The organism is Sphingomonas zeae (assembly GCF_014197135.1).
GTDB classification, from domain to species: Bacteria; Pseudomonadota; Alphaproteobacteria; order Sphingomonadales; family Sphingomonadaceae; genus Sphingomonas; species Sphingomonas zeae.
This window is the reverse complement of record NZ_JACIFA010000002.1, coordinates 109,187-166,857: the sequence shown is the minus strand read 5'-3', so window position 1 is coordinate 166,857 and position 57,671 is coordinate 109,187. Positions and strand designations below refer to the sequence as shown.

At 66.2% G+C, this 57,671-nt stretch carries 48 protein-coding genes and 1 riboswitch (2 of these 49 running past the window's edge); of the genes, 19 read left to right on the top strand and 29 right to left on the bottom strand.

All coding sequences use genetic code 11. From position 1 onward, the window contains the following. Positions 1-1,702 carry the 3' portion of a histidine kinase dimerization/phosphoacceptor domain -containing protein gene (locus GGR45_RS03870; protein ID WP_175312837.1) on the top strand. It extends 461 nt beyond the left edge of the window, so 1,702 of the gene's 2,163 nt are visible here — the last part of the coding sequence; its start codon lies off the left edge, out of view; the stop codon is at positions 1,700-1,702. A gap of 51 nt (positions 1,703-1,753) precedes the next feature. On the opposite strand, the gene GGR45_RS19620 is transcribed toward GGR45_RS03870, so the two are convergent. The 7 genes from GGR45_RS19620 to rpiA form a co-directional block, all read right to left on the bottom strand. Next, positions 1,754-2,059: a biliverdin-producing heme oxygenase gene (locus tag GGR45_RS19620; protein WP_246358039.1), complete on the bottom strand. Its 306-nt coding sequence runs from the start codon at positions 2,057-2,059 to the stop codon at positions 1,754-1,756. Between the two features lie 200 nt (positions 2,060-2,259). Then, complete coding sequence (locus GGR45_RS03860) at positions 2,260-3,006, bottom strand: HAD-IIB family hydrolase (RefSeq protein WP_175312836.1); 747 nt, start codon at positions 3,004-3,006, stop codon at positions 2,260-2,262. Further along, positions 3,003-3,824, bottom strand: coding sequence for a Cof-type HAD-IIB family hydrolase (locus tag GGR45_RS03855; RefSeq protein ID WP_175312835.1), 822 nt, complete (start codon positions 3,822-3,824; stop codon positions 3,003-3,005). Before GGR45_RS03855 ends, GGR45_RS03860 begins: the two co-directional genes overlap by 4 nt. Beyond that, positions 3,821-4,804 carry a phosphogluconate dehydrogenase (NAD(+)-dependent, decarboxylating) gene (gnd, locus tag GGR45_RS03850; protein ID WP_175312834.1) on the bottom strand — a complete coding sequence of 328 codons (984 nt, stop codon included), beginning with the start codon at positions 4,802-4,804 and terminating at the stop codon, positions 3,821-3,823. Before gnd ends, GGR45_RS03855 begins: the two co-directional genes overlap by 4 nt. A 70-nt stretch (positions 4,805-4,874) precedes the next feature. Further along, the gene (gene tal, locus GGR45_RS03845; protein ID WP_175312833.1) at positions 4,875-5,999 is read right to left on the bottom strand and encodes a transaldolase; all 1,125 of its coding nucleotides are present in this window, start codon (positions 5,997-5,999) and stop codon (positions 4,875-4,877) included. After that, on the bottom strand, positions 5,999-8,086 hold the full coding sequence (gene tkt / locus GGR45_RS03840; protein WP_175312832.1) for a transketolase: 2,088 nt from the start codon (positions 8,084-8,086) through the stop codon (positions 5,999-6,001). The genes tal and tkt overlap by 1 nt, the downstream gene beginning before the upstream one ends. Positions 8,087-8,158: 72 nt before the next feature. Continuing rightward, positions 8,159-8,830 (bottom strand): ribose-5-phosphate isomerase RpiA, encoded by a 672-nt coding sequence (rpiA, locus tag GGR45_RS03835; protein WP_175312831.1) that lies wholly within the window; start codon positions 8,828-8,830, stop codon positions 8,159-8,161. 250 nt (positions 8,831-9,080) lie between these two features. On the opposite strand from rpiA, the gene GGR45_RS03830 reads away from it, so the two are divergent. The 3 genes from GGR45_RS03830 to GGR45_RS03820 are packed head-to-tail and all read left to right on the top strand — an operon-like array spanning position 9,081 to position 15,128. Continuing rightward, positions 9,081-10,283: an efflux RND transporter periplasmic adaptor subunit gene (locus tag GGR45_RS03830; RefSeq protein WP_175313079.1), complete on the top strand. Its 1,203-nt coding sequence runs from the start codon at positions 9,081-9,083 to the stop codon at positions 10,281-10,283. A gap of 7 nt (positions 10,284-10,290) precedes the next feature. Further along, positions 10,291-13,518 carry a multidrug efflux RND transporter permease subunit gene (locus tag GGR45_RS03825; RefSeq protein WP_175312830.1) on the top strand — a complete coding sequence of 1,076 codons (3,228 nt, stop codon included), beginning with the start codon at positions 10,291-10,293 and terminating at the stop codon, positions 13,516-13,518. Beyond that, entirely contained in the window at positions 13,518-15,128 is a 1,611-nt protein-coding gene (locus tag GGR45_RS03820; protein WP_175312829.1) for an efflux transporter outer membrane subunit, read from the top strand. Before GGR45_RS03825 ends, GGR45_RS03820 begins: the two co-directional genes overlap by 1 nt. 115 nt (positions 15,129-15,243) lie before the next feature. Here the strand turns inward: GGR45_RS03820 and GGR45_RS03815 are convergent, their stop codons facing one another. The 6 genes from GGR45_RS03815 to GGR45_RS03790 all read right to left on the bottom strand — a co-directional run bounded on the left by GGR45_RS03815 (position 15,244) and on the right by GGR45_RS03790 (position 17,966). Then, positions 15,244-15,612, bottom strand: a complete 369-nt coding sequence (locus tag GGR45_RS03815) for a phasin family protein (protein WP_246358038.1) — start codon at positions 15,610-15,612, stop codon at positions 15,244-15,246. 88 nt (positions 15,613-15,700) lie between these two features. Beyond that, entirely contained in the window at positions 15,701-16,159 is a 459-nt protein-coding gene (locus GGR45_RS03810; RefSeq protein WP_175312827.1) for a hypothetical protein, read from the bottom strand. Then, positions 16,156-16,614, bottom strand: coding sequence for a hypothetical protein (locus GGR45_RS03805; protein ID WP_175312826.1), 459 nt, complete (start codon positions 16,612-16,614; stop codon positions 16,156-16,158). Before GGR45_RS03805 ends, GGR45_RS03810 begins: the two co-directional genes overlap by 4 nt. 52 nt (positions 16,615-16,666) lie before the next feature. After that, on the bottom strand, positions 16,667-17,014 hold the full coding sequence (locus GGR45_RS03800; protein WP_175312825.1) for a hypothetical protein: 348 nt from the start codon (positions 17,012-17,014) through the stop codon (positions 16,667-16,669). Positions 17,015-17,065: 51 nt separating this feature from the next. After that, positions 17,066-17,614 (bottom strand): helix-turn-helix domain-containing protein, encoded by a 549-nt coding sequence (locus tag GGR45_RS03795; protein ID WP_175312824.1) that lies wholly within the window; start codon positions 17,612-17,614, stop codon positions 17,066-17,068. 139 nt (positions 17,615-17,753) lie between these two features. Next, a complete protein-coding gene (locus GGR45_RS03790) occupies positions 17,754-17,966 on the bottom strand; it encodes a hypothetical protein (RefSeq protein ID WP_246358037.1) in 213 nt (70 codons plus the stop codon). A 382-nt stretch (positions 17,967-18,348) separates the two neighbouring features. Here GGR45_RS03790 and acnA point away from each other — a divergent pair, with 382 nt between their 5' ends. Then, positions 18,349-21,036: an aconitate hydratase AcnA gene (acnA, locus tag GGR45_RS03785; RefSeq protein WP_175312823.1), complete on the top strand. Its 2,688-nt coding sequence runs from the start codon at positions 18,349-18,351 to the stop codon at positions 21,034-21,036. Positions 21,037-21,279: 243 nt separating this feature from the next. Here acnA and GGR45_RS03780 read toward each other — a convergent pair whose 3' ends face one another. Together GGR45_RS03780 and GGR45_RS03775 are read right to left on the bottom strand one after the other, a co-directional pair. Further along, entirely contained in the window at positions 21,280-21,954 is a 675-nt protein-coding gene (locus GGR45_RS03780) for a hypothetical protein (RefSeq protein ID WP_175312822.1), read from the bottom strand. A gap of 5 nt (positions 21,955-21,959) precedes the next feature. Further along, positions 21,960-23,162, bottom strand: a complete 1,203-nt coding sequence (locus GGR45_RS03775; RefSeq protein ID WP_175312821.1) for a TIGR04063 family PEP-CTERM/XrtA system glycosyltransferase — start codon at positions 23,160-23,162, stop codon at positions 21,960-21,962. Between the two features lie 97 nt (positions 23,163-23,259). On the opposite strand from GGR45_RS03775, the gene GGR45_RS03770 reads away from it, so the two are divergent. Further along, entirely contained in the window at positions 23,260-23,421 is a 162-nt protein-coding gene (locus GGR45_RS03770) for a hypothetical protein (RefSeq protein ID WP_175312698.1), read from the top strand. Next, positions 23,414-24,775: a putative O-glycosylation ligase, exosortase A system-associated gene (locus GGR45_RS03765; RefSeq protein WP_175312820.1), complete on the top strand. Its 1,362-nt coding sequence runs from the start codon at positions 23,414-23,416 to the stop codon at positions 24,773-24,775. The genes GGR45_RS03770 and GGR45_RS03765 overlap by 8 nt, the downstream gene beginning before the upstream one ends. On the opposite strand, the gene GGR45_RS03760 is transcribed toward GGR45_RS03765, so the two are convergent. Together GGR45_RS03760 and GGR45_RS03755 are read right to left on the bottom strand one after the other, a co-directional pair. Next, positions 24,750-25,676, bottom strand: coding sequence for a right-handed parallel beta-helix repeat-containing protein (locus GGR45_RS03760; protein ID WP_175312819.1), 927 nt, complete (start codon positions 25,674-25,676; stop codon positions 24,750-24,752). The two genes, GGR45_RS03765 and GGR45_RS03760, sit on opposite strands and share 26 nt — an antisense overlap. 108 nt (positions 25,677-25,784) lie before the next feature. Further along, positions 25,785-26,354 (bottom strand): type 1 glutamine amidotransferase domain-containing protein, encoded by a 570-nt coding sequence (locus tag GGR45_RS03755; protein WP_217498080.1) that lies wholly within the window; start codon positions 26,352-26,354, stop codon positions 25,785-25,787. A 121-nt stretch (positions 26,355-26,475) separates the two neighbouring features. Between GGR45_RS03755 and GGR45_RS03750 the strand changes: the two genes are divergently transcribed. After that, entirely contained in the window at positions 26,476-27,477 is a 1,002-nt protein-coding gene (locus GGR45_RS03750; RefSeq protein ID WP_175312818.1) for a DNA topoisomerase IB, read from the top strand. 24 nt (positions 27,478-27,501) lie between these two features. Further along, positions 27,502-28,674 carry a mechanosensitive ion channel family protein gene (locus GGR45_RS03745; RefSeq protein WP_175312817.1) on the top strand — a complete coding sequence of 391 codons (1,173 nt, stop codon included), beginning with the start codon at positions 27,502-27,504 and terminating at the stop codon, positions 28,672-28,674. A 124-nt stretch (positions 28,675-28,798) separates the two neighbouring features. On the opposite strand, the gene GGR45_RS03740 is transcribed toward GGR45_RS03745, so the two are convergent. Continuing rightward, entirely contained in the window at positions 28,799-31,765 is a 2,967-nt protein-coding gene (locus GGR45_RS03740) for an L-glutamate gamma-semialdehyde dehydrogenase (protein WP_246358036.1), read from the bottom strand. A gap of 543 nt (positions 31,766-32,308) precedes the next feature. Between GGR45_RS03740 and GGR45_RS03735 the strand changes: the two genes are divergently transcribed. Further along, a complete protein-coding gene (locus GGR45_RS03735; RefSeq protein ID WP_175312816.1) occupies positions 32,309-32,788 on the top strand; it encodes a pyridoxamine 5'-phosphate oxidase family protein in 480 nt (159 codons plus the stop codon). Between the two features lie 115 nt (positions 32,789-32,903). Here GGR45_RS03735 and GGR45_RS03730 read toward each other — a convergent pair whose 3' ends face one another. After that, a complete protein-coding gene (locus GGR45_RS03730) occupies positions 32,904-34,121 on the bottom strand; it encodes a polyhydroxyalkanoate depolymerase (protein ID WP_175312815.1) in 1,218 nt (405 codons plus the stop codon). 209 nt (positions 34,122-34,330) lie between these two features. Here GGR45_RS03730 and GGR45_RS03725 point away from each other — a divergent pair, with 209 nt between their 5' ends. Further along, positions 34,331-36,115, top strand: a complete 1,785-nt coding sequence (locus GGR45_RS03725) for an ABC transporter transmembrane domain-containing protein (protein WP_175312814.1) — start codon at positions 34,331-34,333, stop codon at positions 36,113-36,115. Positions 36,116-36,353: 238 nt separating this feature from the next. Continuing rightward, a complete protein-coding gene (locus GGR45_RS03720; RefSeq protein ID WP_246358035.1) occupies positions 36,354-38,267 on the top strand; it encodes a glycoside hydrolase family 84 protein in 1,914 nt (637 codons plus the stop codon). Here the strand turns inward: GGR45_RS03720 and GGR45_RS03715 are convergent. Further along, positions 38,251-40,746: a family 20 glycosylhydrolase gene (locus GGR45_RS03715; RefSeq protein ID WP_175312812.1), complete on the bottom strand. Its 2,496-nt coding sequence runs from the start codon at positions 40,744-40,746 to the stop codon at positions 38,251-38,253. The genes GGR45_RS03720 and GGR45_RS03715 overlap by 17 nt on opposite strands. A 224-nt stretch (positions 40,747-40,970) precedes the next feature. Between GGR45_RS03715 and rnr the strand changes: the two genes are divergently transcribed. Both rnr and GGR45_RS03705 read left to right on the top strand, forming a co-directional pair. After that, positions 40,971-43,169: a ribonuclease R gene (rnr, locus tag GGR45_RS03710; RefSeq protein WP_175312811.1), complete on the top strand. Its 2,199-nt coding sequence runs from the start codon at positions 40,971-40,973 to the stop codon at positions 43,167-43,169. 175 nt (positions 43,170-43,344) lie between these two features. After that, entirely contained in the window at positions 43,345-44,313 is a 969-nt protein-coding gene (locus GGR45_RS03705) for a glutathione S-transferase family protein (RefSeq protein ID WP_175312810.1), read from the top strand. A 279-nt stretch (positions 44,314-44,592) separates the two neighbouring features. On the opposite strand, the gene proS is transcribed toward GGR45_RS03705, so the two are convergent. Beyond that, positions 44,593-46,125: a proline--tRNA ligase gene (gene proS / locus GGR45_RS03700; RefSeq protein ID WP_175312809.1), complete on the bottom strand. Its 1,533-nt coding sequence runs from the start codon at positions 46,123-46,125 to the stop codon at positions 44,593-44,595. A 91-nt stretch (positions 46,126-46,216) separates the two neighbouring features. Between proS and GGR45_RS03695 the strand changes: the two genes are divergently transcribed. Further along, entirely contained in the window at positions 46,217-47,113 is an 897-nt protein-coding gene (locus GGR45_RS03695) for a DMT family transporter (RefSeq protein ID WP_175312808.1), read from the top strand. Between the two features lie 135 nt (positions 47,114-47,248). Here the strand turns inward: GGR45_RS03695 and bluB are convergent, their stop codons facing one another. The 6 genes from bluB to GGR45_RS03665 form a co-directional block, all read right to left on the bottom strand. Beyond that, positions 47,249-47,872: a 5,6-dimethylbenzimidazole synthase gene (bluB, locus tag GGR45_RS03690; RefSeq protein ID WP_175312807.1), complete on the bottom strand. Its 624-nt coding sequence runs from the start codon at positions 47,870-47,872 to the stop codon at positions 47,249-47,251. Positions 47,873-48,011: 139 nt separating this feature from the next. Next, entirely contained in the window at positions 48,012-49,568 is a 1,557-nt protein-coding gene (gene gcvPB / locus GGR45_RS03685; RefSeq protein WP_175312806.1) for an aminomethyl-transferring glycine dehydrogenase subunit GcvPB, read from the bottom strand. Beyond that, a complete protein-coding gene (gcvPA, locus tag GGR45_RS03680) occupies positions 49,565-50,923 on the bottom strand; it encodes an aminomethyl-transferring glycine dehydrogenase subunit GcvPA (protein WP_175312805.1) in 1,359 nt (452 codons plus the stop codon). Before gcvPA ends, gcvPB begins: the two co-directional genes overlap by 4 nt. A 189-nt stretch (positions 50,924-51,112) precedes the next feature. Then, positions 51,113-51,484 carry a glycine cleavage system protein GcvH gene (gene gcvH / locus GGR45_RS03675; RefSeq protein WP_175312804.1) on the bottom strand — a complete coding sequence of 124 codons (372 nt, stop codon included), beginning with the start codon at positions 51,482-51,484 and terminating at the stop codon, positions 51,113-51,115. Positions 51,485-51,486: 2 nt separating this feature from the next. Next, on the bottom strand, positions 51,487-52,662 hold the full coding sequence (gene gcvT, locus GGR45_RS03670; RefSeq protein WP_175312803.1) for a glycine cleavage system aminomethyltransferase GcvT: 1,176 nt from the start codon (positions 52,660-52,662) through the stop codon (positions 51,487-51,489). 164 nt (positions 52,663-52,826) lie between these two features. After that, positions 52,827-52,935: riboswitch (glycine riboswitch) on the bottom strand. Between the two features lie 136 nt (positions 52,936-53,071). Next, positions 53,072-53,710, bottom strand: coding sequence for a hypothetical protein (locus GGR45_RS03665; RefSeq protein ID WP_285138870.1), 639 nt, complete (start codon positions 53,708-53,710; stop codon positions 53,072-53,074). Positions 53,711-53,801: 91 nt separating this feature from the next. On the opposite strand from GGR45_RS03665, the gene ispH reads away from it, so the two are divergent. The 4 genes from ispH to GGR45_RS03645 all read left to right on the top strand — a co-directional run bounded on the left by ispH (position 53,802) and on the right by GGR45_RS03645 (position 56,876). Then, a complete protein-coding gene (ispH, locus tag GGR45_RS03660) occupies positions 53,802-54,758 on the top strand; it encodes a 4-hydroxy-3-methylbut-2-enyl diphosphate reductase (protein ID WP_175312802.1) in 957 nt (318 codons plus the stop codon). A 3-nt stretch (positions 54,759-54,761) separates the two neighbouring features. Then, entirely contained in the window at positions 54,762-55,715 is a 954-nt protein-coding gene (gene thrB / locus GGR45_RS03655) for a homoserine kinase (RefSeq protein ID WP_175312801.1), read from the top strand. Further along, on the top strand, positions 55,712-56,161 hold the full coding sequence (gene rnhA, locus GGR45_RS03650; protein ID WP_285138871.1) for a ribonuclease HI: 450 nt from the start codon (positions 55,712-55,714) through the stop codon (positions 56,159-56,161). The genes thrB and rnhA overlap by 4 nt, the downstream gene beginning before the upstream one ends. Positions 56,162-56,258: 97 nt before the next feature. Then, positions 56,259-56,876 carry a hypothetical protein gene (locus GGR45_RS03645; RefSeq protein WP_175312800.1) on the top strand — a complete coding sequence of 206 codons (618 nt, stop codon included), beginning with the start codon at positions 56,259-56,261 and terminating at the stop codon, positions 56,874-56,876. Here the strand turns inward: GGR45_RS03645 and GGR45_RS03640 are convergent. Together GGR45_RS03640 and GGR45_RS03635 are read right to left on the bottom strand one after the other, a co-directional pair. Then, positions 56,868-57,011, bottom strand: coding sequence for a hypothetical protein (locus GGR45_RS03640; RefSeq protein ID WP_175312799.1), 144 nt, complete (start codon positions 57,009-57,011; stop codon positions 56,868-56,870). The two genes, GGR45_RS03645 and GGR45_RS03640, sit on opposite strands and share 9 nt — an antisense overlap. After that, positions 57,011-57,671, bottom strand: the 3' portion of a protein-coding gene (locus GGR45_RS03635; RefSeq protein ID WP_175312798.1) for an NAD(P)/FAD-dependent oxidoreductase. It continues 425 nt past the right edge of the window; 661 of the gene's 1,086 nt are visible here — the last part of the coding sequence; its start codon lies off the right edge, out of view; it ends in the stop codon at positions 57,011-57,013. Before GGR45_RS03635 ends, GGR45_RS03640 begins: the two co-directional genes overlap by 1 nt.

Genomic DNA, 57,671 nt, shown 5'->3' with positions numbered 1-57,671 from the left:
CGTCACCTTCCGCCTGCTGACCGGCTTTGACCGGGTGATGCTGTACCGCTTCCTCGACGAGGATTCGGGGCGCGTGGTGGCCGAGGCGCGCGCGCCCGAGCTGCATTCGTTCCTCCACCATCATTTTCCCGCATCAGACATCCCGAAACAGGCGCGCGCGCTCTATGTCCGCAACCGGACGCGCAGCATTCCCGATGTCGACTATACTCCCGCCCCCCTGCGCCCCGCCGGGTTCGAGACCGTGGATCTGAGCGACGTAGGACTTCGCAGCGTCTCGCCGGTTCATGTCCGCTACTTGCAGAATATGGGCGTCGCGGCCTCCGCCTCGATTTCGATCGTCAAGGACGGGGTGTTATGGGGCATGATCGCGTGCCACCATTACAGCGCCCGCCGCCTGTCATCCGAGCTGCGCGCAGCCGCCGCCGCGCTCGCCAGCGGGCTGGCGCGGCAGATCCGCGCCAAGGAAGAGGCGGAACTCTATCGCGAGCGCCTGCGCCTGCGCGCCGCCGAGGACGGCATTCTGCCGCGCATCATCGGCCTGGGCGACGTCGTCCCCGCCATCCGCCGCCTGATGCCCGAGATGAAGGCGATGATGGGTGCCAGCGGCTTTGCGGTCGTCGAGCATGGCAAGGTACGCGAGGAGGGTGTCTGCCCCCCCACGCTGGCGATCCTGGACATCGCCGCCTGGGCCGCCGCACGCAGCGCCGGCGATGTGGTGGCCACGCATGAACTGCCTGCGGTGATGCCCCAGGCCGACCGGCTGGCCGCCTCCGCCGCGGGGGTGATGGCCCTGCCTCTGATCGATGGTGGCGTGACCTTGCTCTGGTTCCGGGCCGAGCAGGTCGAGGAGATCGAATGGGCGGGCAATCCGCACAAGTCGGTCGCGTTGTCGTCGGACGAGACGCTGACCCCCCGCGCCTCGTTCGAAAGCTGGAGCGAGACGGTGCGCGGTCGCTCGCGTCGCTGGACGCTGGAGGAGGTGGAGTCCGGCCATCGCCTGCGTCGTGCCCTTCACGAAGCGTCGCAGAATCAGCGCTTGCGCGGGTTGAACACCGCGCTGCAACGCACGCTGGACGACCGGGAAGCGCTCCTTCTTCAAAAGGACGTGCTGATGAAGGAGGTGGACCACCGGGTGCAGAACAGCCTGCAACTGGTCTCGTCCTTTCTGGCCCTTCAGGCCAAGGCGGCGGGCGATCCCCGCGTGCGCGAGCATCTGGCCGAGGCGCAGGCACGATTGTCAGCCGTGGCGCTGGTCCATCGCCGTCTGTATCGCGACGATCAGATCCAGACGGTCGATCTGGCGCGTTATCTGGAGGATCTGGTCGGCGACATGAAGCAGTCGCTGGGCGCGGACTGGGCCGCGATGATGCGACTGGATCTGGCGCCGGTGTTGATGCCGACCGACCGGGCGATCAATCTCGGACTGGTCACGACCGAACTTATCATCAATGCCACCAAATATGCCTATGACGGCGCGGTCGGTCCGGTGACGATCACGCTGGAGCAATATGGCAACCGGCTGCGCCTGATCGTCGCGGACGAGGGGAAGGGCCGGACCGGGGATGGCGAGGGTACGGGCGACGGTCGCGGTTTCGGCAGCCGGATGATGACGGCGATGATGCAGCGGCTGTCGGGATCGATCGAATATGACGACAACCGGCCGGGATTGCGCGCCATCGTGATCGCGCCCATCGCGGATTAAGGGGGAGACCTTCAAACCCACCCCCCGTTCAGCCTGAGCGGGGGGTGGGAATTAGGCCGCGCGGCCGTACAGCGCGAATACCGCATCGGCCGCCGTGACGGCTCGGTCGACCCAGGCCGCATCCCCCGCCGCTTCGTCCAGCGCATGGCGAAACGCCCGCCACTCCCCTGCCCCGAAGCCCGACTCCAGATATGTACGCGGCATTCCCTCGCCCACCTGCCGGGCCAGCATCATGCCGCCCAGCCGCGAGCCTTCCGTCACGTAGAGTGCGCCCCAACGCGCCGCTTCGTCCTCCGGCAGATCGAATGGCAAGGGTTCGGGCAGAGTCGCGCCGAGCGCGGTCAGGTCCGCCGCCAACGCCTCGCGTCGGGACCGCCAAGGGAAACCGATGCTCTGCCCCGCCAGCCAAGCCTCAACCGCGGGCAGCGCACGCGCATGGGCGATCAGGAAAGCCGTATAGCTCCCCCGATCGTCCAGCCGATAGGCACCATAAGCCGCATCGACCGTCTCATGCGCGGGACCGGTGCGAGCCCGTAACGCTACCGACGCGCCGCCGATTACTTCAGACAGGCGACGATCCCCGCGATCACCGCCAGCGTCTCTTCCGGGTCGCGGACACGCACCGTGTCCAGGCCCAGTTCCTTCGCCGGATAGTCGTTGCCGCCGGGGAAGATCGCGTCGCCGATGAACATCATCGCGTCGAGCGGGATGCCGCTGGCGTCGCGCAGCTTCTTAAGGCCGTACGCCTTGTCGACGCCCTCGCGGGTGATGTCGATCGAGGTGGCACCGCCCATGTTGATCGACAGGCCCGGCAGGCGCTGCTTCAGGTCGGCCTGGATGACCTTGCGCTTCTCGAACTTGGGATCCCAATGTTCCTTGGCGTCGATCGGGGCCTGCTGGCCGAGCGCGGAGAAGGTGATCTGGCTGCCGCGATCCTCGATCCGCTCGCCCCAGGTCTGCTCGGGCACGAAGCCGGTCGCCTCCAGCGAGGCATCGAATGCCTCCAGGATCTTGGCCTTGGTCGCGTCGTCGAACAGCTCGGCATAGACCGGGGTCCATTGGCCGTCCTGATAGGTGTAGAGCTTGGTGCCGGTGGTCGGCATCAGCCACAGCTTGGTGCGGTCGGCGCGTTCGGGCAGACGGCTTGCCACCTGCTTGTCGAACTGCGGCCAGTCGCCGCCCGAGATCACCGCGACATGCGCGACGTCGAGCAGGTCGGCCAGCGCCTCCCCCATCGGCTCGCCCAGGGGCTGTTTGCTTTCGGCCAGCGTACCGTCGAGGTCGAACGCAACCAGTTGCTTCATTTGGGCACTCCGATTCTGGGCATGATGATAGTATCGATGGCATAGGCCACGCCGTCGTCCGCATTGGAACGGGTGTGTACCGATATCCGTTCCCTAACGGCATCCGGCGCATTTGCCATGACGATCGGCAGGCCTGCGCGTGTCAGCATGGGAAGGTCGTTCGCCTGGTCGCCGAGCACCGCGACTTCCTCCAGCGTCACGCCGAACGCCTTGGCGAGCGTCTCGACGCCGTCCCCCTTGTTCGCCGCAAGTGCGGTCACGTCGAGATAATAGGTCTGCGACTGGGCGATCGTTGCCTGTTCGCGATGCGCGGCATTCGCGCGCTCATGCAGGCCGCGCAGCAGATCGGCATCGTCGCTTACCAGGGTTATCTTGTCGACCTTGTCGACCAGCGCGGCGAAGTCCTGCGTAATCACCGGCTCCTGCGAGGACGCCTTGCGCTCGTGATCGACATGGGTGCCCTCGCCGCTGCTGGCGTACCAGCGATCGTCGGCGAAGACCCAGATGGCGAGCGGCTGGTCCGCCGCCATCGCCAGCACGTCGTTGACGACCTCGACCGGCACCCGAAACTGCGCGTCGACCGAGCCATCGCGACGGAACACGGTGCCGCCGTTGAACGCCCCGATCGGCGCGTCGATCGCCAGTTCCTCGGCCAGCCAGCCCAGCCCCGACCGGGGCCGGGCGCTGATGATGGTGAAGCCGACGCCCGCCGCCTCCAGCCGCCGGACGGCGGCGATGGTGGCGGCGCGCAGCCGTTTGTCGGGATCGACCAGCGTGCCGTCGACGTCCGACACGACAAGCCGGATGGGTTTGCTCATTGCGGGATTTCGGTATGGCCGCCAAAGCCGAAGCGCATCGCCGACAGCACCTTGTCGCCATAGGTATGCTCGATCCGGCTGCGATAGCGCGCGAACAGCGAGGCGGTCAGGACGTTGGCCGGGACCTTCTCCTCCATCGCCGCGTCGATGGTCCACTGACCCTCGCCCGAATCGGCGACATGGCCCGAGAACTGCTCCAGCATCTCGTCCTTGGCGAGCGCAATCGCGGTCAGGTCGAGCAGCCAGGACGAGATCACGCTGCCGCGACGCCACACTTCGGCGATGTCGGTGAGGTTCAGATCGAACCGCTCGTCCTCGGGCAGCTTGTCGCTGTTCTTCGACTTCAGAATGTCGAAGCCCTCGGCATAGGCCTGCATCAGGCCGTACTCGATGCCGTTGTGGATCATCTTAACGAAGTGACCCGCGCCCGCAGGACCGGCGTGGATATAGCCCTTTTCGGCGCGCGCATCGACCTTGTCGGCAACGCGGCCCGGCGTGCGGACGATATCGCCCAGGCCGGGTGCCAGCGCGTCGAAGATCGGATCGAGGTGATCGACCGTTTCCTTGTCGCCGCCGATCATCATGCAATAGCCGCGCTCCAGGCCCCAGACACCGCCAGAGGTGCCGACATCGACATAATGGATGCCCTGCTCGGCCAGCATCTTGGCGCGGCGAATATCGTCCTTGTAGAAGCTGTTGCCGCCGTCGATGACGACATCGCCGTCCTTGGCGAGCTTGGCGATCTCCGCGATCGTGTCCTCGGTCGGCGCGCCTGCGGGAAGCATCACCCACCAGACCGCCTTATTGGCCAATTTGGTCGCCATGTCCTGCAAGCCCGTGGCCGCCTCCGCGCCGTCCTTGGCGAGCGCCTGCACCGCCTCGTCGCTGCGATCCCAGGCCACCACCTGATGCCCAGCCTGCATCAGGCGGCGTGCGATATTGCCGCCCATGCGGCCAAGGCCGACCAGACCGATCTTCATGCGGGAACTCCGTTACTGTCGTTACAAAGAGAAAGGCCCCCTCTCCGGTTTGGAGAGGGGGCCTGTCGGCTCAGGCCGTAGCGGGCTGCTTCTGCCCGATCGCGCCGAGCAGATCGTCGAACGCCTTGACGAAGGAAGCGACCCCCTCGGCGACCAGCGTGTCGGTCACGCCGTCCAGGTCCAGACCCAGCCGGTCCGCTTCGGCGAGAATATGCTTGGCCTCGTCGATATCGGCGGTCAGCGTCTCGGCCACCGTGCCATGGTCGCGGAAGGCGTCCATCGTCTTGGGCGGCATGGTGTTGACCGTGTCCGGCCCGATCAGCGTGTCGATGTAGAGCGTATCCGGGAAGGACGGGTCCTTGGTGCCGGTCGACGCCCAGAGCAGACGCTGCGGCTGTGCGCCCTTGGCGGCCAGCGCCTGCCAGCGGTCGGACTTGAGGAACTCCAGATACCATTGATAGGCCATCTTGGCATTGGCAATCGCGACCTTGCCACGCACGGCCTTCAACGCGTCCGCTTCCGCGTCACCGGCGGCAACGCGCTCGTCGATCTTCTTGTCGATCGCCGAGTCGATGCGGCTGATGAAGAAGCTGGCGACGCTGGCGATCCGGTCGATCGGCTGTCCGGCCTTCACGCGCTCTTCCAGGCCAGCCGCATAAGCCTCGGCCACCTTGATGTAGGCGGCCTGCGAGAATAGCAGCGTGACGTTGACGTTGATCCCCTTGGCGATGGTCGCGGAGATCGCCGGTGCACCCGCATCGGTGCCCGGAATCTTGATCATCAGGTTCGGGCGGTCGACCGCGTTCCACAGCTTCTCGGCCTCGGCGATGGTCGCATCCGTATCGTCGGCGATATAGGGCGACACTTCGAGACTGACATAGCCGTCCTTGGCATCGAGCCGGTCATAGACGGGCTTCAGCGTTTCCGCCGCCGCCTTGATGTCCTGGATCGCAAGATGCTCGTAACGGTCGATGGTCGCCGCTCCGGGGTTCTCCTTGTCGAACGCCGCCAGCGTGCCGTCATAGGCATCGCCATGCCCCATCGCCTTTTCGAAGATCGACGGGTTGGAGGTGACGCCGGTCAGTCCGTCCTCGGCGACGAGCTTTTCCAGCCCCTTTGCCTCGAGGAATTTGCGATCGACGAAATCGAGCCAGGGGGCACAGCCCTTGGCGCCCAGTTCCGACAGCTTGCTCATCACTTGGTCTCCAGCATTTCGCGGGCCACCTTCACGACATTGTCGTGGGTGAAACCGAACTTGTCCTGCAACTTGGCGAGCGGGGCCGAAGCACCGAAGGTCGACATGGTGATCGTGCGGCCGTCGAACCCGACATAGCGGTCCCAACCGATCGACCCGGCCTGCTCGACCGCCAGACGCTTGGTGACGCCGCGCGGCAGGACGCTTTCCTTGTACGCCGCATCCTGCATCTCGAAACGGTACCAGCTGGGCAGCGAGACGACGCGAACCTTTACGCCGTCCGCCTTCAACGTCTCATAGGCATCCGCGACCAGCGACAGTTCCGAGCCCGTTGCGATGAGGATGATATCGGGCGTGCCCTCGCAATCCGCAAGGACATAGCCGCCCTTCTTCACGCCCGATGCGGGCGCGTACTTGCTGCGGTCCAGGGTGGGGAGCGCCTGACGCGAGAAGATCAGCGCGGTCGGATGGCTGGCCGACTCGACGGCGCAGCGCCAGGCCTCGGCGACTTCGTTGGCATCGCCGGGGCGGATGGTGTCGAGGCCGGGGATCGCGCGCAGCGTCGCCAGATGCTCGATCGGCTGGTGGGTCGGGCCGTCCTCGCCCACGCCGATCGAGTCGTGCGTGAAGACGAAGGTGGCGCCCAATTCCATGATCGCGGCGAGGCGGATCGGCGCGCGCATATAGTCGGAAAAGACCAGGAAGGTCGCGCCGTACGAACGCAGATGCGACAGCGCCATGCCGTCGACAATCGCGCCCATCGAATGCTCACGCACGCCAAAGTGCATGTTGCGGCCCTCATAGCTGCCCGCCTGGAACGAGCCGCCATCCTTGATGAGCGTCTTGGTCGAGGGCGCGAGGTCGGCCGAGCCGCCGATCAGCCACGGCACCTTCGCCGCAATGGCGTTCTGCACCTTGCCGCCCGAATCGCGGCTGGCGACGCCCTTGGCATCCGCTTCGAACACCGGAATGTCGGCATCCCAGCCCTCAGGCAGCTTGTCGGCGAGCATCGCGTCGAGCTGTGCAGCGAGATCGGGGTGCGCGGCGCGGTACTTGTCGACCATCGCGACCCATTCGTCGCGCAGCGGCTTGCCGCGTGCCTCGATCGCGCCCTGGAAAGCCTCGCGCACGCCGTCGGGCACCAGGAACTTGGCATCCTCGGGCCAGCCATAGGCCTTCTTCGTCGCGCGGATGGCGTCGTCGCCCAGCGGTTCACCATGGGCCTTTTCGCTGCCCGCCTTGGGGCTGCCATAGCCGATCACCGACTTCACGACGATGAAGGTCGGCTTGTCAGTCGTCGCCTTGAAAGTGTCGAGCGCGGCGGTCAGCGCGGCCACGTCATTGGCGTCGTCGACGTGCAGGACGTTCCAGCCATAGGCCTCGAAGCGCTTGCCCACATCTTCGTCGAACGCCAGGTCGGTGCCACCCTCGATCGAGATGTGGTTCGAGTCGTAGATCCAGCAGAGATTTGACAGCTTGAGATGCCCGGCGGTCGAAGCGGCCTCCGACGCGACGCCCTCCATCATGTCGCCATCGCCGCACACGACGTACACGTCATGGTCGAAGATCGGGAAGCCCTCGCGGTTGAAATGCGCGGCCAGCCAGCGCTCGGCGATCGCCATGCCGACCGAGTTGCCGCAACCGGCACCCAGCGGGCCGGTCGTCGTCTCGACACCGGTGGTGTGGCGATATTCGGGATGGCCCGGTGTCTTTGAGCTGAGCTGGCGGAACCCCTTCAGGTCCTCCAGGCTGAGCGCAGGCTTGCCCGACTTCTTGCCGTTTGCGTCGATCTCCTCGATCCCCGCGAGGTGGATCAGCGAATAGAGCAGCATCGAGGCATGGCCGACCGACAGCACGAAGCGGTCGCGATTGGGCCAGTCGGCGTGCGCGGGATCGTAGCGGAGGAACTTCGACCAGACGGTGTGACCGACGGGCGCCAGCGCCATCGGCGTGCCGGGATGGCCCGAATTGGCCTGCTGCACCGCGTCCATCGACAGGGTGCGGATCGTGTCGATGGTCAGGCGCTCGATCGACCCGTCCTCGTGGAGATGGCTGTCGGCCACGGCATTGGTGGTGGCATCGGTCATGAAACTGGCCTCATCCTCTAATGTACGATCGAACGCATCCGCGCTCGCTCTGGTTGCCATGCGTGGGCGGCCTTAGCGCGCCTGACGCCCCCGTTCCAGCCGGGTAACGATCCCGTTCCCGGCAATATAGGCGGCGTCGATCTCGTTCAGGAACAGGCCGTGCCCGACGACGCCGGGAATTGCCATCAACGCATCTGCCAGGGCTGCCGGGTCGGCATCGTCCCAGCCATGGCCATCGATCACGATATTGCCGTTGTCGGTACGGTAATCGGCACGCTCCACAAGTCGCTGGAACAGCGCGGAAAGCCGGGCGGTTACGAAAGCACGCCCGAAAGGCAGGATCTCGACCGGCAGCTTGGTGCCCCCCAGCCGCTCAACCTGCTTCGAGTCGTCGGAGATAACGATCATCCGGTCGGCGGAAGCGGCGACGATCTTCTCGCGCAACATCGCGCCGCCCGCCCCCTTCACCGCCCGCAGATCGGCATCGATGGCATCCGCCCCGTCGATCGCCAGATCGATGCGCGTCACCTCGGCGAAATCGCGAACCTTGATGCCCAAGGATCGCGCCAGATCGGCGCTGGCGCGTGAGGTCGCCACGGCCTCGATCGCCAGGCGCCTGTCCGCCAGTGCGGCAATGGCATGGGCGGCGGTCGAGCCGGTCCCCAGCCCCACCAGCATATCGTCGCAAACCTCTTTGACCGCAGCCACGGCGGCGAGGCGTTTATCGGCGTCCCGATCAGTCATGTCCCCCTGAAAATGCTTCAAAACCCCAAAGGCTCCCCCGCCCTCGGAATTTGTCGCAGCGCGACAATTTGCGACAAATAAAGCCAGCGGATTAGGCCATGATCGCTTGCCTTTTGAAAGCCGCCTCGTGCAATTTGTTATCGAACGGCAACGTTTCGTCTTGTCCGGGCATTATCGCGCGGGCCGGGCGCGTCGCTGGCATCTCAGGCAGGTGGACGAATTGAATTTTGCAGGCTTTCGCGGGCGCGGCATGCTCGCCGGTACGGCCATGGTCCTGGCACTCGCATCCCTTTCGGGATGCGGCGGCGAGAAGGGCGGCGGCGCGACCAAGGGGCGCGGCGGGGCGCAAGCGACCCCGACCGTCGGTTACGTGATCGTCCAGCCGACCGACGCGCCGATCGTGACCGAACTGGCCGCGCGGACCAGCGCCTTTGAAAGCTCCGACGTGCGTCCGCAGGTAACGGGCGTCATCCGCCGCCGCCTGTTCACCGAGGGCAGCCTCGTCAAGCGCGGCCAGCCGCTCTACGAAATCGATCCGCGCCTCTATCGCGCCGCCGCCAACCAGGCCGCCGCCAATCTGCAGAGCGCGCAGGCCAATGCCGAGGCGACGCGCACGCTGGCTGAACGCTATCGCCCGCTGGCGCAGATCGAGGCGATCTCGAAGCAGGATTACACCAACGCGCAGGCCAGCGCCCGCCAGGCCGCCGCCCAGGTGGCGCAGACCCGTGCCGCACTGGAGACCGCCCGCGTCAACCTCCAATTCACCACCGTCCCCGCCCCCATCACCGGGCGCATCGGCCGATCGCTGTTCACCGTCGGCGCGCTGGTCAGCACCGGACAGACCGACCCGCTGGCGCAGATCCAGCGGCTCGATCCGATCTTCGTCGACATCCAGCAATCCGCCAGCGACCTGCTGTCGCTGCGTCGCAGCCTGTCGGCGCGCGACGGGCTGATCCCCGCCAGCGCGAACGTCAAGCTGCGGCTGGAGGACGGCACGGACTATGGCCAGACCGGCCGGGTCGAGTTTGCCGAAGCGGTGGTCGATCCGCAGACCGGCACGGTGACGCTGCGCGCCCGCTTCCCCAATCCGCAAGGGCTGCTGCTGCCCGGCATGTTCGTGCGCGCGCAGTTCGCCCAGGCGATCGACACCAGCGCCTATATGGTCCCGCAACAGGCTCTGTCGCGCGATCCGAAGGGCAATGCGACGCTGTTCGTCGTCGGCCCGAACGACAAGGTGCAGGAACGCAAGGTCAAGGCCGAGCGGACGCAAGGGGCCTTCTGGGTCGTCACCGACGGCCTGAAACCCGGCGACAAGATCGTGACCCAGGGCCTGGCGAACCTCCGCCCCGGCCAGAGCGTGCGTGCGGTGCCCGCCAACAGCCCGCAAAAGGTCCAGCCCCCCTCGCCCGAACAGTTGAAGAAGATGCAGGCCGCCAAGGGCAAGGCGGGCTGACCGGATCATGATCAGCCGCGTCTTCATCGATCGCCCCATCTTCGCCTGGGTCCTGGCCATCATCGTCATGCTGGCGGGCGTCGGCGCGATCATCGGCCTGCCCATCGCGCAATATCCGGACGTCGCGCCGCCCCAGGTTTCGATCCGCGCCACCTTCCCCGGCGCGTCGGCACAGACGCTACAAAATTCGGTCACGCAGGTCATCGAGCAGCAGCTGACCGGCATCGACGGGCTGCTCTATTTCCAGTCCTCATCGTCCAGCCGCGGCTCGGTGACGATCACCGCCACCTTCGCCAAGGGCACCGACCCCGACATCGCGCAGGTGCAGGTCCAGAACCAGGTCCAGCAATCGGTCGCCCGCCTGCCGCAGCAGGTGCAGCAACAGGGCTTGGTCGTCCGCAAGTCGAACCCCGACTTCCTCCTCATCGCGGGCGTCTATGACGAGACGAACCGGATGACGAACCAGGACGTCGCCGATTATCTCGTCTCCAATCTCCAGGACCCGCTCGGCCGTATCCAGGGCGTCGGCGACACCAACGTCTTCGGCTCGCAATATGCGATGCGCATCTGGCTCAACCCGGAGAAGCTGGCCTCGTATCAGCTGATGCCGTCGGACGTGACGACCGCGATCCAGAACCAGAATACCGAGGTCGCGGCCGGTGAGGTCGGTGGCACGCCATCGCCGACGACGCAGATGCTGAACGCGACCGTCACCTCCATGTCGCGGCTCCAGACGCCCGAGCAGTTCCGCGAGATCATCGTCAAGACGCTGAACAACGGCGCGACCGTCAAGCTGTCCGACGTGGCGCGCATCGAGCTGGGCGCGGAAAGCTATGCGGCGGTCAGCCGGATCAACCAGCATCCGGGCGCCGGTATCGCCGTCCTGATGGCGCCGGGCGCCGACGCGCTGAAGACCGCCGAACTGGTCAAGGCCGAGGTCAACCGGGTGGCGAAGACCTTCCCGGCCGGCCTCAAGGTCGCTTACGCCAACGACACCACCGCCTTCATCAAGCTGTCGATCGACGAGGTGGTCAAGACGCTGATCGAGGCGATCATCCTGGTCGTCATCGTCATGTTCGTCTTCCTGCAAAGCTGGCGCGCGACGCTGATCCCGACGATCGCGGTGCCGGTGGTGTTGCTGGGCACCTTCGCGATCTTCTATCTGGCCGGATTCTCGATCAACACGCTGACCCTGTTCGGGCTGGTGCTGGCGATCGGCCTGCTGGTCGACGATGCGATCGTGGTCGTGGAGAATGTCGAGCGTCTGCTCGAGGAAAATCCCGACATGACGCCGCGCGAGGCGACGATCGAGTCGATGAAGGAGATCAGCGTCGCCCTGATCGCCATCGCGCTTGTCCTGTCGGCGGTGTTCCTGCCGATGGCGTTCTTCGGCGGGTCGACGGGCGTCATCTATCGCCAGTTCTCGATCACCATCGTTTCGGCGATGATCCTGTCGGTGGCGGTCGCGCTCATCCTGAGCCCCGCGCTGACCGCGACGCTTCTGAAGCAGAAGGCGCGCGAGGGCGAGGAAGGCGGCTGGCTCGACCGCAAGTTCCCGCGCGTCGCGCACGGGCTCCAGCGTGCCAAGGACGGCTTCAACACGCGTTTCGAGTGGACGGTCGAGAAATATACCTCCGCCGTGCGCACCGTCGTCGACCGCAAATGGCTGTTCCTGCTGATCTATGCGGGGGTCGTTGCGCTGCTGGCGGTCCTGTTCCTGCGCCTGCCGACCGGCTTCCTGCCGACCGAGGACCAGGGATCGGCGCTGATCCAGTTCCGCCTGCCCGCCGGGGCCACGCAGGGCCGCACCATGGAGGTGCAGCGCAGCGTCGAGCAATATTTCGCGCAGCACGAAGCGAAGAACGTCTCGGTCCTGTTCTCGGTCGCAGGGGGCGGCGGTGGCGGCACCAGCGGCCAGAATACCGGACAGGGCTTCATCAACTTCGTCGACTGGAAGGACCGCAAGGGCAAGGAGAATAGCGCCGACGCCATTACCGGCCGCGCCTCCGCGGCGTTCCGGGGGCTTCGCGACGCGCAGGTCTTCGCGCTGGTGCCCCCCGCCATTCGCGGCCTCGGCCAGTCGGACGGCTTTACGATGGAGCTGCAGAACATCTCCGGCATGCCGCTGGAGAAGTTCGAGGCGGTGCGCGACCAGCTGCTCGCCAAGGCCAATGCCGACCCGATGCTGGCCTCGGTCCGCCTGACCGAGCTGCCCGACATCGCCACGCTGCGCGTCGATCTCGACCAGCAGAAGCTGTCGGCCCTGGGCCTGACCCAGCAACAGGTTAACTCGACCCTGTCGACCGCCTGGGGCGGCCAATATGTCAACGACTTCATCGACCGGGGTCGCGTCAAGCGCGTCTTCGTACAGGGCGACGCGCCCTATCGCGCCGAGCCCGAGGATCTGAAGCAATGGTTCGTGCGCGGGTCGAGCGGCCAGATGGCACCCTTCTCGTCCTTCTCGACGATCAACTGGGGCGTGGCGCCGACCACCCTGTCGCGGTTCAACGGCATCCCGTCTTACGAATTCCAGGGATCGGCTGCCCCTGGCTACAGCTCGGGCGACGCGATGAAGCGGATGACCGAACTGGCGGCGGAAATCCCCGGCACCACCATCTCCTGGGCGGGGCTGTCCTATCAGGAGCGCCTGTCGGGCGGGCAGGCGCCGATCCTGTACGGCCTGTCGATCCTGGTCGTCTTCCTGTGCCTCGCCGCGCTCTATGAAAGCTGGTCGATCCCGTTCGCGGTGCTGCTGGTCATCCCGCTGGGCCTGATCGGCGCGGTCGCCTTCGTCACGCTGCGCGGGCTGACCAACGACGTCTATCTCCAGATCGGTCTGCTGACGACCATGGGGCTGGCGGCGAAGAACGCGATCCTGATGATCGAGTTCGCCGAGCAGGCGGAGAAGCAGGGCAAGCGGGTCATCGACGCCGCGCTGGAGGCGGCCAAGATCCGTCTGCGCCCCATCCTGATGACCAGCTTTGCCTTCATCTTCGGAGTGCTGCCGCTCGCCATTTCGACGGGCGCGGGTGCCAACAGCCGGATCGCGATCGGCACCGCCGTGATCGGCGGGATGCTGACCGCCACCGTGCTGGCGATCTTCTACATCCCGTTGTTCTTCGTGCTGGTGCGCCGGTCGGTGCGCAACGGCCTGGCCCGGTTGCGGGGCAAGCCGACGAGCGAGCATGGCGCGGGTCATCGCCCGGCCCCCGAAGGCGAGGCGGAGAAGGCCTGATGCGTATCCTGTCCCCCTCCCTTGCCCTGCTGCTGGGCGCGACCGCGCTGTCCGCCTGTTCGATGAACCCGAAATATGAGCGGCCCGCGACTCCGGTGCCGCCATCTTGGCCGGTCGGCGACGCCTATCTCCGCCAGTCGGAGGCGGCGCTGCCCACGGTGCGCTACAGCGATATCTTCCGCGACCAGCGGTTGCAGCAACTGATCGTGCAGGCGCTGGCCAACAACCGCGACCTGCGCGTCGCGGCGGCCAACATCGCCTCTACCCGCGCGCAATACCGCATCCAGCGCGCCAACCTGCTTCCCAATGTCAGTGTCACCGGCCGGTACAGCTATACCGATCGCGGATCGGGTGGTGCCGGATCAAGCGCGGTCGGCGGTGGCGGTACGGGCACCAATACTGGCAATAACGGCGGCACGGGAACGGGAACGGGAACGGGAACCGGCACAGGCAACGTCGGTGGCGGCACGGGTACGGGCATCGGCAATGGCGGTGTGGATACCGGCGGCGGGATCGTCACCGGCGCCAATGGCAGCGGCAGCGCCTGGTCGGTAAACCTGGGCGTCAACGCGTTCGAGCTGGACCTGTTCGGGCGTATCCGCTCGCTGACCGGATCGGCGCTCGACCGCTATTTCGCGACCGAGGCTGCCGCGCGCGCGACCCGGCTGACGCTGGTCGGCGATATCGCCCAGACCTGGCTCACCTATGGCGCGGACCAGAGCCTGCTCGCCATTGCGCAGCAGACCGCCGCCAATGCCGAGCGCAGCGTCACGCTGACCCGCGCACGGCTGGAGGGCGGCATCTCGCCGCGCACCGATCTACGGCAGGCCGAACAGGTGCTGGCGACCGCGCAGGCCGATCTGGCGCAGCAGAAGACCGCGGTGGCGCAGGACGTCAACGCGCTGCAACTGCTGGTCGGTGCGCCTATCGACACCGCGCTGCTCCCCCGCTCGATTGAGGAAGCCGCGCCGACCGTCGCGACGCTGCCCGCCGGGCTGGATTCGGGCATCCTGCTGCGTCGCCCGGACGTGGTGCAGGCCGAATATCTGCTCCGCGCCGCCAATGGCCAGATCGGCGCGGCGCGCGCGGCGTTGTTCCCGCGCATCTCGCTGACCGGGCTGGTCGGCTTTGCCAGCACCGCGCTGTCCTCGCTCTTCTCGGGCGGCAGCTTTAACTATTCGGTCGCCCCCTCGGTAAGCTATCCGATCTTCCAGGCGGGGGCGGGCGTGGCGAACGTCGAATACTCGAAAGCCCAGCGCGACGCCGCGCTCGCAACCTATGAAAAGACGATCCAGACCGCCTTTCAGGAAACCGCCGACGCGCTGGCGCGGCAGGGCACGATCGCCGATCAGCTCGGCGCCAACCGCCGCTTCCTGAATGCCGCCGCGGATACGTACCGGCTGACCGAGGCCAGCTATCGCGGTGGGGTCACGCCGTTCCTGAATACGCTGGATGCGCAGCGCTCGCTTTATTCGGCGCAGCGGACGGTGATCGCAACGCAGCTGACCGCCGCGACCAACCGGGTCACGCTATACCGCGTGCTCGGCGGCGACTCGCTGCTGGAAACGACGCCAAACGGGCCGGTGCCGCTCTCGGCCCCCGTGAACTAAGCCTACCCTCACTCTTCCGAAGCTCCGCCCCTCCCTCTCCCAGTGGGAGAGGAAGGCGGCCATGCGCTAGCGCGTGGGAAGGGTGAGGGCATCACCCGTCCCGACGCTTCCCATATCAGTCCTGCTTGGGTCCGCGCGCCGCGCCGACCGCGTCGCGGCCGAACTGGACGATCATCTCGCCGATCTCACGCGCTTGCGACATGGAACGATTGCCCTGTTCGCGCAGAAACTCGGTCTGGATTCGCATGACGTCGGTCAGATCCTTGGCCGACGCCGCCGAACGCATTGCGGCGAACGCCTCACGCGTGTTGGTCTCCGCCTGCTCCAGCATCTTGAGTGTGACCTGCGACCCACCCTCGGCCATCTTCTGGCCCGACGCCTTCATCGCCTCGCCGGCGCCCTTCATCCGGTCAGTGAACGCACCCGCGCCCATGTCGCCGCCGATCGCTCCCGCGCCGCCGCCCGTTCCGATATCCTCGGCCATGTCCGTCATCTCCTCTCGTTATGCCCGTTACGATTGAACCCGTGGAGGCTTCAGGAGTTGCACGGCGGTCTTGCCGTGACTGTAACGGTCACAGCCGGGCGAAATAGCCATTCAGGATCGTGACCATCTTCTCCGTCGCGTGTAGATGCCCGTCCTCGCGCCGTTCGACCCATCCTCGCGTCAGCAACAGATTGATCCATCGCGCACCGACCGGACTGGTCGGCGACAGGCCCGCCGTTTCGAGCAACGCCGCATCGCTCTCCTGCCCCTCGGCGTGGAAGACGGCGAGCGCGATCTCCCAAGCCGGATCGCCGAACATGTCGCCATCGCCACCAGCGATCGCACGAGCGTCGCGGCGATGCTTCAGCATCATCGCGGCACATTCGCGCGGCGTCGGCACCCGGGGCGCACGCGGAACGGGCACGCCGGTCGTCTCGCCCGAAATGGCGTGAATGCGCGCCTGCACCTCCGCCATGACGGCGGCGAAATGACCGAAGCTTGCCCGGTCTTCCGCGGGCCAATGCAGCAATTGGAAATCGCAAGTCATCGTATATCCCGCCAGGGTAAGGACCAGTCCGGGTCCGAGCCGTATCGGGCCAGCCGCATCCGATGCCGCAGCACTCCGGCCGCCAGCAGCAGGATCATCGGATAGGCCAGCTTGCCCCCCGCCGCCGCGTACATCCACGGGACCAGCGACGTGTCGAACCCTTTGACGCCGTGGATGGCGACCGCCAGCAGGTGCAGCGCGGCGAGCCATAGCGGCCAGAACCGATTGGCGAGCAGGGCGATTGCCATCAGCCCCCCCATCAGCATCAGATCGATGATGAGCTCCAGCGTCTCGACATTCCGAAAGCTGGTCGAAGGGTCGAACGGCAGCAGGACCGTCGCGATCGAGGCGCACAGCAGGATCACTGCTGTCGCCCGCTCCGGCCAGCCGCCGAGCGTCAGTGCATAGAGGCAGACCAGCGCCTGAACGAGGTTGAAGACATAGATATGCGTCACGGCGCGCCCTGCGGGTCAGGATGGGGAAAGGACACGCCGCGCCGCTCCCGGATCAGGCCGCCGCGCGCAGCGGCAGGGCCTCGACGATCCCGGTCGTCTGGGGCGGCTTGGGGCGGTTGTCGCCATATTCGTCCGCGTCGAAGCCGATCGTCTGGCCGACCTTTTCCAAGATACGGTGGCTCTGCACGGTATGGCCGCGCGCCTGGCCGATCGCCATCATCGCCTGGCCCAGCATCTCGAACGCGTGTTGCCCGACCACCGCCGACAGCCGCGCCTCGGCGCGCGCGCGTGGCAGCGCTGTCGCGAGTTCGCCCGCGGTGGCGAACGCCGCATCGAGTTCATTCTCCAGCTTCCACAGGAGCCGCGTTACCTGAAGAGCCGCCTCATGTTCCGACGTCATCGCCTGTGCCCCCTGATCTGGTCCATCCGCAGCGAGCGGCATGGAGGATGGTCATCCGGCAAGGTGGGACAATCGTCCGATCACGCGGGTCATCACGTCGAGACCCGTGGCCAGCATCCCGAAGCCGATGGCCAGCGCGATGGCGATTGTCGGAACCCAGAGCAGCCTTTCGGCCATGCTCATGTCGTTACGGGTCTGCCCTTGCCGCCGGAAGGGAAGGGACAAGCGGGGCGATGCGTGGACATGGCCGTCCTGCACCGCCCCACCGACCGTACTCCCATCCGGTGCCATCGGAAGTGGCATGGCAGGTGGATCAGAAACCAGCCCCGTAGAATTGGGTATGATTTTATGCGGGGGTAGTTCCCCTTGTTCGTCAATATCTTGGTCGTTCGACCGGGCCTCATCTTCGGCCAGTGCCATCGCCGCCTCGCGCCGATTGCGCGCGCCCAGCAGCCGCACCGCCTCAGCCAGATAGCTGTCGACGGTCGACTTTCCCAAGCCGAGTTCAGTGGCGATTTCCTTCGAGCCCTTGAGCGCCTTGACCCCGCGAAGACATTCACGATGACGGCGGGTAAGCAGGGCGAAGCGTTCGGGCGTCATCTCATTTTCCGGTCGCGCCGGATAATCCGTCCAGCCATGCCGACAGCACTAGCCGGGTCGATGGGGCGTCGCCAAGCCGTTCCGTTTCCAATCTGGAGGAGATGAACCATTAACGAACAAAGTTAATCACTTCCGACGATTATTCCCGGCGATGGGGCACGTGAATGGCCTCGATCGAATCGAGAGCCTGGAGCAAATCGTCGAACGCGGCGTCTTCGCTGACGGGAAAAGACCGCCGGAAGCCTGACCCCAGCACGTCAAGATCGCGCTGGGTCAACAGGCCGACCGCGACGATCGGGTCCGGGCGACGTCCGCCCTTGCTGGACGAATCCCCCGTCATCGCCGCCACCATGCGATGAGGATGGCACCCGCCCGCCCCGCCGTCGATCCCATCCGCCCGGTACGGGCCGCCAATCTGGCTGATCGATCATCCTTCAGGGCGCGCATTGTCCGAACTCCATCCATGACTGTCTGAACCCGTCATCGACCTTGGCTGTTCCACGTATTTTCCAGGCTTGGCATCAGCGGCCGCCACGGCCCGTGCCGGATTGGGAAGCGATGTCCAACGGCCTCGAGCAGCCCTGCCCGGTTTCACGGCGCGACACCCTTCCCTGCCGGCCAACCGCTTGCTAAGGCGCCCACGTCAACCGGAGATTTCCCCGGCGCGCCTTGCTCGCGGCTGCATGCTGCCGTGTCCCCCTGGGCGTGCCCGGCTCGACCATGAAGGGACGCCCATGACTGCGATAGGCCAGGACAGCCTGAACACCCGCTCGACGCTCGATGTCGACGGCAAGACCTATGATTATTATAGCCTCGCCAAGGCCTCCGAGCAGCTGGGCGACATCAGCCGCCTGCCCTTCTCGATGAAGGTGCTGCTGGAAAATCTGCTGCGCTTCGAGGACGGCAAGACCGTCACGCGCGAGGATATCCAGGCGATCGTCGACTGGCAGAAGACCCAGCGTTCCGATCGCGAGATCCAGTATCGCCCGGCGCGCGTGCTGATGCAGGACTTCACCGGCGTGCCCTGCGTGGTCGACCTCGCCGCGATGCGCGATGCGATCACCAAGCTGGGCGGCGATGCCGCCAAGATCAATCCGCAGGTTCCCGTCCACCTCGTCATCGACCACTCGGTCATGGTCGACGAGTTTGGCACGCCGCAGGCGTTCGAGGACAATGTCGACCTCGAATATCAGCGCAACATGGAACGCTATGAGTTCCTGAAGTGGGGTTCCAAGGCGCTCGACAATTTCTCGGTGGTTCCGCCAGGCACCGGCATCTGCCACCAGGTGAACCTGGAATATATCGGCCAGGCCATCTGGTCTTCGACCGAGACGGGCGAGCACGCCAAGGGTTCGGCCGCGATCGCGTACCCGGACACACTGGTGGGCACCGACAGCCACACCACGATGATCAACGGCCTGGGCGTGCTCGGCTGGGGCGTTGGCGGGATCGAGGCGGAAGCCGCGATGCTCGGCCAGCCCGTGTCGATGCTGATCCCCGAAGTCGTCGGCTTCAAGCTGACCGGCAAGCTCCAGGAAGGCATCACCGCCACCGATCTGGTGCTGACCATCACCCAGATGCTGCGCGCCAAGGGTGTGGTCGGCCGCTTCGTCGAGTTCTATGGCCCCGGCCTGTCGTCGATGACGCTCGCCGACCGTGCGACGATCGCCAACATGGCGCCCGAATATGGCGCGACCTGCGGCTTCTTCCCGATCGACGACAAGACGCTCGACTATATGCGCCTGACCGCGCGTTCGGACGAGAATGTCGCGCTCGTTGAGGCCTATGCCAAGGCGAACGGCTTCTGGCGTCATGACGATGCCGCCGACCCCGTCTTCACCGACACGCTGGAACTCGACATGTCGACGGTCGTGCCGTCGCTTGCCGGCCCGAAGCGCCCGCAGGACAAGGTCGTGCTGACCGAGGTGGACGACGTGTTCAACGCCGACCTCGCCAAGGTGTACAAGAAGGACGAGGCCAAGCGGGTCGCAGTCGATGACCGTGGCCATGACATCGGCGACGGCGACGTCGTGATCGCCGCGATCACCAGCTGCACCAACACCTCGAACCCGAGCGTGCTGGTCGCCGCCGGCCTCGTCGCGCGCAAGGCGAACGCGCTGGGCCTGAAGCCCAAGCCCTGGGTCAAGACCTCGCTCGCTCCCGGTTCACAGGTCGTCACCGATTACCTCGACAAGGCGGGCCTGACCGCCGATCTCGACGCGATCGGCTTCAACCTGGTCGGCTATGGCTGCACCACCTGCATCGGCAATTCGGGTCCGCTCGCCGAGCCGATCTCGAAGGCGATCAACGGCAATGACATCGTCGCGGCGTCGGTCCTGTCGGGCAACCGCAACTTCGAAGGCCGCGTCTCGCCCGACGTGCGCGCCAACTTCCTCGCCTCGCCCCCGCTGGTCGTCGCCTATGCGCTGAAGGGCACCGTCACGCAGGACATGCGTGAGACGCCGATCGGCCAGGGCAAGGACGGCCAGGACGTGTATCTGAAGGACATCTGGCCCTCGAATGAGGAAGTCCGTTCGCTGATGGATGCGAACATCGACGACGAGATGTTCCGTTCGCGCTATGGCAACGTCTATGCGGGCGACGCCAAGTGGTCGGCGATCGAAGTGACCGGTTCGGACACCTATGCCTGGCCCGCCGCGTCGACCTATGTCGCCAACCCGCCCTATTTCGAGGGCATGGAGATGACGCCGAAGCCCGTCACCGACATCATCGAGGCCAAGCCGCTCGCCATCCTGGGCGACTCGATCACGACCGACCACATCAGCCCGGCCGGTTCGATCAAGGCTGACAGCCCCGCCGGCATCTTCCTGCAGGAGCATCAGGTCGCCAAGAAGGACTTCAACTCCTATGGCGCGCGTCGTGGCAACCATGACGTGATGATGCGCGGCACCTTCGCCAATATCCGCATCAAGAACGAGATGGTGCCGGGTATCGAAGGCGGCATGACCAAGTATGAAGGCGAGGTGATGCCGATCTATGACGCAGCCATGCGTCACAAGGCCGACGGCACGCCGCTCGTCATCGTCGCGGGCAAGGAATATGGCACCGGCTCGTCGCGCGACTGGGCGGCGAAGGGCACCAATCTGCTCGGCGTGCGTGCAGTCATCACCGAGAGCTTCGAGCGTATCCACCGTTCGAACCTGGTCGGCATGGGCGTCCTGCCGCTGCAGTTCGCCGAGGGCGTGACCCGCGAGACGCTGAAGCTGGACGGCACCGAGAGCTTCACCATCCAGAATGTGGCTAACCTGCGCCCGCGTCAGGATGTCGAAGTGATCCTGGCCCGCAAGGACGGTTCGACCGAAACCTTCCTGACCAAGTGCCGCATCGATACCGTCAACGAGCTGGAATATTTCCTGAACGGCGGCATCCTGCAGTACGTGCTGCGCAACCTGGCGGCGTAAGTTGCCCAAGGGGCGGGCCGAAAGGTCCGCCCCTTGCTGTTATGCGAAAGGGCCTGGCCGGAGAGATCCGGCAGGCCCTTTTTCGTGTACCATGCCCATTTTCCGTTCGCGCAGAGCCGGGGAGGACGCAGCGAGGACAGGCCTCGCCGTACGCGCCCCTCCCTTCTCAAGATCGTCGACGCGGCAAAGGCGCGGCCGCGGACAAGACGCCTCCGCGTCCTGCGCACCTCTGCGCGCGCAATTTCAGCTGGAGCGCTTCGACTTGCGCAGTGCGGTTTCGCGTTCCAGTCGGGCGAGCAACGCCTCGATCGACTCTTCCTGTCGATCCGGGAGCGGCAGGGCGGCACCCTTATTCTCCGGCGCAGGCTCACGCATCGGCGGGATCGGCATGGGCTGCGGCGGGGTCGGACGGACGGGTTCGCGCGGCACCGACAGTATCGCATCGGGGTCATAGGCCGATAGCGGCTGGTCCAGATCGGCGGGCAGCGTGCGTTCGACCGTGTCGTCCTCCAATGGAGGCGGCGGTGCCCCCAGCTCGGCGGCGTTGAGCGGGCGACGCGGCGGCGCGTCCGGGTGGCGATCCGAACGGCGAACCACCGGCACATAATCCTCGTCGTCTTCGCGCGCGAGCTTGGTGCGCCGGGCGAGCAAGCCGCCCTGGCCCCAAAGCAGATATGCCGTCGCCCACGTCACCGCCCCCGCGCCCACCCCCGCGACCAGCGCGAGCAGCAGCCGCGCCTTCAGCCCAAGCGGTGGGCGGGCGGCGGCGAGGATATCGCCCAGGCTCAGGCTGGCGACCAGCGACTCCAGCCGCCAATCCGGTGCGATCATCACCAGAAGGACGAGCAACAGTCCGACAGCCCCGCCGATCCAGGCGAGTCCGAAGCGTCGATAAGAGGGCGTGGCGGTGAAGGTCATAGCGTCTACGTCTTCGCCCCATGTAGCAATCGGTGGTAAACAGGTTCGTAACGTCGGATATTCGACGCCCAATTGCGTTCCTTTTCAACATAATCCCGGCCCGCCGCCCGCCGGGCCTCCCAGCCCCCACGATCGGCCAGCAACGCAGCCAGCGCATGGGCGATCGCGTCCGGATCGTCGGGCGCGAACAGGGTGCCGGTCCGCCCGTCCTCGATCAGTTCACGGTGTCCGCCCACGTCGGACGCGGCGACCAGCTTGCCTTGCGCCATCGCTTCCAGTGGTTTCAGCGGCGTGACGAGATCGGTCAGCCGCATCGTCTTGCGCGGATAGGCCAGGATATCGACCATGCTGTAATAGCGTTCGACCTGCTGGTGCGGCACCCGCCCGACGAAGCGGATCGCCGCCGCGACGGGGGAGCTTTCCGCCTGAGCCCGCAGCGCGATCTCCATCGGTCCGCCGCCGACCAGCAGCAGCCGCGCCTTGGGTCGCGCCGCTATCAGACGCGGCATCGCGGCGATCAGGTCGTCCAGCCCTTCATAATCATAGAAGCTGCCGATGAAGCCGATCACCTCGGCATCCGCCAGCCCCAACTCCTCGGCCAGCGCCGCGTCGCGGGCCAGCGGTTGGCCGAACAGCCCCAGGTCGACGCCGTTGGGCGAGACGATGATCTTGTCCTGCGGCAGCCCCCGCATGATCAGATCGCCGCGCAGGCCTTCACAGATGACGGCGATCGCATCGGCGCGACGGCAGGCCCAGCTTTCCAGCGCGCGGGTCGCGCGGTAGCGGGGACTTCCCGCCGTACCGGTGCCGTTACCGACCGCAGCATCCTCCCAGAAGGCGCGGATTTCGTAGACCAGCGGCAATCGCCGCCGCCGCGCGACGGCCAGCCCGGCCAATGCGTCGAGAACAGGCGAATGGGCGTGGAGAATGTCCGGTCGGAACGCCCTCACCGCTCGGTCGATCGCGCGAATATGCGCGGCAAGCCCGGCCGCTTCCCCGATCAGGCCCTGTCGCGCAGGAACGGGGGTGCGATAGAAAGTCAGCCCGTCGAGCGTCTCGACAGCAACCTTCCCCGCCCCCTGCCGAGGCCCGGTCACGGCCGCAACCTGATGCCCCTGTCCCTCTTGCGCCTTCATGATGGCGCGGGTGCGGAAGGTGTAGCCGCTTTGCAGCGGCAGCCCATGGTCGAGGATATGCAGGATACGCATCAGGTCTGGACCTGTCATGCCAGCCCTTAACGCCGCGTCAACCGCCCGTTTATAAGCAGAAGGCGAGACGGGTAATAAAGGTTTGAGGGCGCGAGCGATGATCGACAGTTTTGCCCTTCTCCTGACCCATGGCCTGATGCTGATCGCGGCATGGCGCCTGTTCGGGCGGCGCGATCTGGATCAGGAGGGGGATGCCGCCGCCGCCGCCATCAAGCCCGGCGGCAAGGCCGGCATCAAGCGGCAGGTCGACGATGCGTGACCTGTTCCTGATCGGATTTCTGTTCAGCCTGTTCGCGCTGGGGCTGCGGCGACCGTTCCTGATGGTGCTCGCCTATATCTATATCGACATCGTCTCGCCGCAGCGGCTGACCTATTATCTGCTCAACACGGTGCCGATCTCGCTGATCGCGGTCATCGCCGCGGTCGGCGGCTGGGTACTGTTCGACGACAAGCGCGACAGCCGCTTCACCGTGCGACAGGGCGCGATCCTGATGCTGCTGGTCTATTGCGCGATCACCACCTTTTTCGGCGCCGACTTTCCCACCGAGGCGAAGGAGAAATGGGACTGGGTTTGGAAAGCGCTGGCCTTTGCCGTCTTCCTGCCGCTGACCCTGCGCACGCGGTTGCGGATCGAGGCGCTGCTTCTGTTCATGATGTTGTCGGTCGCCTCGATCGTGATCGTGGGCGGGATCAAGACGCTGTTCTCCGGCGGCGGCTATGGAGAACTGAACCTGATGGTCAGCAACAATGCCGGGTTGTACGAAGGCAGCATCATTTCGACCGCCGCGATCGCGGTGATCCCGATCATCCTGTGGTTCATGCGCTACGGCACGGTCTTCCCCCCCGACTGGCGAGTGCGGGCATTCGGTGCCGGACTGATCTTCGCCTGTCTGCTGATCCCGGTCGGCACCTCGGCGCGGACGGGGTTGCTGTGCATCGGATTGCTGGCGATCCTGATGCTGCGGGACGTCAAGCGTCGACTGCTCTATATCGGTATGCTTGCGGTGGCGGGCATGGCGATCGTGCCGTTGCTCCCCTCTTCCTACACGCAGCGGATGAACACGATCCGCAGCTACCAGGGCGACGAATCGGCCTCCACGCGGCTGGCGGTGTGGAAATGGACGCTGGGTTATGTCGCCTCCAACCCGTTCGGGGGCGGCTTCGACGCCTATCTCCAGAACAGCTTCCGATACGACCTGACCGTGGTGGAGGGCTCCGCGCATGACAGAAAGGTCCAGCAGAAAGTCACGACCGATCGCGCGCGCGCCTATCACTCCAGCTATTTCGAGATGCTGGGCGAACAGGGCTGGCCCGGCCTTTTCCTATGGCTGGGCATCAATATCGCGGGGCTGTTGCGGATGGAGTCGTTGCGACGGCGCTATCGGAGCGCCGACGATCCGCTGCACTGGGGCGGGCGGCTGGCTGGCGCGCTCCAGCATGGGCATCTGATCTATCTGCTTGGCGCAGCCTTTGTCGGAATCGCATACAACCCCTTCCTCTATCAGCTGATGGCCGCCGAGATCGGGCTGGACACCTATCTTTCGCGCCGCTCACGCGAGTCGCGGCGGAAACAGCCCCCCGGCCGCCCTAGAAGCGTCGTGCCGTCGGTGTGATTCCGGCACCCAGGATATTGCCGCGGATCACCAGCGGTTCGCCCGACCAGTTGCCGACGAAGACCGGCTTGAAATCGACACCGGGCGCCAGCCGCGCGCGGTTGTTCTCGATCACCAGGCCCGAGGAATCATTCTTGGCCCCCTCCGGCGCGACGGTGATGAGCGTGGAATGATTGTCCTTGTCGCGGCCGAACACGAACTCGTTGCCCGCGATCCGCCCCTTCGCGCCATTGGACAGGTCGATCATGTAATTGCTCATATGGCCGTGGCTGTCGTCGAAGCTGCTGTCCAGCACTTCGACATAAGGTGCACGCGTCTTGACGTAATGGCCGCCCTGCCCCCGCTCGAACCGGCAGGCGGTGACCCGCAGGCTTTTGTAACGCCCCATATAGATGCCATGCGCGCCATTGCCGGTGGGATCATTCCCCAGGCCGGAAAAGGTCGAGTGGTCGACGGTCACCGTGCCGTTGGGATCCTCGGCCGACAGGATACCCGACTGGCTGTCGAGGAACATCGCGTTGCTGACCGCCAGCGGCCCTTTTTCAATGCGGATGCCGGCGCCATTGCCGTCGCCGACTTCGATATGGCTGAACACGATGCCCTGCACCGAAGCCCCGCGCCCGCGCAGCACCAGCGCGGCCTTGCCCTCACAGGCGATACGGGTGAAGATCACCTTGCCCGGCTCGCTCGCGACATAGGCGACGCGGCCCGCCCCCTGCACCGCGCACTCGCGATAGGTGCCCGGCGCGATCCGGATCGTGCCTTCGCCATCACCAATCGCGTTCACCGCATCCTGCAGCGTCGCAAAGCCGCGTCCTCCGACCATGAAGGGCTGCGCGCTCCCTTGCGCGAGGGCGGCGGCCGAGGTCATGCCGAGGATAAGGAGCGGAACCAGACGCATGGGGTCATCCTGAAAAGAGCGAACGCCAGAAAACCGAACGGGCGTCGCATCCTGCCACGCATGTGGCACGGATGCGACGCCCGTGATCGTCCCGTGTCGGGATAGGGCTTACGCCTCTTCGGTCTCGTCCTCGGCCAATTCCTCTTCCAGCGCGGTCAGGATCGCCTTGTTGAAGGCGGGGATGTCGTCCGGCTTGCGGCTGGTGATGAGGTTGCCGTCGACCACGACCTCTTCGTCGACCACATCGGCGCCCGCATTGGACAGGTCGGTACGGATCGAGGGGTAGCTGGTCAGGCGGCGGCCGTCGATGACATCCGCCTCGGCCAGCAACCACGGCCCGTGACAGATCGCGGCGACGATCTTGTCGTCCTCCATGAACTCGGTGACGATCTCGACCGCACGCTCGCTCAGGCGCAGCTTGTCGGGATTGCAGGTGCCGCCGGGGATGACCAACGCGTCGTAATCGTCCGTGTCGACCTCGTCGACGGTCAGGTCGGGCGTCGCGGTCTCGGCCTTGTTGATGTCCCCTTCCATGCCCTGGATAGGATCGGACTTGAGCGAGGCGAGCGTCACCGTCGCCCCCGCTTCTTCCAGCGCCTGGCGGGGCTTGAACAGCTCGACGGTCTCGAAACCGTCGGCGGCGAGCATCAGGACGCGTGCCTGGGAAAGATCGGCCATGATGGAAAACTCCTGTCGGGAAATGCCGGGGGGATGGCTCGTTCAGAACCCGCGACCGCATCGGCCGTTCCGGAACGAAGCGACCAGCGACGCATTTGCAAAGGTGACTCGAGGGAGAGCGATGGCAAGCCGATTAGTCTTTTGCGATGACAGCAAGCCCGGCATCACCCGCACCAAGGTTCGCGGGAAATGGGCCTATTGGAATGCCAACGGCGAACGGATCACCGAGCCGCAAGAGATCGCGCGGCTAAACCGCATCGGCCTGCCCCCGGCCTATGAAAAGGCCTGGTTCTGTCCGCGCGCCAACGGTCATATCCAGGCGGTCGGCTGGGATGAGAAGGGTCGCAAGCAGTACCGCTATCACCTTGATTTCCGCGAGGCGCAGGAGGCCGCCAAATACGAACGGTGCGTCGAATTCGGCCACGCTCTTCCTTTGCTCCGCAAACGAGTGGAGGCCGATCTCAAGAAACGTGGTCTTTGCAAGCACCGCGCGGTTGCCGCCGTGGTCCGGCTGCTCGACAATGGCCATATCCGCGTCGGCAACGAGGCCTATGCCGCGACGAACAAGAGCTTCGGCGCGACCACGCTGCGCAAGCGGCACGGGCAGGTCAAGGGTGCCACCCTGCGGCTCCGCTATCGCGGCAAGTCGGGCAAGATGCGCGACATGACCCTGACCGACCGTTCGCTCGCCAGTTTCGTCAAGCGCTGTCAGGATCTGGACGAACAGCATCTTTTCGCCTGGGTCGACGAGGACGGCGAGGCCAATCCTGTCACCTCCTCTGACGTCAACGCCTATATCCGCGAAGCGACGGGCTGCGACTTCACCGCCAAGCATTTCCGCACCTGGGCGGCCAGCGTCGCCGCGTTCGAGGCGCTGGCGCTGGCCGAAGCGGACCTCAGCCTGAAGGCGATGCTGGAGCCGGTGGTCGAGAAGCTGGGCAATACACCGGCCATCGCGCGCAAATCCTATGTCCACCCCTCGCTGATCGCGCTCGTCAAGGACGGGCAAGCCGCATTCCGGCAGCGTCTGCGCCTGCCGCGCGCCCGTGCCGGGCTCAGCCGCATCGAATGCGGGCTGATCGCGTTTCTCGAAGCCGGAACCCCGGCCAGCAAGGCGGCCTGACCGCCCCGATTTCAAGGAGTCCCCATGGCGACGAGCAACACTTCGCCCAAGGCGCCGATCTTCGACGGCTCACGCATACCCGACCAGGTCGAGGGCATCGTCAACGCCACCTCCTGGTGGATTCAGCATTATTGGCTGAAGGTGTTGATCGCGATCGGCTTCGGCGCGGTCATCGTGCTGGCGTTGCTATGGGTACGCAGGCTGGGCGACAAGCTGTGCAGCCGTCCCGGTTTCGCGGGTGGCTGGGGCGTGATCCTGGGCCACGCCATCGCGCGGACCAACATGTTCTTCATCGTCACGCTCGCCGCGCAACTGGTCGCGGGCTATGCGGGCGCGCCGGGCGAAGTCGCCAAGACGATCAGCTTCTTCTTCACCATCGCCAGCGCCTTCCAGGCCGCGATCTGGGCGCGCGAGCTGATCCTCGGCACGATCGAGCATCGCACCCGGTCCGAACATTATTCGGGCGAGGCATTGCTGTCCGCCATGGGGCTGATCCGGCTGCTGGTGACCGCCGTGCTGTTCGCCATCGCGCTGGTCGTGGTGCTCGACAATCTGGGGGTGAACGTCACCGGTCTGGTCGCGGGCCTGGGCGTCGGCGGCATCGCCATCGGTCTGGCGGCACAGGGTATCTTCGGCGATCTGTTCGCCGCGCTCGCCATCATCTTCGACCGGCCGTTCCGGCGCGGGGACAAGATCAGTTACGACACCACCAACGGCGTGATCGAGTCGATCGGCCTGAAATCGACGCGCATCCGCGCCTTTACCGGCGAGCTTCGGATCATTTCCAACCGCCAACTGCTGGACAAGGAAATCCAGAACACCACGGTGCGCGACCATGTCCGCCTGTCGTTCATGATCGGCGTGGCCTATGAAACCCCGCCCGACACGCTGGCGCGCATTCCCGCGATGCTGACCGAGATCGTCGAGGGCGAAGGCGGCAAGGTGGCCCGCGCCGGATTTGAAAGCTTCGGCGCGTCGAGCCTGGACTTCGCGCTTCAATTCGACGTGCCCGGCGACGACTGGGCCACCGCGCACGATATGCGCAACCGGATGCTGGTCACGCTGATGAAGCGCTTCGCGGCCGAGGGAATCTCCATCCCCTACCCGACCCAAACGACCTATACGGCGGCACCGGACGGAACATTGGTCATGCCCTATCCCCAGATCCAGCCGGTCGAGGTGCATCAGGCGAGTTGATCCTCCCCTGCAAGTGGAGGTGGCAGGCCGAAGGCCTGACGGAGGGGTGTCACGGCCAGCGGGGACACCCCTCCACCAACCTTCGGATGGTCCCCCTCCCCTTGCAAGCGAGGAATGGGTCGGATCAGATGCCACCTTCGTCCAGTGACAACAGCGTCGCATTGCCGCCCGCCGAGGTCGTGTCGACCGACACCGCCCGCTCGGCGCAGAAGCGGTACAGGTAATGCGGTCCGCCCGCCTTAGGGCCGGTGCCGGACAGTCCTTCGCCGCCAAAGGGCTGGCTGCCCACGACCGCGCCGATCATCGAGCGGTTGATATAGAGGTTGCCGACCGCCGCTTCCGCCTCTGCCACTTCTCCCGCGCGAGCGATACGGCTGTGCAGGCCCATGGTCAGGCCGTACCCCTTGGCGTTCACCTTCCCGATCGTCTCGGACAGCGTGCCCGCCTCCCAGGTGGCGACGTGCAGGATCGGGCCGAACCATTCCTGGGTCAGGTCTTCCACCCGGTCGAGGCGGATCAGCGTCGGGGGCACGAACAGGCCATCGGCGGGGGCATCCAGCGTCTTGACCGTGCTTCCCGCCATCGACGCGCGATAGGCCATCAGCTTGTCATAGGCCGCACGGTCGATCACCGGCCCGACATCGGTCGCGGGATGGCCGGTGGGGCCGAGCACCAGCGTGTCCATCGCCCCCTTGAGCATTTCGATGACATTGTCGGCGACATCCGCCTGCACCAGCAGCAGCCGCAATGCCGAGCAACGCTGCCCCGCCGAGCGGAAGGACGAGGTGATGACGTCCGCCACCACCTGTTCGGGGAGCGCGGTCGAGTCGACGATCATCGCATTGATGCCGCCGGTCTCGGCGATCAGCGGCACGATCGGGCGGTCGTCATCCGCCACCAACGTCCGCGCGATCCGCTTGGCGGTGGCGGTGGAGCCGGTGAAGGCGACGCCCGCGATCCGGTGATCCTCGGTTAGCTTCTGGCCGACGTCCGGTCCACCGACCGCGAGCAGCAGCGCGTCGCGCGGCACGCCTGCGCGATAGGCCAGCTCGACCGCCGCCTGCGCGATGGCGGGCGTCTGCGGCGCGGGCTTGGCGACGACGGTGTTGCCAGTGACGAGCGCCGCGACGGTCTGGCCGAGGAAGATCGCCAGCGGGAAATTCCACGGCGCGACCGTCGCCCAGACGCCGCGTCCTTCCAGGTGCAGCGTGTTGCGCTCTCCTGTCGGTCCGGGCAGTTCGACCGACCCCAGCCGGGCACGCGCCTGCTGCGCATAATAGCGACAGAAATCGGCGGCCTCGCGGACCTCGCCGATCGCATCAGGGATAGTCTTGAATGCCTCCTGCACCAGAATCGCCATCAGCCGCTCGCGGTCCTGCTCCAACAGGTCGGCCAGCTTTTCCAGCACAGCCGCGCGGGTGTCGAGCGGCGTCGCGTTCCAGGCCGGGAAGGCCGCATGGGCGCGGGCGACCAGCGACGCGACATCGGCGGTGGCGGCGACCGGCTTCACCGCGGGGGCGTTGACCGCCTTCACCGTCGCATCCAGCGTCGCGATGTCACTCAGATCGATGCCGGTCGAGTTGCGATGCCCCGGCGCGAACAGGTCGATGGGCAGCGGGATGCTCGGGTGGCGCGCACCACCCACCGCGGCGATCTTGGCGACCGGATCGGCGAGGATCTCCGCCTCGGTCAGCCGCGCATCGGCGAGCTGGTGCACGAAGCTGGAGTTCGCGCCATTCTCGAGCAGGCGGCGAACCAGATAGGCCAGCAGGTCGCGATGCCCACCGACGGGCGCATAGATACGGCACTTATGGCCATGCTCGCGCACCAGCCGCTCGTACAGGCCGTCGCCCATGCCGTGCAGCCGCTGGAACTCGAAATCATGGCTATTGCCCGCCCATTCGAGAATGGTCGCGACGGTCAACGCATTGTGGCTGGCAAAAGCGGGGCGGATATTCTCGGCCGCCAGCATGTCCTTGGCGACCGCCAGATAGGACACATCGGTCGCCGCCTTGCGGGTGAAGAGCGGATAGTCGGCCAGCCCCTCGACCTGGGTGCGCTTGATCTCGCTGTCCCAATAGGCGCCCTTGACCAGACGCACGTTCATGATCCGGTCGAGGCCATTGGCCCAGGCAATGACCGCGCGGGCGCGCTTGCCATAGGCCTGCACCGCCATGCCGAAGCCGTCCCAGCCCTTCAAAGCGGGGAGCGCCGCGACGCCGCCGATGATGTCCAGGCTCATCTCCAGCCGCTCGGACTCCTCGGCATCGACGGTCAGCGCGATGCCCTTGTCCGCCGCCTGCCGCGCCAGTTGCGCCAGCATGTCGGTGAGCGCGGGCACGCACTCATAGGCGCGCGGCAGCTCATAGCGTGGGTGGAGCGCCGACAGCTTGACCGACACCGAATGCCCCGCCGCCGGGTCCGAGCCGACCGCGTCGATCGCCTTTACATAGGCCTGGAAATAGCGCTCGGCATCCTCATGCGTCCGCGCCGCCTCGCCCAGCATGTCGAAGCTGGCGGTGAAGCCCTTGTTCTCGGGTTTCTTCATACGGCGCATCGCTTCCTCGATGGTGCGGCCCATCACAAAGATCTCGCCCATCATCCGCATCGCCGCGCCGACCGCCTGACGCACGAACGGCTCGCCCGCGCGCGACAGCAGCCGCTTGAGCGGCCCCGCCTCTCCCTCGCCCACCAGCGCGCGACCGACGACCAGGCCCCAGGTGGCCGAGTTGACCAGCTTCGACGCCGACCGCCCGGTATGCGCGCGCCAGTCCGCCTCGCCCAGCTTGTCGGCGATCAGCAGATCGGCGGTCTCGGGGTCGGGCACGCGCAGGAATGCCTCGGCGAGACTCAGCAGCGCCACACCCTCGGACGAATTGAGGCGATATTCCTGGAGGAACTGGTTCACCCAACCGCGATTCTGCGCCGCACGCAGATCGGCGAGCAGGCCAGAGGCATGGCCCATGATCCGCTCGCGCGCTTCCGGGGTCGCGGCGGCACGGTCGAGCAGCGGCTTCAGGACATCGGGCTCGGGCGCGCGGTAGAGCGATTTCATGGTCTTGCGCGCGTCGGCGGTAACGGCAGAGGTCATAGGTCCAAGTTCCGGTCGAGCGGCCCGGCGCGCTGGGGGCGCTAGCGGGTCGCATGGCTATGCTGTGATGGACCAGCGCTTAGCGGGAAATATGGGGAATGGGTATCGTTTGATACGAGGTTGGGCGCGCTTCGCGATTACCATCAGAATTGAAATTTTGATGCCATTGGCGTATATGGATCGCAGGCGAGGACATCCGCCTTTCTGTAGAGCCCCGGCTGTTGCAGCGGCCGGGGCTCAAATTCCTTTGGGACTCGGGTTGCAGCCCGAGCCCCGCCGGGCACCTTACCTGTTGCGAACGTCGATGATCTTCACGACCAAGGTCGCGAAGGCGATGACGACGCCCAGGATCAGGCACAGATCGGCAACGGACATCCGTGGTCCTTTCTGTGAGTGACGGCGAAATTGCCGTCGAGCGATTACTAACTCGCACCGCCACACAAGATCATGTTAAATCGGCGTCCGATTACATGAGATCCTATTCGCAACCATCCCCGCCCCCGCGTCGTTCTCCCGTCAAACCCCTAGACCAGGAGAGCCATGATGGCCGACGACAGCCCCCAGGAAATCGCCGCCAAGTTCCTCGCCAAGCTGAAGGACAGCCCGTTCGTCATGATCGGTCTGGAGGATGGTCAGCATTCCGAGCCTATGACCGCGCAGATCGATGACGATCAGCCCAACACGCTGTTCTTCTTCGCCGGCCGCGACAACCGCATCGCGGGCGGCGGTCAGGCGATGGCGCAGTTCGTCGGCAAGGGGCATGACTTCTTTGCCTGCCTGTCGGGCCATGTCTCCAAGGACAATGACCCGGCGCAGATCGACAAGCTGTGGGACAAGCAGGTCGAGGCCTGGTTCCCGCAGGGCAGGTCGGACCCCAATCTGACGCTGCTGCGCTTCGACATCAACTCGGCCGAGCTGTGGGAAACCGACATCTCGCTGTCGGGCCGGGTGAAGATGCTGTTCGGCGGCACGATCCGTTCGGACGAGTCGTCCAGCCATGCGGTGGTCGGCTCGGTCGCGTAACGCGCGCTCACCGGACAGCAAAACGCCCGGATGCCGATTGGCGTCCGGGCGTTTTTCATGCCGGCATTTCCACCTCGTCAGGCCGAGCGGCAAAGGACCGGGACGCCGAAGCCCCTCACCCGTTCGCCTTGATCCACTCCTCGACCACTGGGGCGATCCGGTTGCGCCATTTCGAGCCATTGAAGATGCCATAATGGCCGACCTTCTCGGCCATGTAATAGCGCTTCTTATCCTCCGACAGGTTGGTCGCCAGCGTCAGCGCCGCGCGGGTCTGGCCTAGGCCCGAGATATCGTCGCGCTCGCCCTCGATCGCAAGAATGCCGATATCGGTGATCGCGCCCGGATCGACGCGTTTGCCATGGTGCAGCATCTCGCCCTTAGGCAGGGCGTGCCGCTGGAACACCAACTCGACCGTCTGGAGATAGAATTCGGCGGTCATGTCGCACACCGAACGGTATTCGTCATAAAAACGCTTGGTCGCCTCGGCGCTTTCGTCGTCGCCCTGGACCAGATGCTTGAACATCTCCCAGTGCGAAATCATGTGATTGCCCAGGTTCATCGACATGAAACCGGCAAGCTGCAGGAACCCCGGATAGACGCGCCGCCCCGCGCCCGGATAGGTCATCGGCACGGTGGCGATCGCATTCTGCTCGAACCAGGCATGGGGCCGCTCGGTCGCCAGCAGGTTGACCGCGGTCGGTGCTTCGCGCGTATCGACCGGCCCGCCCATCAGGGTCAGGGTGCGCGGGGTGCAGGGATGCTTGTCGGCGCTCATCACACAGGCTGCGACATAGCAGGGCACCGAGGGTTGGCAGACCGCCAGCATATGCGCGTTCGGACCGATCTCGCTGAGGAAGTCGATGATGTAATCGACATAGTCGTCGAAATCGAAACGCCCCTCCGACAGGGGCACCAGCTTTGCATCGCGCCAGTCGGTGATATAGACCTCGCACGCTGGCAGCATCCGCTCGACCGTTCCGCGCAGCAACGTGGCGTAATGGCCCGACATCGGCGCGACGATCAGCAGCTTGGGACTGTCCTCCACCCCCTCGCGCCGAAAGCGCTTGAGCTGACCGAAGGGCTTGCGCAGCACGATCTCCTCATGGACCGCCACTTCGCGCCCGTCGATGACCGTCTTGGTCAGGCCGAAGGCGGGCTTGCCGCGAGGGGCGGAGGCATGGGCAAAGACCTCCAGCGCCGATCCCATGATCGCGCCACCCCCAAAATAGGCAAAGGGGTTGGCCGGATTCTGGAGCAGCCCCGCGCCGAAATTGGCCAGCGCACTGGCGCCCGCCAGCATCGAGCGTTGCATTTCATAGGCGTCGTACAGCATCGTCGATTCCTTCGCGCTCCACGAACAGGAGCCATGATCGCCTCCCGCTTATCACGAAACCGTTTGCGCAAAATGACCAGAATATGGCCATCGCGTCATTTTGCCCGTGATCCATCGCCTCCCTCAACGCCCGAAAGCGTCGGAACGATGCGCGATCGCTGCCGCTGGCGTTGAGCCCGTGTCCCGGCACTGCTAGGCCCGGCCCCATCATGGCCAAATCCGCCGCTGCCCCCAAGCCCGCCGTCCCGCCCAGCCGCCGCCTGAGCAACCTCAAAATGGTCTGGCGCTTCACGCTGCGCTATCCGGCGCATCTGGCGGCGGCCGCGCTGTCGCTGCTCGTCGCGGCCAGCGCGACCTTGTTCATCCCGCGCACCTTCCAGAAGGTGATCGATCACGGCTTTGGCCGAATGACCGATACAGGCAATATCGCGCCCTATTTTCAGGGGCTGCTGGCGGTCGTCCTGGTGCTGGCGGTGGCGACCGCGTTCCGATTCTATTTCGTGTCCTGGCTGGGCGAGCGGACGGTCGCGGATATCCGTGTCGCGGTGCAGGCCAATCTGCTTCGACTGGCGCCGCGTTATTTCGAGGAGAACCGCCCGTCCGAAATCGCCAGCCGCCTGACCGCCGATACCGCGATCATCGAGCAGGTGGTCGGCTCGACCGTGTCGATCGCGTTGCGCAACACGGTGATTGGAATCGGCGGCACCATCTATCTCTTCGCCTTGTCGCCCAAGCTGACCCTGTCGCTGCTGGTCTGCATCCCCCTGATTGTCCTGCCCATCGTACTGCTCGGCAAGAAGGTGCGCAGCTATTCGCGCGACAGCCAGGACCGGCTGGCCGATATCGGCGCGACGGCGGTCGAGACACTGGGCGCGATGAAGGTCGTACAGGCCTTCGGGCAGGAACGGCGCGAGGCCGAACGGTTCGAGCTGGCGGTCAGCAACGGCTTTGCGACCTCGCGCAAGCGGTTCCTGCTGCGCGCGGTGATGACGGCGATGGTCATCGGCCTGTTCTTCGGCGGTCTCACGCTGCTGCTGTGGGAAGCCGTCGCCGATGTCGCCAGCGGGCGACTGTCGGGCGGGTCGCTGACCGCGTTCGTGGTGACGGGGATGCTGGTTGCGGGCGCGTTCCAGGCTTTGACCGAGGTGTGGGGGGATATCCTGCGCGCCTCGGGCGCGGCGCAACGGCTGGCCGAGTTGCTCGCCGAAGAGCCCGAGATTGCGCCACCCCCCGCCCCGGCCGTGCTGCCGGTCATTCCGATGGGCGCGCTGCGCTTCGATCATGTCGTGTTCCACTATCCGACCCGCCCCGAAGTGGCGGCGCTGAACGACTTCTCGCTCGACATCCGCCCCGGTGAGACGGTGGCGGTGGTCGGCCCGTCGGGAGCGGGCAAGTCGACGCTGTTCCAGCTGGCCGAGCGTTTCTATGACCCTCAGAGCGGGACGATCTCGCTCGACGGCGTGTCGCTTCGGGATGCCGACCCGGCCGCGATCCGCGCGCGCATCGCGATGGTGCCGCAGGAGACGGTGATCTTCGGTGCCTCGGCGCGCGACAATCTACGCTATGGTCGGTGGGACGCAAGCGACGACGAACTCTGGGCGGCCGCCGAAGCCGCCAATGCCGCCGAGTTCCTGCGCGCCCTGCCGCAGGGGCTCGACACTTTCCTGGGCGAGGGCGGCGCGCGGCTGTCGGGCGGCCAGCGCCAGCGGATCACCATTGCCCGCGCGCTGCTGCGCGATGCGCCGATCCTGCTGCTCGACGAAGCGACCAGCGCGCTGGATGCCGAGAGCGAGCAGTTGGTCCAGCAGGCGCTGGAACGGCTGATGGCGAACCGCACGACGCTGGTCATTGCTCACCGGCTGGCGACGGTACGCGCCGCCGAGCGGATCGTGGTGATGGACGGCGGGCGGATCGTCGAGCAAGGGCGGCACGCCGATCTGATCGCGGGCGGCGGGCTATATGCGCGATTGGCGAGCCTGCAATTTCACGAGTGATATAGCCGGTTTAGTACCATTTTTGAGCGCTAGCTCCCCCCTGCCCTCCGACTTCGTTCAGGCTGACCGGCGGTTTGGAGTAAGCCGTCATCTCGCTAAGGTATCAAGCCAAGCCACTGAAACACCGCCCATGATCGCGCTTGCAGCCCATTCCCTGCTCCCCTAGGCTCCTACAATACCATTTCAATACCGGAGGTTGAGGATGACGCGGGCGGCGAACAGATGGACGGGTGCGGCCTTGGCGGCGATCGCATTTACGGCGCTTGCTCCGGCGGCTCAGGCAAGACCCGCCACCCTTCCCGCGATCTTCCCCGCCCCCGCCACGATGACGCTGGGCGACGGCACGCTGACGCTGGGCCGCTCGGTCACGCTGATCGTCGCGCCCGGCACCGAGCCAGAAACCGCCACGCTGGTCCGCGACCTGCTGAGCCAGGCTGGTGTCACCGACATCGTCACGGCCAGGCGTCTGCCCGCCGCGCTGGACGGCCCGACCATCGTGATCGGCCCGGACAGCGCGGCGCTGGTGCGCGAGGCCCTGTCGCGCAGCAAGGCCAGCCCCGACGATGCGCCCGAGGGCTATACGCTGGCCACGCACGCCTCCGGTCAGGGGGGGCTCATCACAGTGGCAGGGCATGACGCGGACGGGCTGTTCCACGCCGCCCAGACCCTCCGCCAGTTGCTGACCCGCCAGACCATTCCCGCGCTGACCATCCGCGATCATCCCGCCATGCCGATCCGCGGCACGATCGAGGGTTTCTACGGCAAGCCGTGGTCGATGACCGACCGGACCAAGCATCTGGACTTCCTCGGCCAGATGAAGGCCAACACCTATGTCTACAGCCCCAAAGACGATCCCTTCGCGCGTGATAAGTGGCGCGAGCCCTATCCTGCCGCGACGCTGGCGGGACTGGGCACGTTGGCTGCACGGGCCAAGGCTAATCATGTGAACTTCGTCTATGCTATCTCGCCGGGGCCGAGCATCTGCTTCTCCGACCCGGCGGACGAGCAGGCGCTGCTGCGCAAATTCGCGGCGTTGCGCGGGATCGGGGTGCACAGCTTCTATGTCGCGCTCGACGACATCGAATATCAGAAATGGAATTGCGAGGCCGACAAGGCCGCGTTCGGTCCGTCGGGCGCGCAAGCGGCGGGCGTCGCCCAGTCCAAGCTGCTGAACGCCGTACAGGCCGACCTGCTGAAACAGGATCCCGCCTCACGCCCGCTGATCATGGTGCCGACCGAATATTATGATGCCAAGGAAAGTCCTTACAAGGCGGCGCTGCGGGCGAACCTGAACCCGCGCATCGTCGTTCAGTGGACCGGCACCGACGTCGTGCCGCCCGCCATCTCCGTCCCCGATGCGAAGGCCGCGACCAAGGCGTTCGGGCGCAAGACGCTGCTCTGGGACAATTATCCGGTCAACGACTATGCCAGCTCGGCGGGGCGGCTGCTGCTGGCCCCTTACGCCAAGCGCGAGGCCGGGCTGTCGACCGAGCTGACCGGCATCCTGTCCAACCCCATGAACCAGGAAGCGCCCAGCCGCGTCGCGGTGACGGGCGTGCTGGCATTCGGGTGGAACGACAAGGGCTATGATGCCCAGCGCACCTGGCATTATGCCGCGCGCGATCTGGCGGGCGGCGACACGCGCGCGACGGCTGCGCTGCTGCAATTGTTCGACACCCAGCATCTTGCCCCCACCTTTGGCAGCCAGCCCTGGCAGGAACAGGCGCCAAGACTGAAGGCGCTGCTCGACCATGTGCGTGAGGCGCTGGCGGACGGCGACGAGCGCGAACGCCGTGCCGCATTGGCCGAGCTCCACGCCAAGGCCGATGCGCTGGCCGATGCGCCCGACACGATCCGCGCGGGCGTGGTCGATCCGGCTTTTGCCGAGCAGGCCGCACCCTGGCTGGAGGCGATGCAGCTTTGGGGTCGCGCGCTGCAACAGACCGCCGCCGGGCTGGAGGCAGCGGACAAGGGCAATGCGGCGGCGACCCGCTATTTCGCCGATGCCAAGCGGATCGCCGCTCAGGCCGCCGCCGTGCAGAGCATCAAGGGCGCGGTGCGCTTCGACGGGCCGATCAAGATCGCCGATGGCGTGCTCGACACCTTCATCGCGGACGCGCCCGGCCTGATTGCGGTTACGGCGAAACCGTAACCGTCCGGCTGGCGCGGCGGCCATCGGGGGTGCGGGTGCGAAGCTCGACCGCCCCCGTCACCGCGACCGGGCCGTCATAACGGCGCCATGCGGTGCCCTTGGTGCGATACTCGATCGGGGTGGCCGGAAACTCGCTATTGGCCTCCAGCTTGCCGTTCGCGATCCGTGCGCCCGGCGGAGCGAGGCGATAGGTCACGCCCGCCCGGTCGAGCATCCGCATCTGCACGCCCATCCGGCCCGCGAAATCCCGCCAGCCGGTCAGCAGCCTGGCCCGGTCCACGCGCGGATCCTTGGGATCATAGCTGGCCCCCGCCACATAGGCGGGCTCCCATTCCGGTTTGCTCCAGCCACGTTCGGCCAGCGCCAGCAGGCGCGGGAACAGCATATAGTCGACCTGACTGTCGCGGCGCACGGTCTCGCTCCAGAGTTGTGCCTGCACCCCGGCGATCGCGCGGCCGGGCTGGAGCGGCACGCTGTCCGCAATGGTCTTGGGCTGCGCCAGAATGTTGGGGATCAGCGCGGCATTGACGGGCAGATTGCCCGGCATGAAGCCGAACACCTGAAAACTGTCGACCCCGCGCGAAGCCCAGTCATAGCCCGTCTCGTTCGGATCGGCGGCATAGGGCATGTCGAAATAGCCAAGGTCGGGGATCGACAGCACCGTCTTCCACCCGCGATTGGCCTGACCATGCGCCTCGGCGACGCCGCCCGCGTGCAGATTGCTCCAGATATTGGTCTGCACCTTGGCAGGCATTTTTGCGGGGTCGGTACGACCCAGGCCATCGCTCCACCCCGCGACCGCGATACCGCGCTTGGCGAGATCGGCGGAAATCCGCTCGATGAAATAGGCGCCGAGCTGCTTCGGTTGCAGCCCGGTCCTGCCCATCATCACCTTGCAGGCGGGCGAATTGGCCCATGCCCCCGCCGTCTCGTCCGCGCCGATATGATAGGTGGTCAGCGGCACCCCCGCCGCCCGGTGCAACCGGGCGATGTCGTCGATCACCGTGTCGATGAAGCGATAAGTGCTGTCGATACAGACGTTCAGCGTATTGTCGTCATAATGCTGGACGCTGGAATAGCGGGTGGTGTCGTCCGGCTCGACCAATCGGAAACGCTCCGCCTCCGCGCGGTCGCCCTTGGCCATCAGCCGCTGGTAACGCACCTCCATCGACCGGATCGCCGCACGTGAATGGCCCGGCATGTCGAAGGACGGGATGACCGCGATCTGGCGGGCGGCCGCCGCACGCAGGATTTCGGAATAGTCGGTGGCGGTCAGATAGCCATTGGTCGGCGCATCCCTCGCAGGATCGGCGCCGAGTTGCGGCGACAAACAGGTCTTCTCGCTCAGGTCGGCGCAGCGATAGGCCCCGACCTCGGTCAATTCGGGGAGCGCGGCGATCTGCAGCCGCCAGCCTTCGTCATCGCCGAGATGCAGGTGCAGCGTGTTGAGCTTGTACGCCGCCATCTGCTCGATCAGCTTCAGGATTTCGGCCTTGCTGTGAAAGTTGCGCGCCAGATCGATGTGCAGCCCGCGAAAGCCGTAGCGCGGCGCGTCCTCGACCATGAGCGGGCGGAGCGTCGTTCCCTCAGCCGCCATCTGCTGGGCCAGCGAGCGTAGGGCATAGGATGCCCCCGCCGCATCCGCCGCCGCTACGGTCACGCCGCCCTGTCCGATGGTCAGGCGATAACCCTCGGGCAGGATTCCTGCCTGTTTGCGGATGGTGAGCGGCACCGTTCCCATGGGCAATCCGGCCAGCGCAGGCGCGATGGCGGCGCGCGTGAAGCCTTGCGTGGTGACGCGCAGCCCCTTCGACAGATCCACCGGCGCACCGGAAGGTCGCGTGACCTTCGTCGGCTTGGGCAGGATCGCGACATCGACCGGCGTGGCCGCGCCACGCTCGGCATAAAGCGCAAAGGCGCGCTCGGGCGTCCGCCACACCGTCTGATCTTCGGGCGCGCCGCGGGCGAGTGCCGCTTCGTCGGTCATGGGCGCGACGAAGGGCAAGGTTTCCAGCCCCGTCTCCGGGTCCGTCCCGGTCCGGGTCGCGGCTATGATGCGCGGCGCAAGGCCCTGGGCCGCCAGCATCGCATTGGGCATCATGTGGTTGCGCGAGAAGAATGCGCCCAGGCCGGTCAGCTTCACATGATAGGTCTGGCCCGCCTTCAACTGCTGGCCGGGCTTCAGCGTCAGGACGTTCAGGTCGCCGTTGATCGTGCGATTGTCGAACGTATCGCTGTCGATCTTCAGCACCGGGTTGACCAAGCTATAGCGGATTTCGACCGGAAGGCTGGGCGCGTCGGCGGGCACGGCGATGGCAATGTCCGCCTCGAAACAGCGCGGGATGCCGGTGGGGCAGGATACCGGCTGGTTGGTCAGGATGGTGTAGCGATAGCCGAGCGTGGCCGCCAACCGGTCCAGGTCGGCCTGCGCCGCCGGGGCCGCCGCAAGGATCGCGGCCGAAGCCCATAGAGTCATCATGTCCGCCCGTCCCGCCAAGCTATACTGGTATTACATTGGATCATGACGTTTCCATTCCTCCCCTGCAAGGGGAGGGGGACCATGCGTAGCATGATGGAGGGGGACTTCGACAACGCGAGTCATTTGCGGCGATCCCCCTCCACCAGCCTGCGGCTGGTCCCCCTCCCCGTGCCGGGGAGGATTGAAGGGGTGACGCCGCCCGCCCTACCCCCTATCTCAACGCCATGAAAAAACCCCAGCCGGGTCTGCCGACCCGTGAGCAAATCCTCGCCTTCATCGAACAGTCGGACCAGCCCGCTGGCAAGCGCGAGATCGCGCGGGCCTTTGGCCTGTCGGCGCAGGAGAAGATCGGGCTGAAGGCGCTGCTCAAGGACATGGCCGATGAAGGGCTGATCGACAGCGCGCCCGGCCGCGCCTTTCACAAGATGGGCGGGCTGCCCAAGGTGACGGTGCTGCGCGTCGTGGATGTCGATGACGGCGGCAATGTCTGGGGCCAGCCCGAACGCTGGGAAGCGGACGGCATCCCCATTCCCCGGTTGCGCATCCGCGAGCGCAAGCGCGGCAGCCTTGGCATCGGCCAGCGGGTGCTGGCGCGTACCGAGGAAGCCGGTGGCGGCTGGATCGCGCACGTCATGAAGACCATCGCGCCCGCCTCCGAACAGGTGCTGGGCGTGCTGCGCGAGGAAGCGGGGCGTTTCTGGCTGACCAGCGTCGACAAGAAGGACCGGCGCGAGATGATGGTGTCGGACACCGGCGGCGCGGAAGCGGGCGACCTGGTGCTGGCCGAGAAGGCGGGCCGGCCGCCACGCATCACCGCGCGGGTGGTCGAGCGGCTGGGCGATCCCTTCGCCCCGCGCAGCTTCTCGCTGATCGCGATCCACAAGTTCGAAATTCCCGACCGCTTCCAGCCCGAGACGCTGGAAGAAGCCGAGCGCGTCGCGCGCCAGCCTTTGGGCGACGACCGCGAGGATCTGCGCGATCTGCCCATCGTCGCGATCGATCCGGTCGATGCGCGCGACCATGACGACGCGGTCTGGGCGGCGCCCGACGATGACCCCGCCAATCCCGAAGGCTGGCGCGCCATCGTCGCGATCGCCGATGTCAGCTTCTATGTTCGCCCCGGCTCGGCGATCGACAAGGATGCGCGGCGGCGGGGCAATTCGGTCTATTTCCCCGATCGGGTCGTGCCGATGCTGCCTGAAATCCTGTCGGCGGACGTCTGTTCGCTGAAGGAGGGTGAAGACCGCGCCGCGCTCGCCTGTCATCTCCAGGTGACGAAGGACGGCAAGCTCAAGGGCTTCCGCTTCACCCGCGCGGTCGTGCGGCTGGCGGCGAATATCGCTTACGAGGATGCGCAGGCCGCGATCGACGGCGAATTGTCGCATCCGCTGACCGAGACGGCATTGCGCCCGCTCTGGGACTGCTGGGCCGCGCTAGCCAAGGCGCGCGACGATCGCCAGCCGCTCGACCTCGACCTGCCCGAGCGGCGGGTCGTGCTCGACCAGAATGGCCGCATCCTGTCGGTCGCGCCGCGCGCGCGGCTGGATGCGCACCGGCTGATCGAGGATTACATGATCGCCGCCAATGTCGCCGCCGCCAAGGCGCTGGAGGCGAAGAAGGCCCCGGTCATGTACCGCGTCCATGAAGTGCCCAGCCGCACCAAGCTGGTCGCGTTGAAGGAGTATCTCGAAACCTTCGACATTCCCTTCGCGATGGGACAGGTGATCCGCCCGGCGACCTTCAACCGGATCATCGACAAGATCGGCGACGCGGATTTCAAGCCGCAGGTGATGGAGCAGATCCTGCGTTCGCAGACGCAAGCCTATTATGCGCCGGTCAATCAGGGGCATTTCGGCCTGTCTCTCGGCTCCTATGCGCATTTCACTTCGCCGATCCGGCGCTATGCCGACCTCGTCGTCCACCGCGCGCTGGTCGGCGCGTACAAGCTGGGCGATGGTGGATTGCTGCCCGAGGGTGACGAGATGGAACGGCTGGGCACCGCGATCAGCCAATATGAGCGCCGCGCGATGGAGGCGGAGCGCGAGACGATCGACCGCTATGTCGCGGCCTATCTGTCCGAGCATGTCGGACAGGTGGTCGAGACGCGGATCACCGGTGTGACGAATTTCGGCTTCTTCGCGACGGTTGACGGCGTGGGCGGTGACGGACTGATGCCGATCCGCGATCTGGGCGGTGACTATTTCCACTATGACGAGGGCTCGCAGCAGCTGTTCGGCGAGAAGACACGCGAAATCTACAAGCTCGGCCAGCGCCTGCCGCTGCGTTTGGCCGAGGCGAACCCGGTATCGGGGGCGCTGCGCTTCGAGCTGCCCGACGGCAAGGGCGCCAAGCCCGAGCCGCGACGCGAGCTGAAACGACGCGGCCGCCCCGCGAATATCCGCCACAACGGCAAGCGGCGCTAATCCTCCCCGGCTCGGGGAGGTGGACCAGCGAAGCTGGTGGAGGGGGATCGCCACATAGGCCGCCCTTTGAGGAAGCCCCCCTCCACCACCGCTTCGCGGCGGTCCCCCTCCCCGTATCGGGGAGGATTGGATCGCTCCCCTGCCCCATGCGTACCCTTACCCAAAGGAGACACACATGGGTAATATGGTGGACGGCGTCTGGCACGCCGACGGTCTGTTCAAGTCGGATGAAAAGGGCAGCTTCAAGCGCCCCGATTCCGGTTTTCGCGACTGGGTGACGGCGGATGGCGGCCCCGGCCCCGATGGCCAGACCGGCCACCGCGCCGAGCCGGGGCGCTATCACCTCTATGTCTCCTATGCCTGCCCCTGGGCGCATCGCACGATGATCGTCCGGGCGCTGAAAGGGCTGGAGTCGATGATCGGCCTGTCGGTGGTCGATCCGCTGATGCGTGAAAATGGCTGGACCTTCGCGACCGAACGGGGCGGCACGGGCGATCCGCTCCATGGATCGGAATATCTGTGGCAGCTCTATGGTCGGGCGCGCGCCGGCTATAGCGGCAAGGTCACGGTCCCGGTCCTGTGGGACAAGGAACGCGAGACGATCGTCAGCAACGAATCAGCCGAGATCATCCGCATGTTGGGTACCGCGTTCGACGGGCTGGGTGCGCGGGCGGGGGACTATTACCCCGCCGACCTTCGTGCCGAGATCGATGCGGTCAACGCCCCCGTCTATGACCGGGTGAACAACGGCGTCTACAAATGCGGCTTTGCCAAGACGCAAAAGGCCTATGACGAAGCGTTCGGCCCGTTATTCGTCGAACTGGACCGGCTGGAGGAGCGGCTGACGGGTCGGGAATGGCTGGTCGGGGACCGGATGACCGAGGCGGACATTCGGCTGTTCACCACACTTGTCCGCTTCGACGCGGTCTATCACGGGCACTTCAAATGCAATGTCCGGCGGGTGCAGGACTATCCGGCCCTGGAAGACTTGCTGGAGCGGATGCTGGCGATCCCCGCGATCGCGGAGACGGTGCATCTCGATCACATCAAGACGCATTATTATGCCAGCCATCTGGAGCTGAATCCGGCCGGGATCGTGCCCGCGGGGCCGCATCTGCCTTGGGCGGGGTTGGTACGCCGTTAAGTCCACTCTTCTTCTCCCCTCCCGCAGGCGGGAGGGGCCGGGGGAGGGAAACGCCGCAGGCGATGGTCTCGGTGAGACCCCAGGGGGGGGGGCCCCCCCCCCCCCCCCCCCCCCCCCCGCGGGGGGGGGGGGGGGGGGGGCGGCGCCGCCCCCCCCCCCCCCCCCCCCGCGGGGGGGGGGGGGGCCGCCCCCCCCCCCCCCCCACGCCGCAGGCGATGGTCTCGGTGAGACCCCATGCCCTCCCCCCAACCCCCTCCCGCCTGCGGGAGGGGGAGTGATTTAGTACGCCCGGCCGATCAGCACGCGTTCCACCGCTTCACGGCCGGTGAAGATGCAGGGGCCATCGTCGCAGCCCGTCTGGCCCATCGGCGCGTTACGGATGGTCAGCTTCAGGGCCTTCAGCTTTTCGACCACCTGCTCCAGTTCGGCACCCGTGGGCTTGGCCCAGCGGACATCGACCCAGCCGGGGTTCTTCTGCCCATCCGCGAAATGCGCCTCGACGCCCGCCCAGTCGTCCACCGGCGCGATCTGCGCCTTCAGCCGCTCGGCCGACTGGCGGTGGAGTTCGCCCTGGATATCGACGAGCAGATCCGCAACGCCGCTCATGAAATCGCCACGCGGCTGTACGGCCGAATCGAGCTTGCCGTCTTCGCGGTACAGCCGGTCGCGGCGGATCACGGAAACGTTGCCGCCCGCCATGTCGCGGCCGCCGACCTCGATGACCACCGGCGCGCCCTTCTTGACCCAGCCCCAGCGCTTGTTGGCGGCCTTTTGCGCGCGCGCGTCGACCATCGCACGGATCGGTTCGCCCAGCGCCGACTGGCCGACCAGTTCCTTTTGCAGGTCGCGGCAATAGGCGAGCAGCGCCTCGTCCTCGGGCTGGTCGCGCAGCATCGGCACGATCACCACCTGCCACGGCGCGACCTTGGGCGGCACACGCATCCCGTCATCGTCGCCGTGCACCATGATCATCGCGCCGATCGTGCGGGTGGTCATGCCCCAGCTCGTCGTTTGCGCATAATCCAGCCCGCCTTCGGCATTCTGGAAGCGGATATTCTGGGCGCGCGCGAAATTATCGCCCAGGAAATGGCTGGTCGCGGTCTGGAGCGCCTTGCCGTCCTGCATCATCGCTTCGATCGAATAGGTCGAGACCGCGCCGGGGAAACGCTCATTCTCGGGCTTCTCGCCCGCGATGACATGGACGGCCAGGCAATCCTCGGCGAAGCTGCGATAGACCTCCAGCATCTGGAGCGTCTCGGCGCGCGCCTCGTCCACCGTGGCATGGGCGGTATGCCCCTCCTGCCACAGGAATTCTGCGGTGCGCAGGAACATGCGGGTGCGCATTTCCCAGCGGACGACGTTCGCCCATTGGTTGATGAGCACCGGCAGGTCCCGCCACGACTGGACCCAGCGGGCAAAGGCGGTGCCGATCACCGTCTCGGACGTCGGGCGCACGACCAGAGGCTCTTCCAGCTTCGCCTCGGGATCGGGGACCAGTCCGCCCTTGCCATCGGCGATCAGCCGGTGGTGGGTGACGACCGCCATTTCCTTGGCGAAGCCGTCGACATGCTCGGCCTCCTTCTCGAAATAGGAAAGCGGGATGAAGAGCGGGAAATAGCAATTCTCGTGGCCGGTCGCCTTGATGCGATCGTCGAGCAGCCGCTGGATACGCTCCCAGATGCCATAGCCCCAGGGGCGGATGACCATGCAGCCGCGGACGCCCGATTCCTCGGCCAGATCGCCTTCGGCGATGACGGACTGATACCAAGCGGAGAAATCCGCGTCGCGGGTGACGGACAGAGCGTGCTTCATGCCCGCCCGATAGCGGCAAAGACCCGTCTTCGCCAAGAGGGCGGCGCTTGCGGCCTTTCGCTGCGGCGTTCGACCGGCTAGGAGCGGCCCAATGTCCGATGACCGCGTGCTGAAAGGCATCGGCCTGCGCCTAATCGCCATCTTCTTCCTGTCGACCATGTCGGCCTTCGTGAAGCTGGCCGAGTCGCGCGGGGCGACCTTGTCCGAAACCATGTTCTTTCGGCAGCTTTGCGCGCTGCCGGTCGTGCTCGCTTTCGTCATGGCGGGGCCGGGGCTGGCATCGCTGCGCACCACCCGGCTGAAGGGGCACGCCAAGCGGGCGATGGTCGGGCTGGTCGGCATGGTCTTCACCTTCGGCGCGGTCATGCTGCTGCCATTGGCCGAGGCGACGACGTTCCAGTTCACCGTGCCGATCTTCGCCACCTTGCTCGGCGCGCTGGTGCTGGGCGAGCGGACGGGTATCCAGCGGTGGAGCGCGGTACTGGTCGGCTTTGTCGGCGTGCTGATCGTGGTGCGGCCGGGGGCGAACGACATGTCGCTGTTCGGCGCGTTCGTGGGGCTGATGGCGGCGATGTTCGTCGCGATCGTCGCGATCGTCCTGCGCCAGTTGCGCGATGAACCGGCGACCACGACCGTCTTCTACTTCACCATCCTGACCCTGCCCTTCATCGCCGTGCCTTACGCCTTTCACCTCAAGGCGCATGATCCGCTGACCTGGGTGGCGCTCGTGTCGATCGGGCTGGCGGGCGGTCTGGGACAGCTGGCGCTGACCGGTGCGTCGCGGCTGGCGCCGGTCGCGGCGGTAGTGCCCATGGACTATTCGGGTCTGATCTGGGCGACCGTCTATGGCTGGCTGATCTTCGGCGTGCTGCCGACCGCAGGGACGTGGCTGGGCGCGCCGGTCATCATCGCCAGCGGATTGTTCATCGTCTGGCGCGAGCAGAGATTGGGCAAGCAGCAGACGAGTTCGGCGGCGGCGGAGGATTGAACTTATTCCTCCCCGGTACGGGGCGGGGGACCATGCGCAGCATGGTGGAGGGGGCGTGCGGCAAGGGACGTCCCATGCGGAAGCGCCCCTCCGTCAGGCCCCCGGCCTGCCACCTCCCCGCGCCGGGGAGGATTTTCAGCGCACCTCCCACCGCGTCGGCGCATTCTCCTGCCAACCGGCCCGGTGAAGCAGCGGTGTGTCGTCGTCCCACTCCGCATGACCAAGGCAGACATACGCCGTGAAGGCCCAGTCTTCCGGCACCGCGAAGATCCGCTCCATGGCGGCAGGGTCCAGGATCGACACCATCCCCATCCCCAGATTGGCCGCGCGCGCCGCCAGCCATAGCGTATGGATCGCCATCGTCGTGGATTGGCGCAGTGTATCGGGCATGGTGCGGCGGCCCAAGCCATGGCCCTCCGCCGGATCGATATGGGTGAAGACCGCCAATTGCACTGGCGCGGCATCCAGCCCGGCGAGCTTCAGCGCGCGATAGGCCACCGCCTGTTCGTCAGCATAATCCGCCGCCGCCGCTTCGTCGCATTTCTGGAAATTGGCGCGGACTGCGGCGCGGAGGGCCGCGTCCTCGACCCGGATCACACGCCAGGGCCGCGCATTGCCGACTGATGGGGCCAACGCCATCGCTTCGGCCAGCCTGGTCAGGACCGCTTCATCCACGGGGTCGCACCGGAAGTGCCGGACATCCCGCCGCCAGCGCAGGATGGTCTCCAGCGTCGCGGCCTGAGTTTCGTCAAAGCGCATTCCCTTCCCCTTCGGGTCCGGAACATCCTGCTCGGTTCGCGCGTCGGGGGGGCGATTTCTGGACGGCATTCGTCCGTTTACCGCGCTCTGATGTCGTCCCCCGCGCCATCCATTAGCAACGGCGCGGGGGAACGATCGATCAGGCCGCCTTGTCCTTCCACACCAGCACGGGCTTGCGCGCGGCCAGCGTTTCGTCGAGGCGCGCGCGCGGCGCGAAGTGCGGCGCGGTCTTGAGCGACGGGTCGCCCGCCTTGGCGCGCTCCGCCACCGAGCGCAGCGCACCGATGAACTGATCGAGCGCCGCCTTCGACTCGGTCTCGGTCGGCTCGACCAGCATCGCGCCGTGAACGACCAGCGGGAAATACATGGTCATCGGGTGGAAGCCCTCGTCGATCAGCGCCTTGGCGACGTCGATCGTCGAGAAGCCCTCGGCCAGATTCTCGTCCGAGAAGATGGCTTCGTGCATGCACGGCCCGCTCTTGGCGAAGGGCGCGTCGAGCGTGTTCTCCAACGAACGCAGGACATAGTTGGCGTTGAGCACCGCGTCCTCGGCGACCTGGCGCAGGCCGTCGGCGCCGTGGCTGAGGATATAGGTCAGCGCGCGGGTGAACATGCCCATCTGGCCGTGGAAGGCGACCATGCGGCCGAAGCTGTCGGCGTGATGGTCGTCGGCATTTTCTTCCTCGACCAAGCGGAAGCCTTCGCCCGTCTTCTCGACGAACGGCAGGGGTGCGAACGGGGTCAGCGCCTCAGAGAACACCACCGGCCCCGAACCCGGCCCGCCGCCGCCATGCGGGGTCGAGAAGGTCTTGTGCAGGTTGATGTGCATCGCATCGACGCCCAGATCGCCCGGACGCACGCGACCGACGATGGCGTTGAAATTCGCGCCGTCGCAATAGACATAGCCGCCAGCCGCATGGACCGCGTCGGAAATGTCCTTCAGGTCGCGCTCGAACAGGCCGCAGGTGTTCGGGTTGGTGATCATCACGCCCGCCACGTCCGGCCCCAGCCGCGCCTTCAGCGCCGCCGTGTCGACACGGCCATCGGCGGTCGCGGGAATGTCCTCGACCGAGAAGCCCGCGAACGCCGCCGTCGCCGGATTGGTGCCGTGCGCCGACTCCGGCACCAGGATCACCTTGCGATGGCCCTCGCCGCGCTTCTCCAGCGCCGCCTTGATCGCCAGGATGCCGCACAGCTCGCCATGCGCGCCCGCCTTGGGGCTCATCGCGACCGAGGTCATGCCGGTCAGCGTGACCAGCCAGTGCGCCAGCTGGTGAATGACCTCCAGCGCACCCTGCACCGTGTCGACGGGCTGGAGCGGGTGAACGTCGCTGAAGCCGCCCAGCCGCGCCATCTTCTCGTTCAGGCGCGGATTGTGCTTCATCGTGCACGAGCCGAGCGGGAAGAGACCCAGGTCGATCGCGTAATTCTGACGCGACAGACGGGTGTAATGGCGTACCGTCTCCGGCTCCGACAGGCCCGGCAGGCCGATCGGATCCTTGCGGGTCAGGTTGCCGAGACGCGAACCCGAAACATCGCCATCCGCAAAGTCGACGCCGGTTGTCTCGCTGTCGCCGATCTCGAAGATCAGTTTTTCTTCCAGCATCAGCGCGCGGTTGCCGGTAAAGGTCGCCTGCACGTCGCCAGTGTTCGCTTCAGGGCTCGTGGGCTTCCAGCCGCTCTGGTTGATCGTCATGCCAGCACCTCCTCAAGCGCTTGGGCAAGCGTCTCGATATCCTCCGCTGTCACCGTCTCGGTGACTGCTACAACCAGTCCGTTCGCAAGCGCGTCTTCACCCGGATAGAGCCGGCCGAGCGACACGCCCGCAAGCACGCCGCGCTCGGCGAGCGTCCGCACGATCGGCCGCGCCTCGCGGCCCAGATCGAGCGTGAACTCGTTGAAGAACACGTCGTTGACCAGCTTCACGCCCGGCACCTTGGCCAGGCGATCTGCCGCGCGGCAGGCATTGGCATGGTTGATCCCCGCCATGCGGCGCAGACCCGCCTCGCCCAGCAGCGTCATGTGGATCGAGAAGGCGAGCGCGCACAGCCCCGAATTGGTGCAGATGTTCGACGTCGCCTTTTCGCGGCGGATATGCTGCTCGCGGGTCGACAGCGTCAGCACGAAGCCGCGCTTGCCGTCCGCGTCCACCGTCTCACCACAGAAGCGGCCGGGCATCTGGCGGATATACTTATCCTTGCAGCCCATCAGGCCGACATAGGGTCCGCCGAACTGAAGCCCGACGCCCAGCGACTGGCCCTCGCCGACGACGATGTCGGCATCCATCTCGCCCGGCGAACGGATCGCGCCCAGCGCGACCGGCTCGGTCACGACCGCGATCAGCAGCGCCTTCTTGGCGTGGCACGCCTCGGCCAGCGGGGTCAGGTCGGCGATGCGGCCGAGAATGTCGGGGTATTGGACGACGACACAGGACGTGTCGCCGTCGATCGCCGCGATCATCTGGTCGATGTCGGTCTCGGCGGTCAGGACGGGCGTGCCGGTTTCCAGCGTGTCGCCGGTGTACTTCGCCATGGTCTTGGCGACCGAGACATAATGCGGGTGCAGGCCCGACGAGAGGATCGCCTTGGACTTCTTGGTGATGCGCCGGGCCATGCCGATCGCTTCCCAGCAGGCGGTCGAGCCGTCATACATGGAGGCGTTGGCGACATCGGTGCCGAGCAGACGCGCGACCTGCGTCTGGAACTCGAACAGCATCTGCAGCGTGCCCTGCGCGATTTCCGGCTGATAGGGCGTATAGGCGGTCAGGAACTCGCCGCGCTGGATCAGGTGATCGACGCTGGCGGGAACATGATGGCGATAGGCGCCGCAGCCCAGGAAGAAGGGCACGTCGCCCGCGACCATGTTCTTGCGGGCGAGCGCGGTCATGTGCCGCTCGACCGCCAGCTCGGAGGCGTGATTGGGCAGACCCGCGATGGGGCCGGACAGGCGGGCGGATTCGGGCACGTCGACGAACAGGTCGTCGACCGATCCGGCACCGATGACCGAGAGCATCTCGGCCCGATCGGAAGAGGTAAGGGGAAGGTAGCGCATGCGTTCCATTTCTCCGCCCCTCACCCCGAAAACCTCGCGGATCGAGGGGTCATCGCCCGCTCCCTTCTTCTCCCCTCCCGCAGGCGGGAGGGGTCGGGGGAGGGCAGTCGGCTTCAACAAGCCTGATGGTCGGGGGAGAGCGAGCCCCCTCCCCCAGCCCCTCCCGCCTGCGGGAGGGGAGCAAGAAGGTTAGAGCTTCGCGACGAACGCGGCGTAGGCGGTTTCGTCCATCAGGCCGTCCAGCTCCGAGGCGTCGGACAGGGTGATCTTGAAGAACCAGCCCTCGCCCTCCGGATCGGTGTTGACCAGGCCCGGCTCGTCGGACAGCTGGGCATTGCCCTCGACCACGGTGCCCGAGACGGGCGCATACACGTCCGACGCGGCCTTGACCGACTCGACCACGGCGGCCTCGTCGCCCTTGGACAGCGCGCGGCCCTCCTCGGGGACGTCGACGAACACGATGTCGCCCAGCGCGCCCTGCGCGTAATCGGAAATGCCGACCGTGGCGACATCACCGTCGACGTCGATCCACTCATGATCTTCGGTGAAATAGCGGCTCATGGTCACTTGGCTCCTGAACGAACGTAACGATGGGGGACGAAGGGCATCGCCGTGACGGTGGCGTCATGGGTCTTGCCGCGCTGAAGCAGTTTGAGGACCGTGCCGGGCGTCGCCAGCTCGGTAGGGACATAGGCCATGGCGATCGGCGCGCCCATCGAGGGGGCAAAGCCACCGCTGGTCACACGCCCGATGACCGAACCGTCCTCGGCGACCACCGATGCGCCTTCGCGCACCGGCTGGCGACCCGCGACGGTCAAGCCAACACGCTTGACGGCAGGACCGTTCTCACGCTCGGCGAGGATGCGCTCGGCGCCCAGGAAGTCCGCCGCCTCCCGGCGCTTCTTGGCGAGCGCGAAGCCCAGATCGGCCATGACCGGCGTGGTCTCGGGGTCGAGGTCATGGCCATAGAGCGGAAGCCCCGCCTCCAGGCGCAGCGAGTCGCGCGCGCCCAAGCCGATCGGCTTTACCTCGGCCTGCTCGCAGAGCAGGTCAGCGAAGGCAGCCGCGTGTTCGGCCGGAATCGAAATTTCGTAACCGTCCTCGCCGGTATAGCCCGAGCGGCTGATCCACAGCGGCACGTCGTTCCAAGAGAAGTCGGCGGCGGTCATGAACACCAAAGCCTCGACGCCCGGCACGATCCGCGACAGCGCATCGACCGCCTTCGGCCCCTGGAGCGCCAGCAGCGCCTGCTCGTCGAGCAGGTTCAGCGTCGCATCGTCGGGGATGAAATCGAGCAGATAGGCGATGTCGTCATATTTGGTCGCGCCGTTGACGACCATGTACAGTTCTTCCGCGCCATCCAATGTGCGCTTCGTCACCATCAGGTCGTCGAGGATGCCGCCCTCTTCGTTGAGCAGCAGCGAATAGCGGTTCTTTCGATCACCAAGGCCGGCGATGTCGCCCGGCAGGACCTTTTCCAGCGCGGCGATGACGGGCGCCAGACCATTGTCGCCGGTAAAGACCACCTGGCCCATATGGCTGACGTCGAACAGCCCGGCCGACTCGCGGGTCCAGAGATGCTCGGCCATGATGCCTTCATACTGGACGGGCATTTCATAGCCGGCGAAAGGGACCATCCGCCCGCCGCGCGCACGATGCCATGCGTCCAGCGGCAGCGTCTGGATGATGTCCTGACCCTCGGGGGCGTCTTCTACATTCAGGTCGGTTGCGTCACTCACGGGGCCGGTCTCCGTCAAAGGGTGTCGGCTAGGGACGAGGCTGTCCTTACCCGATCCGATCCCCCTCTGTCACGGAACCTGAGAGCTTTCGCCGGGTTTTCCGGCTTACCCCTTCGGTGGCACCGCGCGGGATGAACCGCCGATGCGCTTTCCAGAGTGTCGATGGCGATCGCGCGGTCCCATTTGCCTGAGAGATTCCGGGGCGGTTGCTCCTTCGGCGGCCGGGTTTTGCCGGTCTGAAAGACCCACCCGACGCTCTCCCGCGCGCGCCTATGCCGGATATGTCCGGCATCGACGCGGTGGCCTCTGCCGGGCGGGTGATGGCAAGTCAATCGGGAACGGTGACGGCGCGATCAATCTTGTGGATTGTCCGGCAATATTCCTACCCTGCAAGGGGACGAATAAGAAGTTACCGAGTCGCGTTGTACCGCAGTTGTGCGTCGGTCAGCTGGAATCCGACCAGCGCCTCGAAACTGGCGCTCGCCACCGCCTGCCGGACCTCGGGCTGGGTCAGCGGATCGACCGCCGCATCCTCATCCCCGGCCTTGCGACGACGGGTCAGCTTCTCGCGGACATCGTCGGGCAGGGTCGCGGCCGCCCGCGAGATGGTCGTGGAAGCCTCGCCCGCCACCTGGCCGCGCGCCTGGCCCGCATCGAAATGCACGTTCACGCGGCCGACCCGCTTGGCAACGACATTGGTGCCGCCGCGCACGATCGCGACATAATAAGGCAGTATGAGGTCGCGCGCCGCCGCCGTATCGGTCCGCCGCGCCTCGACGGTAAAGCCGACCGTCGTCACGATGTCCGCGCCTGCATCGGCGCAGTTGCCGCGGACATTGGTCATGTTGGCGACCACGTCGATCGACTTCTCATCAGTCGCACCCGGCGTCTTGAACAGGGTGATGTCGCCGGTACCCGCCGCGACGCCGACGACCGGACAGGCCGAGCGGACGGCGGTGATGCCGCCCGAGGCGTCGATCTCGCCGGTGCGGGCACAGCCGCCCAGAGCAAGCGCAAGGGCGACGGGGACGAGAATCGGTGCTTTCACAGGTCGGGACGCCTATCTAGGGTATGACGGTTTGGTCGCCAGCATAGGAACCGGGTTGGACGCGCGCAAGCAATGGCGTAGAGCCATGCCCATGACCGATGCCTTCAAGCCGCCGCTCGACCTGTTGATCGCCGCCCCGCGCGGTTTCTGCGCCGGTGTCGACCGCGCCATCCGGATCGTCGAACTCGCTCTCGAAAAGCACGGCGCGCCGGTCTATGTCCGGCATGAGATCGTCCACAACAAGTTCGTCGTCGACAGCCTGAAGGCCAAGGGCGCGATCTTCGTCGAGGAGCTGGACGAGGTGCCCGCCAACGCACATGTCGTCTTTTCCGCGCATGGCGTGCCCAAATCGGTGCCTGCGGATGCCGAGAGCCGGGGCCTCGACTATCTCGACGCCACCTGCCCGCTCGTTTCGAAGGTTCATCGCCAGGCCGAACGGCTGGTCGAGATGGGCCGCCATATCGTCTTCATCGGCCATGCCGGACATCCCGAGGTCATCGGCACGTTCGGCCAGGTGCCGCAGGGTTCCATGTCGCTGATCGAGACGGTCGCCGATGTCGAGGCGTTCACGCCCACCGCCCCCGACAACCTCGCCTTCCTGACCCAGACCACCCTGTCGGTCGACGACACCGCCGCCACCATCGAGGCATTGCAGCGTCGTTTCCCCGACATCCTGGCCCCGCGCGGCGAGGACATCTGCTACGCCACCTCCAACCGCCAGGCCGCCGTCAAGGCGATCGCCGCCGAGTGCGACGCGGTGCTGGTGATCGGCGCGCCCAACTCGTCCAACTCGCTGCGGCTGGTCGAAGTGGCCGAGCGGGCGGGCAAGCGTGCGCAGCTGATCCAGCGCGCCGCCGATCTCGACTGGACGTTCCTCAACGGCGTGAAGACCTTGGGCCTGACCGCCGGGGCCTCCGCGCCCGAATTGCTGGTGCGCGAACTGGTCGATCGTCTCTCCGAGCGCTTTACCGTCAGCGAGCGCGAGGAAGAGACGACGCGCGAGACGATCGCCTTCAAGCTGCCGCGCGGGCTGGAAGCGGCCGCCTGATCCATGGCCGTCTATACGCAGGTTTCGGCCGAAGCGCTGTCGGCGTTTCTGGCACGCTATGACGCTGGGCAACTGATCTCCGCCAAGGGGATCGCGGAAGGCGTCGAGAACAGCAATTATCTGGTCGACACCACGACCGCACGGTTCATCCTGACGCTGTATGAAAAGCGCGTGGCGGCGGGCGACCTGCCCTTCTTCCTCGCGCTGCTCGATCATCTGGCGGCCAAGGGGCTGCCCGTGCCGCCCGCGATCAAGGACCGGCAGGGCGTCGAAATCCAGGAGCTGGCGGGCCGCCCCGCCTGTCTGATCCAGTTCCTGACCGGCGTGTCGCTGTCGCACCCGACCCCGGCGCAGGCGCTGGCGGCGGCGGAGGCGATGGGGGCGATGCACCGCGCGGTGGCGGATTTCCCGCTGAACCGCGCCAATTCGATGGGCCATGCCAGTTGGCGGCCGCTGTTCGAGCAATGCGGACGCGACCTCGACCGGATCGAGCCGGGCCTGCACGACGCGATGGGCGAAGCGCTGGACGCGGTGCTGGACGGCTGGGACGCGCAGGCGCTCGACGCTTGCGTCATCCATGCCGACCTGTTCCCCGACAATGTGCTGGTGCTGGGCGACCGGGTGACGGGGCTGATCGACTTCTATTTCGCCTGCACCGATTACCGGGTCTACGACCTGGCCGTCATGCATTCCGCCTGGAGCTTCGACGCCAGCGGCGAAACCTATGCCCCCGCCATCGGCGCGGCGCTGGTCGAAGGCTATGAACGCCACTTCCCGCTGACCGGGCAGGACCGTGCCGCCTTTGCGCGCCTCGCCATGGGCGCCTGCCTGCGCTTTGCCCTGTCGCGCGCCTGGGACTGGCTCAACACCCCCGCCGACGCGCTGGTGACGCGGAAAGACCCGCTCGCTTATTGGCGGCGCTATATCGCCTATCGCGACGGAAAGGCCGGACTGTGACGCCCCCAGTGACCCATGTCGAGATCGCCACCGACGGCGCGTGCAAGGGCAATCCCGGCCCCGGCGGCTGGGGCGCGCTGATCCGCTCGGGCGCGCATGAAAAGGAATTGTCCGGCGGCGAGGCGCTGACCACCAATAATCGCATGGAGCTGATGGCCGCGATCGAGGCGCTGAACGCCCTGAAGCGGCCTTGCGCCGTCACGCTCTCGACCGACAGCCGCTATGTGATGGACGGCCTGACCAAATGGATCCACGGCTGGAAGCGCAATGGCTGGCGCACGGCCGACAAGAAGCCGGTCAAGAACGCCGAACTCTGGCAAGCCCTGCTCGCCGCCGCCGAGCGGCACCAGATCGAATGGAAATGGGTGAAGGGCCATGCGGGCCACCCGGATAACGAGCGGGCCGACCGGCTGGCGAGTGACGCGGCGGATACGTTTCGGAAGTAACAATCCGCTCTGCAAATGACGAAAATCAGCAGCCAGGTCCATCCGACTGTCATGCGGTTCGCGCTATGCCCCATGGCGGAAAATAAAGGGAATCGCCTTGCTGATCGCCACTATCATTGCGACCGCCTTTGGGATCGGCGCCCCCGGCGAGGCGGCCCCTCCGCAGCCGTCAGTTCAACTTCAAGCTCTGCTCCGATCGTCTGGCTATCAGGGGAATATCCAGCGTCTGTTCTCCGCCTTGCCCGCCGATGTGTTCCAGCGCTGTCCTACGCTCGTTTCGCAAGGATCGACCGTAACCGTGCTCTCTCCGGTTCGATTTGCGCAGGATGGCTATCCCGTGTCGGGCGCATGGAAACAGAGTTTCCCCATCCGGGGATGCGGCAACGACACCAGCATCAACATATTCTTCCAAGGACAGGCTGACGAAAAGATCGCCAGCATCGTTGCCGTACCGGGCGACACCCACGCCGATCTGGCCCTGCAGCGGGACGCCTTGCGCTATGCATGGCTCGGCGCCAAAGCCGCCGCGCCGAACTGCGCTACACCGCATGCGCGGCATACCCGTTATGACGGCGTCGTCGACGCCGCGCACAAGTCGTGGCGCGAAAGCTGGATCATCGCGGCCTGTGGTCGGAATGTCGAAGTGCCTATCACCTTCACGCCCGACCCCACCGGCACCCGCATTACGGCGCAAATGCCCCGGCCGCTACGCTGACACGCCTTGTTCTGGTTCGTGGATCGGTACGATCGGGCCGTTCTTCGGCACCGCTTCGATGGCGTTGGGGGGCGCCTTGTTCTTCGCAATCGCAAAGCTGTGCGCCATGATGATCTCTACTTCGAAAAGGGCCATCATCCTCTAGCAGGGAACCGGTCCGCGCCATAACGCTCCGCATCCACCCCCTCAGGCATGTCCCCCTCTCCCAACAGCAGTGCGGCCGCCAGCGCCGCTGCGGCGGGTGCCGTCTGGATACCGAAGCCGCCCTGCCCTGCGCACCAGAAGAAGCCCGGCACGCGTCGATCGAATCCGTATACCGGCGCACGATCGGGGGCGAAGCTGCGCAGGCCCGCCCAGCGGCGCTCGACCGCCTCGACGCGCCAGTCGACCACCTTTTCCAGCCGGTCGATGGCGACCGCCACATCCCATTCTTCCGGCGCGATGTCGCACGGGACGCTCGGCGTCTCGTCATGCGGGGTCAGCCACAGGCGACCGCCCGCCTCGGGCTTGAAGTAGAAATTGCCCGCTATGTCGACGACATGCGGCAATCGTTCCGGCACAGGCGGATCGGTGCGCAGTTGCACCATCGTCCGGCGATAGGGGGTGATGCCGATCGGCGCGACACCCGCGAGCTTCGCCACGTCATCGGCCCAGGCGCCTGCCGCGTTGACCACCACCCTCGCCGAGAAGGAACCGGCGCGGGTTTCCAGATGCCAGACGCCGTCGCGTCGTTCGGCGGAAACCAGCCCGGCGTTGGTCCTGATCTCCGCCCCGGTCGCCTTGCCCGCCGCCAGA

Excerpts from the sequence above, each read along its gene's own strand:
- GGR45_RS03860 (WP_175312836.1), bottom strand. The coding sequence starts at position 3,006 with ATGAAGCAACTGGTTGCGTTCGACCTCGACGGTACGCTGGCCGAAAGC.
- GGR45_RS03855 (WP_175312835.1), bottom strand. The coding sequence starts at position 3,824 with ATGAGCAAACCCATCCGGCTTGTCGTGTCGGACGTCGACGGCACGCTG.
- gnd (WP_175312834.1), bottom strand. The coding sequence starts at position 4,804 with ATGAAGATCGGTCTGGTCGGCCTTGGCCGCATGGGCGGCAATATCGCA.
- tal (WP_175312833.1), bottom strand. The coding sequence starts at position 5,999 with ATGAGCAAGCTGTCGGAACTGGGCGCCAAGGGCTGTGCCCCCTGGCTC.
- tkt (WP_175312832.1), bottom strand. The coding sequence starts at position 8,086 with ATGACCGATGCCACCACCAATGCCGTGGCCGACAGCCATCTCCACGAG.
- rpiA (WP_175312831.1), bottom strand. The coding sequence starts at position 8,830 with ATGACTGATCGGGACGCCGATAAACGCCTCGCCGCCGTGGCTGCGGTC.
- GGR45_RS03830 (WP_175313079.1), top strand. The coding sequence starts at position 9,081 with ATGCTCGCCGGTACGGCCATGGTCCTGGCACTCGCATCCCTTTCGGGA.
- GGR45_RS03825 (WP_175312830.1), top strand. The coding sequence starts at position 10,291 with ATGATCAGCCGCGTCTTCATCGATCGCCCCATCTTCGCCTGGGTCCTG.
- GGR45_RS03820 (WP_175312829.1), top strand. The coding sequence starts at position 13,518 with ATGCGTATCCTGTCCCCCTCCCTTGCCCTGCTGCTGGGCGCGACCGCG.
- GGR45_RS03815 (WP_246358038.1), bottom strand. The coding sequence starts at position 15,612 with ATGGCCGAGGATATCGGAACGGGCGGCGGCGCGGGAGCGATCGGCGGC.
- GGR45_RS03810 (WP_175312827.1), bottom strand. The coding sequence starts at position 16,159 with ATGACTTGCGATTTCCAATTGCTGCATTGGCCCGCGGAAGACCGGGCA.
- GGR45_RS03800 (WP_175312825.1), bottom strand. The coding sequence starts at position 17,014 with ATGACGTCGGAACATGAGGCGGCTCTTCAGGTAACGCGGCTCCTGTGG.
- GGR45_RS03795 (WP_175312824.1), bottom strand. The coding sequence starts at position 17,614 with ATGACGCCCGAACGCTTCGCCCTGCTTACCCGCCGTCATCGTGAATGT.
- GGR45_RS03790 (WP_246358037.1), bottom strand. The coding sequence starts at position 17,966 with ATGGTGGCGGCGATGACGGGGGATTCGTCCAGCAAGGGCGGACGTCGC.
- acnA (WP_175312823.1), top strand. The coding sequence starts at position 18,349 with ATGACTGCGATAGGCCAGGACAGCCTGAACACCCGCTCGACGCTCGAT.
- GGR45_RS03780 (WP_175312822.1), bottom strand. The coding sequence starts at position 21,954 with ATGACCTTCACCGCCACGCCCTCTTATCGACGCTTCGGACTCGCCTGG.
- GGR45_RS03775 (WP_175312821.1), bottom strand. The coding sequence starts at position 23,162 with ATGCGTATCCTGCATATCCTCGACCATGGGCTGCCGCTGCAAAGCGGC.
- GGR45_RS03770 (WP_175312698.1), top strand. The coding sequence starts at position 23,260 with ATGATCGACAGTTTTGCCCTTCTCCTGACCCATGGCCTGATGCTGATC.
- GGR45_RS03765 (WP_175312820.1), top strand. The coding sequence starts at position 23,414 with ATGCGTGACCTGTTCCTGATCGGATTTCTGTTCAGCCTGTTCGCGCTG.
- GGR45_RS03760 (WP_175312819.1), bottom strand. The coding sequence starts at position 25,676 with ATGCGTCTGGTTCCGCTCCTTATCCTCGGCATGACCTCGGCCGCCGCC.
- GGR45_RS03755 (WP_217498080.1), bottom strand. The coding sequence starts at position 26,354 with ATGGCCGATCTTTCCCAGGCACGCGTCCTGATGCTCGCCGCCGACGGT.
- GGR45_RS03750 (WP_175312818.1), top strand. The coding sequence starts at position 26,476 with ATGGCAAGCCGATTAGTCTTTTGCGATGACAGCAAGCCCGGCATCACC.
- GGR45_RS03745 (WP_175312817.1), top strand. The coding sequence starts at position 27,502 with ATGGCGACGAGCAACACTTCGCCCAAGGCGCCGATCTTCGACGGCTCA.
- GGR45_RS03740 (WP_246358036.1), bottom strand. The coding sequence starts at position 31,765 with ATGACCTCTGCCGTTACCGCCGACGCGCGCAAGACCATGAAATCGCTC.
- GGR45_RS03735 (WP_175312816.1), top strand. The coding sequence starts at position 32,309 with ATGGCCGACGACAGCCCCCAGGAAATCGCCGCCAAGTTCCTCGCCAAG.
- GGR45_RS03730 (WP_175312815.1), bottom strand. The coding sequence starts at position 34,121 with ATGCTGTACGACGCCTATGAAATGCAACGCTCGATGCTGGCGGGCGCC.
- GGR45_RS03725 (WP_175312814.1), top strand. The coding sequence starts at position 34,331 with ATGGCCAAATCCGCCGCTGCCCCCAAGCCCGCCGTCCCGCCCAGCCGC.
- GGR45_RS03715 (WP_175312812.1), bottom strand. The coding sequence starts at position 40,746 with ATGATGACTCTATGGGCTTCGGCCGCGATCCTTGCGGCGGCCCCGGCG.
- rnr (WP_175312811.1), top strand. The coding sequence starts at position 40,971 with ATGAAAAAACCCCAGCCGGGTCTGCCGACCCGTGAGCAAATCCTCGCC.
- GGR45_RS03705 (WP_175312810.1), top strand. The coding sequence starts at position 43,345 with ATGGGTAATATGGTGGACGGCGTCTGGCACGCCGACGGTCTGTTCAAG.
- proS (WP_175312809.1), bottom strand. The coding sequence starts at position 46,125 with ATGAAGCACGCTCTGTCCGTCACCCGCGACGCGGATTTCTCCGCTTGG.
- GGR45_RS03695 (WP_175312808.1), top strand. The coding sequence starts at position 46,217 with ATGTCCGATGACCGCGTGCTGAAAGGCATCGGCCTGCGCCTAATCGCC.
- bluB (WP_175312807.1), bottom strand. The coding sequence starts at position 47,872 with ATGCGCTTTGACGAAACTCAGGCCGCGACGCTGGAGACCATCCTGCGC.
- gcvPB (WP_175312806.1), bottom strand. The coding sequence starts at position 49,568 with ATGACGATCAACCAGAGCGGCTGGAAGCCCACGAGCCCTGAAGCGAAC.
- gcvPA (WP_175312805.1), bottom strand. The coding sequence starts at position 50,923 with ATGCGCTACCTTCCCCTTACCTCTTCCGATCGGGCCGAGATGCTCTCG.
- gcvH (WP_175312804.1), bottom strand. The coding sequence starts at position 51,484 with ATGAGCCGCTATTTCACCGAAGATCATGAGTGGATCGACGTCGACGGT.
- ispH (WP_175312802.1), top strand. The coding sequence starts at position 53,802 with ATGACCGATGCCTTCAAGCCGCCGCTCGACCTGTTGATCGCCGCCCCG.
- thrB (WP_175312801.1), top strand. The coding sequence starts at position 54,762 with ATGGCCGTCTATACGCAGGTTTCGGCCGAAGCGCTGTCGGCGTTTCTG.
- GGR45_RS03640 (WP_175312799.1), bottom strand. The coding sequence starts at position 57,011 with ATGGCCCTTTTCGAAGTAGAGATCATCATGGCGCACAGCTTTGCGATT.